This window comes from Spiribacter curvatus (genome assembly GCF_000485905.1).
GTDB lineage: Bacteria > Pseudomonadota > Gammaproteobacteria > Nitrococcales > Nitrococcaceae > Spiribacter > Spiribacter curvatus.
This window is the reverse complement of the sequence record NC_022664.1, coordinates 1,745,001-1,801,467: the sequence shown is the minus strand read 5'-3', so window position 1 is coordinate 1,801,467 and position 56,467 is coordinate 1,745,001. Positions and strand designations below refer to the sequence as shown.

At 67.1% G+C, this 56,467-nt stretch carries 56 protein-coding genes (2 of these 56 only partly in view); 35 read left to right on the top strand and 21 right to left on the bottom strand.

Annotated elements, in window-relative coordinates; translation table 11 throughout:
* From glpD to SPICUR_RS08785, 9 genes are all read left to right on the top strand, one after another.
* On the top strand, positions 1-1,077 hold the 3' portion of the coding sequence (glpD, locus tag SPICUR_RS08825; protein ID WP_023368164.1) for a glycerol-3-phosphate dehydrogenase. It extends 453 nt beyond the left edge of the window; the window shows 1,077 of its 1,530 coding nt (coding positions 454-1,530); its start codon lies off the left edge, out of view; it ends in the stop codon at positions 1,075-1,077.
* Entirely contained in the window at positions 1,077-2,150 is a 1,074-nt protein-coding gene (locus SPICUR_RS08820; RefSeq protein ID WP_023368162.1) for an ABC transporter ATP-binding protein, read from the top strand. Before glpD ends, SPICUR_RS08820 begins: the two co-directional genes overlap by 1 nt.
* 14 nt (positions 2,151-2,164) lie before the next feature.
* Positions 2,165-3,235 (top strand): ABC transporter ATP-binding protein, encoded by a 1,071-nt coding sequence (locus SPICUR_RS08815; protein WP_041381880.1) that lies wholly within the window; start codon positions 2,165-2,167, stop codon positions 3,233-3,235.
* A 12-nt stretch (positions 3,236-3,247) separates the two neighbouring features.
* Positions 3,248-4,114, top strand: a complete 867-nt coding sequence (locus SPICUR_RS08810; RefSeq protein ID WP_041381878.1) for a carbohydrate ABC transporter permease — start codon at positions 3,248-3,250, stop codon at positions 4,112-4,114.
* A gap of 3 nt (positions 4,115-4,117) precedes the next feature.
* Entirely contained in the window at positions 4,118-4,921 is an 804-nt protein-coding gene (locus SPICUR_RS08805; protein ID WP_023368156.1) for a carbohydrate ABC transporter permease, read from the top strand.
* 16 nt (positions 4,922-4,937) lie between these two features.
* Positions 4,938-5,237, top strand: a complete 300-nt coding sequence (locus SPICUR_RS08800; protein ID WP_023368154.1) for a DUF2160 domain-containing protein — start codon at positions 4,938-4,940, stop codon at positions 5,235-5,237.
* Between the two features lie 114 nt (positions 5,238-5,351).
* Positions 5,352-7,097, top strand: a complete 1,746-nt coding sequence (locus SPICUR_RS08795) for an ABC transporter substrate-binding protein (protein WP_023368152.1) — start codon at positions 5,352-5,354, stop codon at positions 7,095-7,097.
* Positions 7,098-7,241: 144 nt separating this feature from the next.
* The gene (locus SPICUR_RS08790; protein WP_023368150.1) at positions 7,242-9,719 is read left to right on the top strand and encodes a heavy metal translocating P-type ATPase; all 2,478 of its coding nucleotides are present in this window, start codon (positions 7,242-7,244) and stop codon (positions 9,717-9,719) included.
* 2 nt (positions 9,720-9,721) lie between these two features.
* Complete coding sequence (locus tag SPICUR_RS08785; RefSeq protein ID WP_023368148.1) at positions 9,722-10,018, top strand: metal-sensitive transcriptional regulator; 297 nt, start codon at positions 9,722-9,724, stop codon at positions 10,016-10,018.
* A 10-nt stretch (positions 10,019-10,028) separates the two neighbouring features.
* On the opposite strand, the gene SPICUR_RS08780 is transcribed toward SPICUR_RS08785, so the two are convergent.
* From SPICUR_RS08780 to betI, 4 genes are all read right to left on the bottom strand, one after another.
* Complete coding sequence (locus SPICUR_RS08780) at positions 10,029-12,734, bottom strand: bifunctional acetate--CoA ligase family protein/GNAT family N-acetyltransferase (RefSeq protein ID WP_023368146.1); 2,706 nt, start codon at positions 12,732-12,734, stop codon at positions 10,029-10,031.
* 124 nt (positions 12,735-12,858) lie between these two features.
* Positions 12,859-14,520, bottom strand: a complete 1,662-nt coding sequence (betA, locus tag SPICUR_RS08775; RefSeq protein ID WP_023368144.1) for a choline dehydrogenase — start codon at positions 14,518-14,520, stop codon at positions 12,859-12,861.
* A gap of 15 nt (positions 14,521-14,535) precedes the next feature.
* Entirely contained in the window at positions 14,536-15,999 is a 1,464-nt protein-coding gene (betB, locus tag SPICUR_RS08770) for a betaine-aldehyde dehydrogenase (protein ID WP_023368142.1), read from the bottom strand.
* Positions 15,983-16,591, bottom strand: a complete 609-nt coding sequence (gene betI / locus SPICUR_RS08765; RefSeq protein ID WP_041382556.1) for a transcriptional regulator BetI — start codon at positions 16,589-16,591, stop codon at positions 15,983-15,985. The genes betB and betI overlap by 17 nt, the downstream gene beginning before the upstream one ends.
* A 116-nt stretch (positions 16,592-16,707) precedes the next feature.
* On the opposite strand from betI, the gene choX reads away from it, so the two are divergent.
* Positions 16,708-17,658 carry a choline ABC transporter substrate-binding protein gene (gene choX, locus SPICUR_RS08760; protein ID WP_051373261.1) on the top strand — a complete coding sequence of 317 codons (951 nt, stop codon included), beginning with the start codon at positions 16,708-16,710 and terminating at the stop codon, positions 17,656-17,658.
* On the opposite strand, the gene SPICUR_RS08755 is transcribed toward choX, so the two are convergent.
* The 5 genes from SPICUR_RS08755 to SPICUR_RS08735 are packed head-to-tail and all read right to left on the bottom strand — an operon-like array spanning position 17,655 to position 23,207.
* Positions 17,655-18,749, bottom strand: a complete 1,095-nt coding sequence (locus SPICUR_RS08755) for a DNA polymerase IV (protein WP_023368136.1) — start codon at positions 18,747-18,749, stop codon at positions 17,655-17,657. The two genes, choX and SPICUR_RS08755, sit on opposite strands and share 4 nt — an antisense overlap.
* Positions 18,730-20,106: an alpha,alpha-trehalose-phosphate synthase (UDP-forming) gene (locus tag SPICUR_RS08750; RefSeq protein ID WP_023368134.1), complete on the bottom strand. Its 1,377-nt coding sequence runs from the start codon at positions 20,104-20,106 to the stop codon at positions 18,730-18,732. Before SPICUR_RS08750 ends, SPICUR_RS08755 begins: the two co-directional genes overlap by 20 nt.
* The gene (locus SPICUR_RS08745; protein WP_051373260.1) at positions 20,103-21,920 is read right to left on the bottom strand and encodes a glycoside hydrolase family 15 protein; all 1,818 of its coding nucleotides are present in this window, start codon (positions 21,918-21,920) and stop codon (positions 20,103-20,105) included. The genes SPICUR_RS08750 and SPICUR_RS08745 overlap by 4 nt, the downstream gene beginning before the upstream one ends.
* Complete coding sequence (otsB, locus tag SPICUR_RS09810; RefSeq protein WP_023368130.1) at positions 21,872-22,633, bottom strand: trehalose-phosphatase; 762 nt, start codon at positions 22,631-22,633, stop codon at positions 21,872-21,874. Before otsB ends, SPICUR_RS08745 begins: the two co-directional genes overlap by 49 nt.
* On the bottom strand, positions 22,626-23,207 hold the full coding sequence (locus tag SPICUR_RS08735) for a YajG family lipoprotein (RefSeq protein WP_023368128.1): 582 nt from the start codon (positions 23,205-23,207) through the stop codon (positions 22,626-22,628). Before SPICUR_RS08735 ends, otsB begins: the two co-directional genes overlap by 8 nt.
* A gap of 135 nt (positions 23,208-23,342) precedes the next feature.
* On the opposite strand from SPICUR_RS08735, the gene SPICUR_RS08730 reads away from it, so the two are divergent.
* Genes SPICUR_RS08730 through SPICUR_RS08720 form a run of 3 tightly spaced genes read left to right on the top strand, consistent with a single transcriptional unit; the run spans position 23,343 to position 24,980 of the window.
* A complete protein-coding gene (locus SPICUR_RS08730; protein WP_023368126.1) occupies positions 23,343-24,245 on the top strand; it encodes a mycobacterial-type methylenetetrahydrofolate reductase in 903 nt (300 codons plus the stop codon).
* A gap of 7 nt (positions 24,246-24,252) precedes the next feature.
* Positions 24,253-24,747 carry an MOSC domain-containing protein gene (locus SPICUR_RS08725; RefSeq protein ID WP_041381876.1) on the top strand — a complete coding sequence of 165 codons (495 nt, stop codon included), beginning with the start codon at positions 24,253-24,255 and terminating at the stop codon, positions 24,745-24,747.
* Positions 24,744-24,980, top strand: coding sequence for a hypothetical protein (locus SPICUR_RS08720; RefSeq protein ID WP_023368122.1), 237 nt, complete (start codon positions 24,744-24,746; stop codon positions 24,978-24,980). The genes SPICUR_RS08725 and SPICUR_RS08720 overlap by 4 nt, the downstream gene beginning before the upstream one ends.
* Here the strand turns inward: SPICUR_RS08720 and SPICUR_RS08715 are convergent.
* A complete protein-coding gene (locus SPICUR_RS08715; protein ID WP_023368120.1) occupies positions 24,969-26,399 on the bottom strand; it encodes an FAD-binding oxidoreductase in 1,431 nt (476 codons plus the stop codon). The genes SPICUR_RS08720 and SPICUR_RS08715 overlap by 12 nt on opposite strands.
* 111 nt (positions 26,400-26,510) lie before the next feature.
* Between SPICUR_RS08715 and SPICUR_RS09620 the strand changes: the two genes are divergently transcribed.
* From SPICUR_RS09620 to SPICUR_RS08675, 7 genes are all read left to right on the top strand, one after another.
* On the top strand, positions 26,511-27,080 hold the full coding sequence (locus SPICUR_RS09620) for a YfaZ family outer membrane protein (protein ID WP_023368118.1): 570 nt from the start codon (positions 26,511-26,513) through the stop codon (positions 27,078-27,080).
* A 19-nt stretch (positions 27,081-27,099) separates the two neighbouring features.
* Positions 27,100-28,188 carry a polysaccharide deacetylase family protein gene (locus SPICUR_RS08705; RefSeq protein ID WP_023368116.1) on the top strand — a complete coding sequence of 363 codons (1,089 nt, stop codon included), beginning with the start codon at positions 27,100-27,102 and terminating at the stop codon, positions 28,186-28,188.
* The gene (locus tag SPICUR_RS08700) at positions 28,185-28,958 is read left to right on the top strand and encodes a metallophosphoesterase (RefSeq protein WP_023368114.1); all 774 of its coding nucleotides are present in this window, start codon (positions 28,185-28,187) and stop codon (positions 28,956-28,958) included. The genes SPICUR_RS08705 and SPICUR_RS08700 overlap by 4 nt, the downstream gene beginning before the upstream one ends.
* Before the next feature lie 75 nt (positions 28,959-29,033).
* Positions 29,034-29,204 carry a rubredoxin gene (locus SPICUR_RS08695; protein ID WP_041381874.1) on the top strand — a complete coding sequence of 57 codons (171 nt, stop codon included), beginning with the start codon at positions 29,034-29,036 and terminating at the stop codon, positions 29,202-29,204.
* Positions 29,205-29,206: 2 nt separating this feature from the next.
* Positions 29,207-29,842: a thiamine phosphate synthase gene (gene thiE / locus SPICUR_RS08690; protein WP_023368110.1), complete on the top strand. Its 636-nt coding sequence runs from the start codon at positions 29,207-29,209 to the stop codon at positions 29,840-29,842.
* Positions 29,843-29,870: 28 nt separating this feature from the next.
* A complete protein-coding gene (gene hemL / locus SPICUR_RS08685) occupies positions 29,871-31,154 on the top strand; it encodes a glutamate-1-semialdehyde 2,1-aminomutase (protein WP_041382547.1) in 1,284 nt (427 codons plus the stop codon).
* On the top strand, positions 31,151-33,019 hold the full coding sequence (locus SPICUR_RS08675) for a VTT domain-containing protein (RefSeq protein ID WP_023368106.1): 1,869 nt from the start codon (positions 31,151-31,153) through the stop codon (positions 33,017-33,019). The genes hemL and SPICUR_RS08675 overlap by 4 nt, the downstream gene beginning before the upstream one ends.
* Here the strand turns inward: SPICUR_RS08675 and mpl are convergent.
* On the bottom strand, positions 32,990-34,333 hold the full coding sequence (gene mpl, locus SPICUR_RS08670; protein WP_023368104.1) for a UDP-N-acetylmuramate:L-alanyl-gamma-D-glutamyl-meso-diaminopimelate ligase: 1,344 nt from the start codon (positions 34,331-34,333) through the stop codon (positions 32,990-32,992). The two genes, SPICUR_RS08675 and mpl, sit on opposite strands and share 30 nt — an antisense overlap.
* Complete coding sequence (locus SPICUR_RS08665; RefSeq protein ID WP_023368102.1) at positions 34,330-34,836, bottom strand: hypothetical protein; 507 nt, start codon at positions 34,834-34,836, stop codon at positions 34,330-34,332. Before SPICUR_RS08665 ends, mpl begins: the two co-directional genes overlap by 4 nt.
* Before the next feature lie 80 nt (positions 34,837-34,916).
* On the opposite strand from SPICUR_RS08665, the gene SPICUR_RS08660 reads away from it, so the two are divergent.
* From SPICUR_RS08660 to SPICUR_RS08620, 9 genes are all read left to right on the top strand, one after another.
* Positions 34,917-36,101: an SAM-dependent methyltransferase gene (locus SPICUR_RS08660; protein ID WP_023368100.1), complete on the top strand. Its 1,185-nt coding sequence runs from the start codon at positions 34,917-34,919 to the stop codon at positions 36,099-36,101.
* A gap of 39 nt (positions 36,102-36,140) precedes the next feature.
* Positions 36,141-37,400, top strand: a complete 1,260-nt coding sequence (locus SPICUR_RS08655) for a 6-phosphofructokinase (RefSeq protein WP_023368098.1) — start codon at positions 36,141-36,143, stop codon at positions 37,398-37,400.
* A 61-nt stretch (positions 37,401-37,461) separates the two neighbouring features.
* A complete protein-coding gene (ppa, locus tag SPICUR_RS08650; protein WP_023368096.1) occupies positions 37,462-37,989 on the top strand; it encodes an inorganic diphosphatase in 528 nt (175 codons plus the stop codon).
* Positions 37,990-37,994: 5 nt separating this feature from the next.
* Positions 37,995-38,558: a cob(I)yrinic acid a,c-diamide adenosyltransferase gene (locus tag SPICUR_RS08645; RefSeq protein ID WP_023368094.1), complete on the top strand. Its 564-nt coding sequence runs from the start codon at positions 37,995-37,997 to the stop codon at positions 38,556-38,558.
* 2 nt (positions 38,559-38,560) lie between these two features.
* A complete protein-coding gene (gene prmA / locus SPICUR_RS08640) occupies positions 38,561-39,442 on the top strand; it encodes a 50S ribosomal protein L11 methyltransferase (protein ID WP_023368092.1) in 882 nt (293 codons plus the stop codon).
* Positions 39,443-39,494: 52 nt separating this feature from the next.
* Positions 39,495-39,758 (top strand): helix-turn-helix domain-containing protein, encoded by a 264-nt coding sequence (locus tag SPICUR_RS08635; protein WP_023368090.1) that lies wholly within the window; start codon positions 39,495-39,497, stop codon positions 39,756-39,758.
* An 18-nt stretch (positions 39,759-39,776) separates the two neighbouring features.
* Positions 39,777-41,354 carry a bifunctional phosphoribosylaminoimidazolecarboxamide formyltransferase/IMP cyclohydrolase gene (gene purH, locus SPICUR_RS08630; protein WP_023368088.1) on the top strand — a complete coding sequence of 526 codons (1,578 nt, stop codon included), beginning with the start codon at positions 39,777-39,779 and terminating at the stop codon, positions 41,352-41,354.
* 22 nt (positions 41,355-41,376) lie between these two features.
* Positions 41,377-42,675, top strand: a complete 1,299-nt coding sequence (gene purD / locus SPICUR_RS08625) for a phosphoribosylamine--glycine ligase (protein ID WP_041382546.1) — start codon at positions 41,377-41,379, stop codon at positions 42,673-42,675.
* Positions 42,672-43,055 (top strand): MAPEG family protein, encoded by a 384-nt coding sequence (locus SPICUR_RS08620; RefSeq protein ID WP_023368084.1) that lies wholly within the window; start codon positions 42,672-42,674, stop codon positions 43,053-43,055. The genes purD and SPICUR_RS08620 overlap by 4 nt, the downstream gene beginning before the upstream one ends.
* Here SPICUR_RS08620 and SPICUR_RS08615 read toward each other — a convergent pair.
* On the bottom strand, positions 43,045-43,464 hold the full coding sequence (locus SPICUR_RS08615) for a YbaN family protein (protein WP_237220329.1): 420 nt from the start codon (positions 43,462-43,464) through the stop codon (positions 43,045-43,047). The two genes, SPICUR_RS08620 and SPICUR_RS08615, sit on opposite strands and share 11 nt — an antisense overlap.
* A gap of 103 nt (positions 43,465-43,567) precedes the next feature.
* Here SPICUR_RS08615 and hemN point away from each other — a divergent pair, with 103 nt between their 5' ends.
* Positions 43,568-44,959 carry an oxygen-independent coproporphyrinogen III oxidase gene (gene hemN / locus SPICUR_RS08610; RefSeq protein ID WP_023368080.1) on the top strand — a complete coding sequence of 464 codons (1,392 nt, stop codon included), beginning with the start codon at positions 43,568-43,570 and terminating at the stop codon, positions 44,957-44,959.
* Here hemN and SPICUR_RS08605 read toward each other — a convergent pair.
* Positions 44,956-45,414: a copper chaperone PCu(A)C gene (locus SPICUR_RS08605; RefSeq protein ID WP_023368078.1), complete on the bottom strand. Its 459-nt coding sequence runs from the start codon at positions 45,412-45,414 to the stop codon at positions 44,956-44,958. The genes hemN and SPICUR_RS08605 overlap by 4 nt on opposite strands.
* A 16-nt stretch (positions 45,415-45,430) precedes the next feature.
* Complete coding sequence (locus SPICUR_RS08600) at positions 45,431-46,111, bottom strand: histidinol-phosphatase (RefSeq protein WP_023368076.1); 681 nt, start codon at positions 46,109-46,111, stop codon at positions 45,431-45,433.
* Positions 46,112-46,195: 84 nt separating this feature from the next.
* On the opposite strand from SPICUR_RS08600, the gene SPICUR_RS08595 reads away from it, so the two are divergent.
* A complete protein-coding gene (locus tag SPICUR_RS08595; RefSeq protein WP_041381867.1) occupies positions 46,196-46,744 on the top strand; it encodes an RNA pyrophosphohydrolase in 549 nt (182 codons plus the stop codon).
* 5 nt (positions 46,745-46,749) lie between these two features.
* Positions 46,750-49,014, top strand: a complete 2,265-nt coding sequence (gene ptsP / locus SPICUR_RS08590; protein WP_023368072.1) for a phosphoenolpyruvate--protein phosphotransferase — start codon at positions 46,750-46,752, stop codon at positions 49,012-49,014.
* Between the two features lie 6 nt (positions 49,015-49,020).
* Here ptsP and irrA read toward each other — a convergent pair whose 3' ends face one another.
* The 4 genes from irrA to SPICUR_RS08570 form a co-directional block, all read right to left on the bottom strand.
* Positions 49,021-49,452, bottom strand: coding sequence for an iron response transcriptional regulator IrrA (gene irrA / locus SPICUR_RS08585; protein ID WP_023368070.1), 432 nt, complete (start codon positions 49,450-49,452; stop codon positions 49,021-49,023).
* A 40-nt stretch (positions 49,453-49,492) separates the two neighbouring features.
* Entirely contained in the window at positions 49,493-49,927 is a 435-nt protein-coding gene (gene hemJ, locus SPICUR_RS08580) for a protoporphyrinogen oxidase HemJ (protein WP_023368068.1), read from the bottom strand.
* Positions 49,924-50,421, bottom strand: coding sequence for a TlpA family protein disulfide reductase (locus SPICUR_RS08575; protein WP_023368066.1), 498 nt, complete (start codon positions 50,419-50,421; stop codon positions 49,924-49,926). Before SPICUR_RS08575 ends, hemJ begins: the two co-directional genes overlap by 4 nt.
* A 72-nt stretch (positions 50,422-50,493) precedes the next feature.
* Positions 50,494-52,257 (bottom strand): chloride channel protein, encoded by a 1,764-nt coding sequence (locus SPICUR_RS08570; RefSeq protein ID WP_023368064.1) that lies wholly within the window; start codon positions 52,255-52,257, stop codon positions 50,494-50,496.
* Positions 52,258-52,275: 18 nt separating this feature from the next.
* On the opposite strand from SPICUR_RS08570, the gene argC reads away from it, so the two are divergent.
* Entirely contained in the window at positions 52,276-53,310 is a 1,035-nt protein-coding gene (gene argC, locus SPICUR_RS08565; RefSeq protein WP_023368062.1) for an N-acetyl-gamma-glutamyl-phosphate reductase, read from the top strand.
* Between the two features lie 67 nt (positions 53,311-53,377).
* On the top strand, positions 53,378-53,728 hold the full coding sequence (gene erpA, locus SPICUR_RS08560; protein ID WP_023368060.1) for an iron-sulfur cluster insertion protein ErpA: 351 nt from the start codon (positions 53,378-53,380) through the stop codon (positions 53,726-53,728).
* A gap of 6 nt (positions 53,729-53,734) precedes the next feature.
* Here the strand turns inward: erpA and SPICUR_RS08555 are convergent, their stop codons facing one another.
* Together SPICUR_RS08555 and SPICUR_RS08550 are read right to left on the bottom strand one after the other, a co-directional pair.
* Positions 53,735-54,817, bottom strand: a complete 1,083-nt coding sequence (locus SPICUR_RS08555; protein ID WP_023368058.1) for an anhydro-N-acetylmuramic acid kinase — start codon at positions 54,815-54,817, stop codon at positions 53,735-53,737.
* Between the two features lie 14 nt (positions 54,818-54,831).
* Entirely contained in the window at positions 54,832-56,244 is a 1,413-nt protein-coding gene (locus tag SPICUR_RS08550; RefSeq protein ID WP_023368056.1) for an OapA family protein, read from the bottom strand.
* A gap of 107 nt (positions 56,245-56,351) precedes the next feature.
* On the opposite strand from SPICUR_RS08550, the gene tyrS reads away from it, so the two are divergent.
* On the top strand, positions 56,352-56,467 hold the 5' portion of the coding sequence (gene tyrS, locus SPICUR_RS08545) for a tyrosine--tRNA ligase (protein WP_023368054.1). The gene runs 1,090 nt beyond the window's last position; 116 of the gene's 1,206 nt are visible here — the first part of the coding sequence; it begins with the start codon at positions 56,352-56,354; its stop codon lies off the right edge, out of view.

Sequence of the window (56,467 nt, the reverse complement as noted above, 5' to 3'; positions counted from 1 at the left end):
TCCGACTGCTGGGTGCAGGACTCGCGTCTGGTGGTCCTCAACTGCATGGACGTCGAACAGCGGGGTGGCACGGTGCTGCCGCGGACCCGATGCACGGGTGCCGAGCGCGGCGACGATGAGTGGAGCGTAGAGCTCACCGATGCCGTGACGGGCGATGTTCGAAATGTTCATTCGCGTTCGGTTGTGAATGCAGCCGGCCCCTGGGTGGCGAAGTTCCTGGGCAGCGAGATGGCCGTCAGCAACAGCAAGGACGTGCATCTGGTCAAGGGCAGCCACATCGTCGTGCCAAAGATGTTCGATCACGAGGACTCCTACCTCTTCCAGAATTCCGACGGCCGCGTCATTTTCGCCATCCCCTACGAGCAGGACTTCACCCTGATCGGCACCACCGATGTCGCCTACGAGGGCAACCCCGCCGAGGCGACCGCGAGTGACGACGAGATCCAGTATCTCTGTGATGCCGTGAATCGCTATTTCAAGGAAGAGATCGCGCCGAAGGATGTGGTCTGGACCTACTCCGGGGTGCGGGCGCTCTACGACGAGTCCGAGGAGTCCGACGTCTCAGCGGTCAGCCGCGACTACAGCCTCGATCTTGATGATAAGGGCGCGCCGCTGCTGTCGGTTTTCGGTGGCAAGATCACCACGTACCGGACCCTCGCGCGCCAGGCGGTCGATCAGATCGCGCCGCTGGTGGGCGCCAGCATCGCCGACTGGACGGGCGATGAGGCCCTGCCGGGTGGCGACATCCCCGATGGCGACTTCGAGGCCTATCTGGCGCAGCTGCGCCGCGGGCGGCCGTGGCTGCCGGAGACGATGGCCTGGCGGCTGGTGCGCAATTACGGCACGCGGATCGAGACCATGCTGGGGGACGCTCAGTCGCTTGATGACCTGGGCGAGCATTTCGGATCCGACTGCTACGAAGCGGAGCTCCGCTATCTGGCGGAGCATGAGTGGGCGATGACCGCCGAGGACGCCATCTGGCGGCGCAGTAAGCTGGGCCTGATGTTGGATAGCGATCAGCGCGAGCGGGTGAGCGCCTGGTATACGGGACAGGAGAAAAAGAGGGCAACTGCATAATGAGTCTCGTCCTGGAGGGGGTGAATCGCACTGTTGACGGTGAGGCGCATCTGCGCGATGTGAACCTCACCTTCCAGCGCGGCGAATTCAATGTGCTGCTGGGCCTGACCGAGGCCGGTAAGACCAGCATGATGCGGATCATGGCGGGGCTCGAGCGGCCCAATACCGGCCGTGTCATGGAGGATGGCCAGGACATGACCCGCGTGCCGGTGCGCAAGCGCTCCGTGGGGATGGTCTATCAGCAGTTCATCAACTATCCATCGCTGTCGGTCTACGACAATATTGCCTCGCCGCTGAAGCTGGCCAAGATCTCCGATGACGAGATTGACCGGCGCGTGCGCACCGAGGCCGAACGGCTGGGGATCGATCACCTGATCGACCGGTTGCCGGCCGAGCTGTCCGGCGGGCAGCAGCAGCGCTGTGCCATGGCGCGGGCGCTGGTGCGCGACGCCAAGCTGGTGCTGCTCGACGAGCCGCTGGTCAATCTCGACTACAAGCTCCGCGAGGGGCTGCGCTCAGAGCTGCGCAACCTGTTCGCCGACCGTGACACGGTGGTGGTCTATGCGACCACCGAGCCCGAAGAGGCCCTGGTGCTGGGTGGCAAGACCACCGTGCTCCACGAAGGGCAGGTGATCCAGCACGGTGTGACCGCGGAGTGCTATCGCCATCCCGCCAATACCACCGTGACGCAGGTATTCGCTGACCCACCGATGAACCTTATGCCGATCCAGGTCGACGACGGACGGGTCAAGGTCGAGGGACTGTTCGACCAGCCGCTGCCGGAGCAGATGAAAGATCTCGTTCCCGGGCGCTACACCATGGGCATCCGTCCGCATCACCTGTTCGTCACGCCTGCTGATGACCGCGTTGTCGTGCACGGCACGGTGGAAGTGGCGGAAGTGGCCGGTTCGGTGACTTATGTCCATCTCGAGGTCAACGGCCATGACTGGGTCGTGGAGGAGCGCGGGGTGCATGTGGTGCATCCGGGGGATCGCTTCGACGTGCACGCCGACCTTAACCGGGCCTACGTATTCGACAGCGCGGACCAGTTGGTGGCCGCGCCGCAGCAATAACGCGGAAAAGAACAATGGCGCGAATAGAACTCAATCATCTGGCGCATCAATACGCCCCCGGGGGAGACTACGCCCTGCAGCCCATGCAGCATGTCTGGGAGGACGGGGGTGCCTATGCGCTGCTCGGTCCATCGGGCTGCGGCAAGACGACGCTGCTGAATATCATCTCCGGACTGGTCGAGCCCTCCGAGGGCAAGGTGATGTTCGGCGAGCAGGATGTGACGACCCTGTCACCCGAGCGCCGCAACATCGGCCAGGTTTTCCAGTTCCCGGTGATCTACGACACGATGACCGTGTTCGACAATCTGGCCTTCCCGCTGCGCAACCGGGGCATGGACGAGGGCTACATCACCCGGCGCGTGAACCACATCGCCGGGATGCTGAGCCTGGAGGACGTGCTCAAGCGACGCGCGAACAACCTCACCGCCGATGCGAAGCAGAAAATCTCGCTGGGTCGGGGACTGGTCCGCGAGGACGTCGCCGCGGTGCTGTTCGACGAGCCGCTGACGGTCATCGATCCGCATCTGAAATGGCAGCTGCGTCGGAAACTGCGCGAAATACACGAGCAGCTCAACCTGACGCTGGTCTATGTCACCCACGACCAGACCGAAGCACTGACCTTCGCCGACAAAGTGGTGGTCATGCTGGCTGGCCAGGTGCTGCAGGTGGGCACGCCACAGGCGCTCTTCGAGCGGCCCGCGCACACCTTCGTGGGCTATTTCATCGGCAGCCCGGGCATGAACTTCTTCGACTGCGAAGTGGATGGCAGCGAGGCCGTGGTGGGTGACATCCGCGTGCCGGTCGATCCGGCCATGGCCGAGGCCGCCCGGAATGCCGGTGGCCGGCTGCAGCTCGGGATCCGGCCGGAGCTCATCCGCCCGGCTGGCGCGGACGAGGCCGCGCATCTCATCAAGGTCGACAAGGTCGAGGATCTGGGCGACTACCTGCTGGTGACAGGCCAGCTCGGTGGCCATGAGGTCCATGTCCGGCTGGATGAATCCGGGACAATCGACAGCGACGGTCTACGGGTGGTGTTCCCCGTCGATAACGCGCTGCTGTATGCCGACGACAAGCTCGTCGGTTAAGGGGGAGGAAACGTGGAAAAGCGTGAATACCAATGGGCATGGTTGATGGTGCTGCCAGTGGTGCTGGTGGTGTCGTTCAGCGCCATCCTGCCGCTGATGACCGTCGTCAACTACTCGCTGCAGGATATCTTCGGTCCGAACTCCCGCTTCTTCGTGGGCACGGACTGGTTTACCGAAGTGCTGCGCGATCCGGCGCTGCACGGGGCGTTGATCCGGCAGCTGATCTTCTCGAGCGCGGTGCTGCTGATCCAGATCCCGCTGGGAGTCGGCCTGGCCTTGTGCATGCCTAAAAAGGGCCCCTGGGTCTCGGTGTCGCTGGTGCTGCTCGCGCTGCCGCTGCTGGTGCCGTGGAACGTGGTCGGTACCATCTGGCAGGTGTTCTCGCGCCCGGATGTCGGTTTTGCCGGAGTGATCCTCAACAGCATTGGCTTTGACTACAACTACACCGGTGACTCGCTGGATGCCTGGTTGACGGTTCTGGTCATGGACGTCTGGCACTGGACCTCACTGGTCATCCTGCTCTGCTATGCGGGTCTGCAGGCGATTCCCGATCCGTTCTACCAGGCCGCACGCATTGACGGCGCGTCGCGCTGGGCGGTGTTCCGCTACATTGAGCTGCCCAAGCTCAAGGGTGTGCTCCTGATCGCCGTGCTGCTGCGCTTCATCTTCAGTTTCCGGATCTACGCCGAGCCCTTCGTGCTGACCGGCGGCGGGCCCGGCAACTCCACGACATTCCTGAGCCAGAGCCTCGCCACAATGGCGGTGGGTCAGTTCGATCTGGGACCGGCGGCAGCGTTCTCGTTGATCTACTTCCTGATCATTCTGCTGTTCAGCTATGTGTTCTATCTGACCATTCTCAACATGGACCGGGAGGGCTAAGCCGTGGGTTCCAAACGACGCTATATCTTCCTGGCCGCCTGGCTGGTCTTCCTCATGCTGCCGATCTACTGGCTGCTCATGATGTCGCTGAAGACCAACCAGGAGATCCTCTCCAGCTTCACGCTGTGGCCGAAGGACCTGACGATCGCCAACTACGTCAAGATCTTCACCGATCCGACCTGGTATCCGGGCTACATCAACTCCACGCTCTATGTAGCGATGAACGTGGTGATCTCGCTCACCGTGGCGCTGCCGGCGGCCTATGCCTTCAGCCGTTATAACTTCCTGGGCGACAAGCATCTGTTCTTCTGGCTGCTCACCAACATCATGGCGCCGCCGGCGGTATTCCTGCTGCCGTTCTTCGAGCTTTATCAGAGTGCCGGGCTCTATGACACGCACATCGCCGTGGCACTGGCGCATACATTGTTCACGGTGCCGCTCGCGGTCTGGATCCTTGAGGGGTTCATGTCCGGCGTGCCCAAGGAGATCGATGAGACCGCCTATCTGGACGGCTACAGCTGGCCGCGGTTCTTCATCACGATCTTCCTGCCGCTGATCCGCTCCGGGGTGGGTGTCACGGCGTTCTTCTGCTTCATGTTCTCGTGGGTTGAGCTGCTCTTCGCGCGGACACTGACGTCCACCGATGCCAAGCCGATCGTGGTCACCATGACGCGGACGACCAGCGCTTCCGGCCTCGACTGGGGCCTGCTGGCCACCGCCGGCGTCCTGACGCTGGTGCCGGGTGCGCTGGTGATCTGGTTCGTCCGCAAGCACATCGCGCGTGGATTCGCGCTCGGCCGCGTCTAGTTGGAGTGACGACGATATGATGAACGAAGGATCAGGATTCAGTCTGGCGTGGATGGCCTGGACACAGCCGGTCGCCATTTTCTTCATCGCCATTGCATTGATGCTGGTGGTGTTCGGCGTGCTGCAGGTCGTGATGCCGACCTACGAGCGGCGCGGCTTCCTGCCGGTGCCGACCACCCGCGGCGACCGGCTGTTCATGAGCCTGCTGGGTTCCGCCTATATCCATCTCATCTGGCTGGCGTTTTCGGACGCGAGCCTTTTGTTCGCCTCAGGCATTGCCGTTGTCTATGCAGCGGTGATGCTACGCTGGGGCTGAAAGATTTACGGCTGCTGCGGCAGCCGTAGAGCACGAAGTGGGCAAGCATTGGATGGGCCAGTGCCACTGTCCTTGAGTAATGGGGGAATCATCCCCTTCCAGGAGGAGAAAAGCATGACAGAGCAGAAAAACGCCATGCGGCCTTTGACTGCGCTGGCGGTAGCTGCTGCCCTCGGTGTCGGTGGTCTGGGCAATGCCCAGGCGGCGACCGATGAGCAGATGGCCGTTGCCGAGCAGTACCTCGATGAGTTCCAGCCATCGACACTGACCCGCGAAGAGCAGCTCGAGCAGCTCGAGTGGTTCATCGACGCGGCGGAGCCCTTCCGCGGCATGGATGTCGACGTGGTGTCCGAGACCCTCGCGACGCATGAGTACGAGTCCAGTGTCCTCGCCGAGGCCTTTTCCGAGATCACCGGTATCAACCTGAACCACAACCTGATTGGTGAGGGTGACGTGATCGAGGCGGTGCAGACCGAGATGCAGTCCGGTGAGAGCATCTACGACGGCTATGTGAACGACGCCGACCTGATCGGTACACATTATCGTTATGGCCAGGTGATCCCGATCTCGGATTACATGGATGGTGAGGGCAGCGACGTGACGTCGCCGTACCTCGACCTTGATGACTTCATCGGTCTGGATGCGGCAACGGCCCCTGACGGTAAGCTCTACCAGCTGCCGGACCAGCAGTTCGCCAACGTCTACTGGTTCCGCTATGACTGGTTCCAGCGTGAGGACCTTCAGGCGCAGTTCGAGGACATCTACGGCTATGAGCTGGGTGTGCCGGTGAACTGGTCCGCCTACGAGGACATCGCCGAATTCTTCACCGAGAACGTCGACGAGCTCGGCGGCCGCGAAGTCTACGGTCATATGGACTATGGCAAGAAGGACCCGTCCCTGGGCTGGCGCTTCACGGACGCCTGGCTGTCCATGGCCGGTGCCGGTGACAAGGGTCTGCCGAATGGTCTGCCGGTCGACGAGTGGGGTATCCGCGTCGATGACTGCCATCCGGTCGGTTCCGACGTGACCCGGGGGGGTGCCGTCAATGGTCCGGCCGCCGTCTATGCACTGACCAAGTACATTGACTGGCTGGATGCCTACGCACCGCCGTCCGCGTCCGGTATGACCTTCTCCGAGGCAGGTCCTGTCCCGGCGCAGGGTCAGATCGCGCAGCAGATCTTCTGGTACACCGCCTTCACCGCTTCCATGGTCGAAGACGGCCTTCCGGTCGTGAACGAGGACGGTACGCCGAAGTGGCGGATGGCGCCTTCGCCCCATGGTCCCTATTGGGAAGAGGGCATGAAGGTCGGTTATCAGGACATCGGTTCCTGGACGTTCTTCGAGCATGCTGACCCCGACGCCCGTAAGGCGGCCTGGCTGTATGCCCAGTTCGTCACGTCCAAGGTCGTGTCGCTGAAAAAGACCCATGTGGGCCTGACGCCGATCCGGCAGTCCGACATCATGCATGAGTCGATGACGGAGCGGGCACCGGAGCTTGGCGGTCTCGTCGAGTTCTATCGGAGCCCCGCACGTGATCTGTGGACGGATACCGGTACGAACGTGCCTGACTATCCGCGTCTGGCGCAGCTCTGGTGGTCCAACGTGGCCTCAGCGGTCACGGGCGAGCGGACACCACAGGGCGCCATGGATAATCTGGCGGCCGAGCAGGATCGCATCATGGAGCGCCTCGAGCGGGCCGGTGTGCAGGAGAACTGTGGACCGCGCATGAACGAGGAGCGGAGTGCCGAGTACTGGTTCGACCAGCCCGGTGCACCCAAGCCTGCGCTGGATAACGAGAAGCCGCAGGGCGAGACCGTGCCCTACGACGAGCTCGTTGCCGAGTGGCGTGAGAGCATGTAATCCAGCGCATTCATTGCCTGGATGAACCAAAGGGGGCCTTCGGGCCCCCTTTTTTTTGTCCGGCGACAGCGGCTGGCCGGTTTGACCGGCCCCCCGGGGGGAGGGGTAGGCTGTCCGGACTGAAGTGAACGATCCGAGGTAGCCATGAGCGCACAGGCATTCGATTTCGAGGTCACCGGTCTGAACTGCGGGGGCTGCGTCAATCGGGCCGAACGTGCCATTCAGTCCGTGTCCGGCGTGCAGACCGCAACGGTCAGCCTGTCCACGGCGAAGGCCCATGTCGCTTTCGACGCGGGCAGCGATCCGGCCACCGGGCTGGCGCAGGTCGGCAGCCAGCTGGATGATGCAGGCTATCCGCCGCGCCACGAATCGCTCACCCTGGCACTCAGTGGAGTGACCTGCGGTGGCTGCATCCGCACGATCGAAAACGCGCTCAATGCACTGCCGGGCGTGCGCGAGGCCGCGGCGAATCTGAGCATGGGCACAGCGCAGGTCGACTATCTGCCGGGGGCCGTCACCACGAACGATATGATCGCCGCGGTCGAGGCGGTGGGTTATGGCGCCGAGACGGTGGATGACAGTGCGCAGGCGGGGCGCGATGGCGATGATGCCGCCGCCCGCGAGCAGGCGCAGCTGCGCCGGCGGATGGGCATCGCCGCGGCGTTCGCGGTGCCGTTGGTGGTCATCGCCATGGGCCGGCATGTGCCTGGGGGCACGGCCTGGTTCGGCCAGTGGCTGCCGGAGCGCGCCTGGATCGCCGTCGAGTGGCTGCTCGCCACCCCCATTGTGTTCTGGGCCGGGCTGGATTTCTTTCGCAAGGGTGTCAAGGAAATGCGCCATCGTGCCCCGGCGATGAGCAGTCTGGTCATGATCGGCGCGGGTTCGGCCTATGGCTACTCACTGCTCGCGTTATGGGTGCCGGGCATCTTCCCGGCGGGCACGGCGGGCAGCTACTTCGAGGCGTCGGGCGTGATCGTTACCCTGATACTGCTTGGCCGCTATCTCGAGCAGATCGCCCGTGGCCGCACGTCGATGGCCATCAAACGCCTGCTCGGCATGCAGGCACGCACCGCCCGCGTGCTCCGCGAAGCGGGTGCGATCGAGGTGGATATCGACAGCGTCGAGCGTGGTGAGGCGGTGATGATCCGCCCCGGTGAGCGTATTCCAGTGGACGCGACCCTCACCGAGGGCCAATCCCGGGTGGACGAGTCGATGATCACCGGCGAGCCGGTCCCCGTCGCCAAGGCGGCGGGGGATCGCCTCGTGGCCGGGACCGTCAATGGTCAGGGCTCGTTGACCGCCCGCGTGACCGAGGTCGGCGGTGATACGGTGCTCGCCCAGATCATCGGCATGGTCGAAAAGGCGCAGGCCGAGAAGCCCCCGATCCAGCAGATGGCGGACCGCATCGCCGGCGTATTTGTCCCGGTGGTACTGGTCATCGCCCTGCTCACCGCCGCCATCTGGCTGACCATCGGCCCCGAGCCGGTGCTCTCTTATGCCTTTGTCGCCACCGTGAGCGTCCTGCTCATCGCCTGCCCCTGCGCCATGGGGCTCGCAACCCCGACGGCGGTGATGGTCGCGACCGGCAAGGGCGCCGAGAACGGCCTGCTGCTGCGCCGCGGGGCCGCGCTCGAGTCGCTGGCCCAGGCCGACACGATGGTGCTGGACAAGACCGGGACGCTGACCCTCGGTCGCCCACAGCTCACCGATCTGGTGGTGCCCACCGGCAGCGAAGACGAGGCGCTCGCGCTGATGGCCGCGGTGGAAACGCACAGCGAGCATCCGCTGGGTCAGGCGCTGGTGTCGGCCGCCGCGGCGCGTGATCTGGCCGTGCCCACGGCCACCGAGTTCGAGGCGGTCACCGGCTACGGCGTCCAGGCCACGGTGGCGGGGCGGTATGTGCATATCGGAGCCGCCCATTACATGGAATGGCTGGGTGTCGATATCGCCGCTGTCCAGACCGAGGCGCAGGCGCTGATGCGAGCGGCGAAGACACCGGTCTTTGCCGCCGTGGATGGCCAGCTCCTGGGCGTTGCGGCGGTCGCCGATCCGCCGCGTCCGGAGAGTGAGGGCGTGATCGCTGCCCTTCGTGAGCGGGGGCTGCGGATCGCCATGGTCACCGGTGACGAGGCCGCGACGGCCAATGCACTGGCCGAGCGGCTGGGGATCGATGAGGTGATGGCCGGTGTGCTGCCGGATGGCAAGGCCCGTGAGGTCCAGCGTCTACAGGGCGAGGGGCGTCGGGTCGCGTTCGTTGGCGATGGCATCAATGATGCACCGGCGCTCGCCCAGGCCGATGTCGGCATGGCCATCGGTACCGGGACCGACGTGGCCATCGAGGCCGGCGATGCGGTGCTGATGCGCGCCGATCTCAACGGCCTGATCGATGCGGTGGCGCTGGCGCGCCGGACCTATCGCACGATCAAGGGCAACTTCATCTGGGCCTATGGCTATAACGTCCTGCTGATCCCGGTGGCGGCGGGATTATTGTTCCCGCTGACCGGCTGGCTGCTCAATCCCATGGCGGCAGCCGGGGCGATGAGCCTGTCGAGCCTGTTTGTGCTGACCAATTCACTGCGCCTGCGGCGGTTCCGTCCGTCGCCGGCGGTCACGGAGGCCTGACCATGACGGATCCAAGCGATCACTGCCATCTCGCCCTCGACCCCACGGTCCGCGACACGGCCCGCCAGCGGCTGGCCTCGATCCGGGGCCATGTCGAGGGGATCGTGCGCATGCTCGAGCGCGACGATGTCTACTGCGTGGATGTGCTCCGGCAGCTCAAAGCCGTCGACGGCGCGCTGGAGAAGGTGGGCGATACGGTGCTGCGCAGCCACCTCCACCATCACGTCACCAGTGCCCGCGAGCGCGGGGATGCCGATTTGATCGTCGACGAGCTCATGGAGATCATGAAATACCGCTAGCGCCGCCGCCTCAGAGCGGCAGCGTCACGCGCATGATGTCACGGTCCTCGGCATCCGTGTGCTGGCTGAACCCCAGGTGGTTGCAGAGCGTGAGCATGGGCTGGTTCTCGCGCAGCACATCGCCCTCGATCTCGCCAATCCCGCGCTCGCGGGCGTAGTCGATGACATGCTCCATCAACAGCCGCCCGAGCCCCTGGCGGGTCAGGTCATGGCGGACGATGATCGAGTACTCCGCCTTCTCGTCGTCCGGATCGGCGTGAATATGCACCGCGCCATACAGCTCGGCCTCGCCGGGTACCTTGTCGGCATCGGTGATGATCAGCGCCATCTCGCGGTTGTAGTCGATCTGCGTGAATCGCGCCGCGGCCATGTGGCTCATCTGCTTCATCGGGGCGAAGAAGCGCAGCCGGATCTGCTCCGGCGTCAGATGGGCGAACGCCCGATGCAGCGCCGGCTCATCCTCGGGAACGATCGGCCGCAGCAGGTACTCGACGCCATCGTCGGCCACGACCGTCTTCTCGAGCTTGCGCGGATAGGGCCGGATCGCCAGGCGCTTGGTACCGGTGCCGTTCTCGCCGATCCGCACCCGCGCATCGAGGGCCACGACGCCATCGGCGGAGGCGAGCAGCGGATTGATATCAAGCTCCTTGACCCGCGAGATATCCGCCGCGATCTGGGCGATGCGGGTCAGGGTCAGCGCGATGGCCTCCATGTCCGCCGGGCGCCGGTCACGATAGCCCTGGAGCTGGCGATAGACGCGGGTGCGGCTGATCATGTCGCCGGCGAGTTTCATGTTGAGCGGCGGCAGGGCAAGGGACTGGTCCTTGATCACCTCCACCGCCGTGCCGCCCTGACCGAACAGGATCACAGGGCCGAACTGGGCGTCCTCGGTGAATCCGGCGATCAACTCCCACGCCCCGGCACGTTTGACCATCGGCTGGACGCTGAAGCCCTGTAGATCAGCGTTGGGATAGGTCTCCGCCACCCGACGGCGCATGGCCTCGGCGGCATGATGGACCTGATCGGCATCCTCGAGGTCGAGGGCGACACCGCCGACATCGCTTTTATGCGTGATGTCCTTGGAGAGGATCTTGATCGCGGCCGGATAACCGAGCCGATCGGCGGCCGCTGCCGCCGCCTCTGGCGACTCCGCGACCTCGGTGGAGACCACCTCGACGCCGAATGCGGCGAGCAGCTGCTTGGCCTCCGGCTCGCTGAGGATCTCGCGGTCTTCCGCCGCCGCCTGTTCCACCAGCTGATGGGCGGTGTCGTAGTCCGGCGTGAAAAGCGCCGGCACCGATGGCGGTGTCTGGAGCAGCTGTTCCTGGTTATGCCGGTACTCGACCATGTGCATGAACGCGCGGACCGCCGCCTCGGGGGTGTTATAGCTGGGGATGTTCGCCTCCGAAAAGCGCCGCCGGGCGTGCTGCGCGGTGTGCTCGCCGACCCAGCAGGTGAGCAGCTTCGGCTGCTTGTCCCGGTTGCCCTTGCGCGTCTGCTGCCGGCCCTGCTCGGCAATGACCGCCTCGGCCGCGTCCATGCTGTCGGCAACGGCGGTGGGGCAGTTCAGGACCAGGATGGCATCGGCCGCGTCGCTGTCCGCCATGATCGACAGCGAATCGGCATAGCGCTTGCCGGGGGCATCCCCGATGATGTCCACCGGATTGCCGTGCGACCAGGTCGGTGGCAGCACCTCGTTGAGGGCCTGCACCGTCTCGTCCGGCAGGGTTGAGAGATCGCCGCCATGACCGATCAGGGCGTCGGTGGCGAGCACGCCGATCCCGCCGCCGTTCGTGAGGATCGCCAGCCGGTCGCCGTTGGGCGTGCCGGTGGTGGCGAGTGTCTCCACCGCGGCGAACAGCTCACCGAGGGTGTCGACCCGCAGCATGCCGGCGCGCCGGAAGGCGGCGTCGTAGACCTTGTCCGAACCCGCCAGGGCGCCGGTATGGGAGGCTGCCGCCTGGGCACTGGCGGCGTGGCGGCCGGATTTGACCACGATCACCGGTTTCATGCGCGCCGCCGCCCGGGCCGCCGACATGAACTTGCGGGCATCGGTAATGGCCTCGGCGTAGAGCAGGATGGCCTTGGTGTCGGGATCGTTGGCGAGATAGTCGATGGTATCGCCGAAGTCGACGTCGGCCATGTCGCCGAGCGAGATCATGTGAGAGAAGCCGATCCCGCGGCGCTCGGCCCAATCGAGCACGGAAGTGACGATGGCGCCGGACTGGGTGACGAAGGCGATCCGTCCCTGCGGCGGTGCCAGATGGGCGAAACTCGCATTCAGGCCGAAGCCGGGCACGAGGATGCCCAGGCAGTTGGGACCGATGATGCGGGTCAGGTACGGTCGGGCGGCATCCAGCGCCTGCTGTCGCAGCGCCATGCCCTCGGCGTCATCGCCCTCGCCGAATCCGGCGGTGATGACCACCACGCCGCGGGTGCCGCGCTCGGCGAGCTGGCGGACCACATCCGGCACCGTTTTGGGCGGCGTGCAGACGACGGCCAGATCCGGTGTCACTGGCAGCTCGTCGATGGAGGTATAGCTCAGCACGCCCTCAATGGACTGGTGCTTGGGATTGACCGGCATGATCGGCCCGTCGAATCCCCCGTTGAACAGATTGCGCGCCAGCACCGCGCCAACCGATCCGGGCCGCCGGCTGGCGCCGACAATGGCAATGGAGCGGGGTTTGAAAAGGGCGTCGAGGTTGCGGACGGTCATCGGGGAATACTCCTGCTACAGCTATGTTGCATAGCAGCATTGTAACGCAGGACGGCGGGTTGGTTGTGAGTGAATGGACAACCCGATGTGGCCGGCCGGCATCGCCGGCCACCCGGGCACCCGGTCAGCGCTGTCGATCCTGCCAGTCCGCGGCGGCGTACCAGGGCTGGGGATCGGACTCGGTCTCCCGGCCACGGACGCGGTCGGCAAGCTTCTCGGCGATCATGATCGTTGGCGCGTTGAGGTTGCCGGTGGTGATCCGCGGCATGATCGAGGCGTCGATGACCCGCAGGCCCGCGACGCCGTGCACCCGGCCGTCGCCATCGACCACCGCCGCCGGGTCGCCGGCCGTCCCCATCCGACAGGTCCCGCTGGGGTGATAGGCGCTCTCGCCATGGGCGCGGACCCAGGCATCGATATCGGCATCGCTCTGCACCTCGGGGCCGGGCGACAGGGGCCGGTCACGGAACCGGTCCATGGGCGACTGTTCGATGACCTCGCGGGTGAGTCGCACCGCATCGCGCATCTCGCGGCGGTCCCGCTCGGTGGCCATGTAGTTGAACACGATCCAGGGAGCGGCGGTGGGGTCGCTGCTCTCGAGGGTCACACGGCCACGGCTTTCCGGGCGCATCGGACCGACATGGGCCTGAAAGCCGTGGCAGTCAGCCGACACGCTGCCGTCATAGCTGAGCGCGATGGGCATGAAGTGATACTGCAGGTTGGGATAGGGCACGCCCGCCTCGCTGCGGATGAAGCCACCCGACTCGAAGTGGTTGGTGGCGCCCAGTCCGCCGCGGGTGGTCAGCCACTGGATCCCGATGCGCGCCTGGTTCCAGGGCTTGAGGGCACTGAACAGGGTGATCGGCTCGCGACAGGCGTACTGCACATACACCTCGAGGTGGTCCTGGAGGTTCTCGCCGACGCCGGGCAGATCCTGCTGGACGTCGATGCCGTGGCCCTGCAGTGCCGCCGCGGGACCGATGCCCGAGCGCATCAGGATCTGGGGTGAGTTGATCGCACCGGCGCAGAGCAGTACCTCCTGATCGGTACGCGCCTCGCGGGTCTCGTTGCGATAGCGGTAGCGCACGCCGGTGGCGCGATCACCGTCGAATGACAGGGTCTCGGTCAGCGCCCGGGTCCGCAGGGTCAGGTTGGGCCGGCGCATGATGGGGCGCAGATAGGCATTGGCCGTCGACCAGCGCACACCGTTGCGGGTGGTCATGAACATCGGCCCGAAGCCTTCCTGCTGGTAGCCGTTCATGTCCTCGGTCTCGGGATAGCCCGCCGCGACGCCGGCATCGACGAAGGCCCGGTAGAGCGGATTGCGCATGGACCCGGTGGTGACATGCAGCGGCCCGTCACTGCCGTGATAGGCATTGCTGCCCTGATCGAAATCCTCGGCGCGGCGGAAATAGGGCAGCACCTTGTCGTAGCGCCATGCCTCGAGACCGAAATCATCGGCCCAGCCCTCATAGTCCAGGGCATTGCCGCGGACATAGGCCATGCCGTTGATGGACGACGAGCCCCCCAGGACATGGCCGCGGGGGCAGTCCATGCGGCGGTTGTCCATGCTCGGCTCGGGCTCGGTGGCATAGCCCCAGTTGTAGCGCTTGCTGCCCATGGGCTTATCAAAGGCCGAGGGCATATGGATCCAGAGGCTGTAATCCATGGGGCCGGCCTCGAGCAGCAGGACCCGGCAGTCCGGATCCTCCGTGAGCCGGCTGGCGAGCACGGCGCCGGCCGATCCGGCACCGATGATGACGTAGTCGAAGGTTTCGGTCTGCATACGCGGGTCCCGTTCTCAGTAGGGCGCATCGACGCCGGTGGTGGCGACGAACACGCTTTTCAGCTGGCTGTAGTGCTCGAGGGCGTGGCGGCTGTTCTCGCGGCCGATCCCTGACTGGCGCATGCCGCCGAATGGCATCTCGATGGGCGTGAGGTTGTAGTGGTTGATCCAGATGACCCCCGCCTTCACCGCCGCCGCCACCCGATGGGCGCGCTGCAGATCGGTGGTGAACACGCCGCCGGCGAGGCCATAGGGGGTGTCGTTGGCGCGGCGGATGACCTCGGTCTCGTCGCGGAACGGCAGGATGGTCATCACCGGGCCGAAGATCTCCTCGCGGGCGATGACGCAGTCATCGTCGTCGACCCGGAAGACGGCCGGCGAGACGAAGGCGCCATCCGGGCAGCCCTCGACTGTCACCGCCTCGCCGCCGATCAGGCGCCGGGCGCCCTGCGCCTCGCCGCGGTGGATGAAATCGAGGACATGGTCGCGGTGCGCGGGCGAGATGAGTGCCCCGATGTCGGTGTCGGGATCGGCCGGATCACCGATCCGCAGCTGCCGCGTGCGAGCCACTACCCGCTCGATAAAGTCATCGATCACCGCTTCATGGACATAGACCCGGGTGCCGTTGGTGCAGATCTCGCCCTGGGTGTAGAAGTTGCCCAGCAGCGCGCCCGAGACCGCGTCATCCAGCGAGGCATCGTCGAATACGATCAGTGGCGATTTGCCGCCCAGCTCCATGGTGACCGCCTTGAGGGTGTCGGCGGCATCGCGCATCACCGCCTTACCGGTGCCGACCTCGCCGGTGAGCGAGATCTTGTCGATATCCGCATGCCGGGTCAGTGCCTGACCGGTCTCCGCCGCGCCCTGGACGACGTTGAAGAGTCCCGGCGGCAGCCCTGCCTCGGCGAGGATCTCTGCGAACCGCAGCGCTGACAGCGGCGTCAGCTCGGCGGGCTTGAAGACCATCGCGTTACCGGCGGCCAGCGCGGGCGCGGTCTTCCAGGCGGCGATCTGGAGGGGATAGTTCCAGGCACCGATGCCGCCGCAGACGCCGAGCGGCTCGGGGCGGGTATAGAAAAAGCCACCGTCCACCGTCTGGTATTCACCCTGCAGACTGGCCGCCTGACCGGCGAAGTACTCGAGGCAGTCCGCCGCCGAATCGACATCCGCCTCGGGTGTCTCGGCGATGGGCTTGCCGCCGTCGAGGCATTCCAGCCGGGCGAGCTCGTCACGGTGTGCGCGCACCGCCGCGGCGGCCGCCGCCAGAATGCGCCCGCGCTCGACGCCGGAACGGGCCGCCCAGTCGACCTGTGCGGCCCGGGCGCTGCGCACGGCGGCATCGACGTCGCCGGCATCGGCCTCAGCGACCCTTGCCAGGAGGGCGCCGGTGGCCGGGTTGCGGGTCTCGAAGCGTTGCTGGCGGTGGCTGTCGACGGCGGTATTGTCGATCCACAGCAGCTGATCAGGCGGATTCGGCATGCGGGCCTCCGGTCAGTGCATGGAGTTCGGAATCGAGGTAGCGGTGGGCCAGGGCGCGGGCGGCGTCGACATCCAGTCCGCCGGTGCGCAGGCTCGCCCGCAGCCACAGACCATCGATCATCACACCCAGGCCCTCGGCGAGCCGCACCGCCTCCGGGCGGGGCAGGAAGGCGGACAGGGCATGCGTGAGGTTGCTCTCCAGCCGGCGGGTGACGACGTTCTGGATGCGGGCGAGGCTGGGCACATGGTTGACCTGCGCCCAGAACGATAGCCACGAGCTGACGATCACCTCGCCGGACTGGCTGGCGGCGAAATTGGCGTCAATGATGGCCCTGACCCGGGGCAGGCCGGCCGCGGTGCCGGCGCGGGCGGCGCGGTATTCGCGCCCCAGCGAGCGGACCAGCGACAGGTAGGTCGCGGCGAGCAACTGGCGTTTGTCACCGAAGTAGTGCGCCACCAGCCCGGGCGATATGCCCGCCTGCTGGCCGACCCGACCGAGTGTGGTCGCCTGCAGCCCCTGATCGTGGATCACATGCAGTGTCGCCTCGATGAGCTGCTGCCGGCGCACCGCCTCCATTCCTTTCCGCGCCATGCGTCGTTCCCTTTCGTTGATGCCGACCATTCTATGCTTCATTGATTGACCGCTCAATCAATATTGTGGTGAGCTTGATGGTGCTCAATTCGAGTCTGAAATTGTCTGGAGATTGTATGAAAACCCCAATGATCGCGACCCTGGCCGGGGCCGCACTGGTCTCTCTGACCGCCATGAATGCCAATGCGAGCGAGCCGGAGAGCTGCCAGACGGTGGGCCTGGCCAATGTCAACTGGACCGGCGTGACCATCAAATCGGAGATGATGGACTACCTCCTCGACACGCTGGGCTATGAGACCGACCTGACCACCGCCTCTGTCCCGATCGCCTTCCAGTCGGTGGCTGACGGCCAGCGTGACGCCTTCCTCGGCCTCTGGCTGCCGACCCAGGAGAGCATGATCACCCCCTATCTCGAGGACGGTGAGATCGAGCAGCTGAGCGCGAACCTCGAGGGCGCCAAGTACACCCTCGCGGTCCCGGAGTATGTCTGGGAGGCCGGCGTCCGCGACTTCTCTGATCTCGACGAGTACAAGGAGCGCTTCGAGGGCCGGATCTATGGCATCGAGGCGGGCAACGACGGCAATGCCGCCATTCAGTCGATGATCGACGACGATGCTTTCGGGCTGGGCGACTGGGAGCTCATGGAATCCTCCGAGGCCGGCATGCTCACCCAGGTGCAGCGCTCGGTCCCCCGGGATGAGTGGGTCACGTTCCTCGGCTGGGCCCCGCACCCGATGAACATCAACATCGATATGCGCTACCTCACCGGCGGCGCTGAGTATTTCGGTCCCAACCAGGGTGGCGCGACGGTCTACAGCATCGCCACCGCCGGCTACACGGATCGCTGCAGTAACGTCGGCCGGCTGCTCGAGCAGTACGCCTATTCGGTGGAGGAGCAGAGCGAGGCGGGCGGTTATGTCATCAACGATGACCAGTCCCCACTGGCCGCCGCGCAGTCGCTGGTCGCCGACAAGCCGGAAATGCTCGATCGCTGGCTCGATGGCGTCACGACCGCCTCGGGTGAAGGTGACGCGGTTGAGGTGATCCGCGAGGACCTGGGGCTTTAATCCCCCGTCGGGCGTCCGTCGCTGTCGCTCGCCACGAGCCCTGACAGCTGAACGCCGAGCAGGCGCACCGCGCGATGCAGCCGGTGCGCGAACAGACACTGGTGGACGAGCGCCGCCAGTGTCTCCATCCCGTCAGTGGGTTCGGTCAGGCTCCGCGACCGGGTATGCGTGGTGAAATCGCGATAGCGTAGCTTGACGGTCACCGTTCGGGCGCCGAGCCGGCGCTCCCGCAGCTGCTCGCAGACCCGCTCCAGCATCAGCCGGGCCTCGTGATCGAGCCGTCCGCTACTCCGGCAGTCCGCCTGAAAGGTCCGCTCGCGGCCGATGGACTTGCGGATACGCTCGGTCTGTACCGGCCGCTCGTCGATCCCCTGCGCCGACGCCATCAGCGACTGCGCATGGCGCGGACTGAATTCGGCGGTCAGCTGTTCGAGGGGCAGCGCGGCGAGATCTCCGACGCATTCCACCCCCAGGCCGGCCAGGCGTTCCGCGGTTCGCGGGCCGACACCATGCAGGGTCCGTACCGGCAGCGGCCAGACCCGTTCGCGCATGTCGGCGCGGCGCAGCCAGGTCAGGCCGTCGGGCTTTTCCAGATCCGAGGCGATTTTCGCCAGCAACCGATTGGGGCCGATACCCACCGAGGCCACCAGATCGGTGGTGGCGTGGATGGTTGCCTTCAGCTGCCGGCCGACGGCCAGCGGATCATCCGTCCGCGCGCTGATGTCGAGATAGGCCTCATCGAGGCCCACCGGCTGGAGGCGTTCACTGACCGCGGCCAGACAGTCGAAGACCTGGGCCGAGGCTGCGTGATAGGCGGGGAAATCCACCGGCAGGAACACCGCATCGGGGCAGAGCCGCGCGGCGGTGCGCAGCGGCATGCCCGAGTGGATGCCGAACACCCGCGCCTCGTAGGTCGCCGTGGAGACGACGCCGCGTCGGCTCGGATCGCCGCGCCCGCCAACGATCACCGGCTGGCCGCGGAGCGCTGGCTGGCGCTTGAGCTCCACCGAGGCAAAGAACGCATCCATGTCCACATGCATGATGATGCGGGCCGCTTCGGTGGGGCCGGGCTCAGCTGCGCTCGCCGCCAAGATCATTGAGAAAGCGCTGTTCCCAGGCACCGATGTCGCGCTCGCGCAGGACCGCCATCATGCGTTGATGGCGACGCCGGCGCTCGGGCAGGGGCATGGCCAGCGCCTGGTTGAGCCCGGCGGCGATGGCATCGGTGTCGTAGGGGTTGACCTGGATCGCGTCGGTCAGCTCGGCGGCGGCACCGGTCAGATCGGAGAGCACCAGCACACCGGGACTGTCCGGATCCTGGCTGGCGACGAACTCCTTGGCCACCAGGTTCATGCCGTCGCGCAGCGGCGTCACCACACCCACCCGCGCGGCGCGGTAGAGCCCCATCACCGCGCCGCGATCGAAGGTGCGGTTGAGGTAGTGGATCGGCGCCCAGTCGAGATCGCCATAGATGCCGTTGATGTGCCCGCTCAGCCCCTCCAGCCGCTGGCGCAGCTCGGCGTACTCGGCGATATCACCGCGCGACGGACTGGCGATCTGCATCAGCACGGTATGCCCGCGGCGGTGGGGATAGTCCTCGAGTAGCGCCTCGAACGCCCGCAGGCGCTGCTCGAGGCCCTTCGAGTAGTCGAGTCGGTCGACACCGATCATCAGATCCCGCTCGCCGAGGCCATCGAGCAGCCGCTGTACGGCCGGGGTGGTGAGCGTCTGGGCGGATAGATCGGCGAGCCCGTCCACCGCGACGCCCACGGGGTAGACGCCGGTGTGCAGATCGCGGTTGCGATGGCGCAGGCAGCCGGAGGATCGCACCAGCGCACCGATGGCGCGGGTCGCGGATTCCTCGAAGGCGTGGCGGTCATTGTCGGTCTGGAATCCCAGCAGATCGAACCGGCAGAGGTCTTCGAGCAGCGCGCGGTGGCCGGGCATGGCGCGGAGGACGTCGTAATCGGGGAACGGGATATGCAGGAAAAAGCCGATGCGGTTGCGCAGGCCGCGCTCACGCAGTTCGCGCGCCAGTGGCATGAGGTGGTAGTCGTGGATCCAGATCGTGTCACCGGGCCCGATGAGCGGCGCGAGGATGTCGGCGAAGCGGGCGTTGACGCGGGCATAGCCGTGGGAATACCGGCGCTGGTAGTCCATGGCCCCGAGGTTGAAGTGGAACACCGGCCAGATGACGGCGTTGGCATAACCCAGGTAGAAATCGTCGTAGTCGTCACGGGTCAGCGGGATCGTCGCGTAGTCGATGCCCGCGTGATGCAGGTGGTCGGGATGCGCGGCCGGCGTGTCGGTGAGCTGGCCGGACCAGCCGAACCAGAGCCCGCCCCGTCGCGACAGGGCATCGGACAGGGCGACGGCCAGCCCGCCGGCCTGGGGGCGATCCGGGTTGGGCAGCGGGACGCGATTGGAAACGACGACCAGTCGACTCAAAGGCTCTCCTCCCAGCTGCGGCTCAGATGCATCGCTGAGTTGATCAACCCCACCATACTGTAGGTCTGCGGGAAATTCCCCCACAGCTCGCCATGCGCCGGATCCAGGTCTTCCGAGAGCAGACCGAGCTGCGTGCGATGGCCGAGCATATTCTCGAACAGTCGCCGCGCCTCGTCGCCCCGACCGATCGCCTGGAGGGCGTCGATGAACCAGAACGTACAGATGTTGAAGGCGTTCTCCGGGCGGCCGAAATCATCCGCCGCGGCGTAGCGGAACAGGTGATCGCCCCGTCGCAGCTGGTGCTCAATGGCCTCCACCGTGCTGATGAACCGCGGGTCGTCGGCGGCCAGGAAACCCAGCTCGTGCATCAGCAGCAGACTGGCGTCAAGGCTGTCGCCACCGAAGCTCTCGACAAACGCGGTATGCGTCTCGCTCCATGCCTCGCGGCAGATGCGGGCGTGGATGGTGGCGGCATGATCGGCCCAGTGCGCGGCATCGGCATCCAGCCCGAGCTGTCCGGCGATGCGGCGCAACCGGTCGCAGGCCGCCCAGCACATCATGGCCGAGTAGGTGTGGACGCGGGCCCGGCCGCGGTATTCCCATATCCCGGCATCGGGCTGGTCGTAGCGCTCAACGGCCTCTTCGCCGAGCGCGCAGAGCCGCTGGTAGAGCGATCGATCGCCAGGCCGCTCGAGGCGCTCGTCGAAAAACGCCTGGGTGGCGGCGAGGATGACGGTGCCGTATACGTCGTGCTGGATTTGATGATAGGCGGCATTGCCGACGCGCACCGGGCCCATGCCGTGATACCCGCTCAGCGCATCGGCGGTGGTCTCATCGATACGGCGCTCGCCGCCGATCCCGTAGAGGGGCTGGAGGCGGTGATCGTCGCTGCCGGCGACGAGATTGATGATGTAGCGCAGAAACCCCTCCATGGTGCGGGTCGCGCCCAGCCGGTTCAGCGCATGGACGGTGAAATAGGCATCCCGCAGCCAGCAGTATCGATAGTCCCAGTTGCGGCCACTATCCGCCGCCTCGGGGATGGAGGTGGTGATGGCGGCGATCACGGCACCGGTGTCCTCGTAGGCGGAGAGCTTGAGGGTGATCGCGGCCCGGATCACCGCCCGCTGCCATTCGAACGGGATGGCGAGGGAGCGCGTCCAGTCCTGCCAGTAGGCCTCGGTGCACTCGAGAAACCGCCGACTCATCGCCGCCACCGACTCCTTGACGCTCTCGTCGGGGCCGAGGATGAAGGTCATCGTTGTATCGACCACGAACGGCGTCTCATCAACGACATGGGTGAGCGGCGCATCGGTGGTGACGCGCAGGACCTGCTCGTTGCGGATGAAGCGCACGTGATTGCTGCCGCGCGTGGTGGCGGGCGCGGCTCCATCCCAGCCCGTCACCGGTCGCAGGCGGGTGCGGACGACCGGGTGGCCGCGGATCACCTCCAGGCGGCGGAGGATCATGACCGGCCGGTAGGTGCGCTCGTACTGGCGAAACCGTGGACAGAAGTCGGTGATGCGCAGCACGGCACCGTAGCGGTCGGTGAGCTCAGTACACAGCACGGCCGTGTTATGGCGATAGAACTGGGTGACGTCGCACTGATCACAGAGCTCGATGCTGAAGTGGCCGCGGTCGGTATCGTCGATCAGCCGCGTGAAGGCGGGTTCGGCATCGAACCGCGGCAGGCAGGACCAGACCAGCCGGCCCTGCGGATCGATCAGCCCCGCGAGCTGGCCATTGCCGATCAGGCCCAGTTCGAGGTTCAGGCGAGGGGTTGGGGTTGGAGCTGCCGTGCCAGCCGAGTCAGCCATTGGTATGCCTCATTAACGGATGCCAGTTCGTAGCCGGCCGCGGTGGGTCGGTCGGTGCCGACGCGGATGGCGTGACCGCCAAGCCGGTTGACGGCCGCGAAGGCATCCTCGTCGGTTACATCGTCCCCGAGACAGACCGGCGTCCGGCCCAGGAACGGCGGTTCGGCCATGAAGGCCTCGATCACGGTGCCCTTGTCGTGGCCGGCGGGCCGGACCTCGAGCACCTGTTTGCCTGACTGCATCCGGAACGATTCGCCGAGCGACTCGCAGTGGTGCTCGACCAGCGCCCGGGCGGGACGCTCGAGGGTCGGATCACTTCGATAGTGGAGGGCGAGGGCATTGCCCTTGTCCTCGACCCGCGCGCCTGGATGCTCGTGGGCGAACGCCTGCAGCGCTTCGCGCAGGCCGTCGAGCTGATCGCGGCGGTCTGCCGGGCGGTGGATGCGCCCGTCGTGGGTACGCCGCTCGAGCCCGTGCAGGCCGGCCAGGGCCGGCAGGGTCGATCCCAGCAGCTCGTCGAGTCCGTCCAGATGCCGACCCGAGACGATGGCGACGGCACCGCCCAGCGCCCCGGTGAGCGCGCCGAGCAGCCGATGGAGCTGGGCCGGGACGACGACGTGGTCGGGTCGCTCGGCGATTTCCACCAGCGTACCGTCGAAGTCGAGGAACAGCGCCCAGTCGGTCTGCGGTTCGGGGAGCACGGGATCAGCCACGGCCGGTCAGGAACGCGGCGAGTTCCTGGTTCAGCAGGCGATCCAGCGCCTCGCTGATCGCCGCATCGACCACCTCGGCATTCGCCTCGGCATTGGGGGGCAGGGCGCGCTGCGCGGTCCTGGTGGTCTGAGCCTGGCTGGTGAAACGCTCGCCATTGGCATAAGCAACCGCACTCAGCTTCACCCGGGTGGTGAGGTCGTAGGGGATGCCCACCGCGACATCGTGGCGGAGGGTCTCGATGCCGATCTCGATGCGCGGCTGCCGGCCGTCATCCCAGAGCCGCGGTGTGAAGCCATAGCCGCGCAGCCCTTCAGCGGCGGCCAGCTGGACGCTGTAGGCCAGATCCTGAGCGGCGACCAGCCGGACGATGCTGCGGTTCGGGTTCTCCAGAACACCCAGATCCGACTGACTGCGGCGGTCCACTACCTGCAGGCCGACATCCTGGTCGCCGCCGGCGATCCCCTCGGTCGCCGGTGGCGCCGGTGACAGACGCAGATTCTGGGTGCCCTGACTGCAGGCGGCGAGCAGGGCGGTCGCGGTGATCAGCAGAACGATACGCAGGGTTTGCTTCATGACTCGGTCCTCGCAAGTGAGGCGTAGAGATTAACATTCCCGCCGCCGGGGTGAGCGGCCCCGACTTGACGGCGACCGGGGGGCGCACGAGACTGCAGCGCTGTTCAGCCATCGAATTAGCCAGGGAAGTGATCCGTGAAAACCGTTCTGGAGGCCGTTCCGCCTGAGCTCCACCGTGGCCAGGCCGCCGTCGAGGCGGTGGTCGAGAAGGTGGCCCGTGTGCAGGCCGCCCGCCCCCTCGATAGTGTGAATATCCCCGAGATCCACGAAGAGCCCTCACGCAGTGATCAGGGCGAGCGCCGGCAGCCCTTCGCGCCGCGCCTCGCGCCGCGTGATCTGGCGCGCATCCTCCACGACCGGCTGGGCGTCGAGTGCATGATCAATCACGTCGTGGTGCATCATCCAAGCGAACAGGCGCTGATCGACTGGGCCAATGAGACCTGGGAGGTCTATGGCATCCGCCGCTTCGTGCTGGTCGGCGGCGGCCGTCATTCAGTGCGCTACCCGGGCCCCAGCGTCACCCGGGCGAATCGATTGCTACGTGAGCGCACCGCCATCGACGCGCTGCGCATCGGCAACATCTGTATCCCCTCGCGGGCGGGCGAGGCCGACCGGATTGCCGGGAAGGTGAGTGCCGGTGCGGATTTCTTCACCAGCCAGATCCTCTACGAGCCCGACGCGTTCATCGGGATGCTGGATGCGCTTGCGCAGCGCGATCGGCTGCCGCGGGAGATCCTGCTGGCCTTCTGCCCGATCCGTAACGCCCGCAATCTGCGCTTTCTGCTGTGGCTGGGGGTGAGTGTCTCGGATGCGCTCTACGACTGGCTGATCGAGGACGACGCCGTGGTGCTGGACCGCTCGCTGGCGCAGATCCGTCGGGCCTGGGCGCGGATCATCACCCATCAGCGTGCGCAGGGCCGGGATTGGCCGGCGCTGGATGTCAATCTCGCGCCCATTGGTCCGATCCCGCCGACGGTGACGGTGGGGCTTGCAGACGAGCTGGCGACGCTCCACGACGCCCCCGCCAACGGGTTATAGTCGCACCATGAAAACGCCGATGCGCCTGCTGCTGAGTCAATACCCACGGTCTGGCCGGCTCGACTGGATCGGGCTGCGGCCGGCGCGCCATGCACCCATCGACAAGCCCACGGCGGCGGCGGTGAATGCCACCGGTCTGGTGGGCGATCGCTATGCCGGCCGCAGCGGCAAGCGCGCGGTGACACTCATTCAGGCCGAGCACCTGCCCGTGATCGCGGCGTTGATGGGGCATCCCCGCATCGATCCGGCCATCACCCGGCGCAATCTGGTGGTCAGTGGCATCAATCTCTACGCCCTGCGCGGTGAGCGCTTCCGGGTCGGGGACGTCCTGCTCGAGGGCACGGGCACCTGTGACCCCTGCTCGTTCATGGAGCAGTCGCTGGGCATCGGCGGCTATAACGCCATGCGCGGTCATGGTGGCATCATCGCGCAGGTGCTTGAGCCGGGATGGATGAACATCGGCGACCCGGTGGTCGCGGAACTGGAGGATGCGACCTCATGAGCGATCTGCCGCGACTGCTTCGGACCGTGGGCTGGGTATTCCTGGCCGTTGCCTTGAACATCGTATTGATCGGCGTCGGCGCGCTGTGGATGAAGATCGGCCCGGCGGCCATCGATCTGCTCCTCGACCCCGCCAATGCCGTTATCTGGCTGACCACCGCGCTGACCTTCGCCCCGGCGGTGGGCAGTTTCTATGCCGCGCGCCTGATGCGCCGCCGGCAGTCATCCAGCTGACGGCGGTCCGTCGGCGGGCGGCACGACCTTACCCGGGTTGAGCCGGTCGTCGGGATCGAGGGCGGTCTTGAGCCGGCGCATCAGATCCTGCTCTACCGGTGATTTCAGCCGCGCCACCTCCTGCGGCTTGAGCTGTCCGACGCCGTGCTCGGCAGCGAACGATCCTGCGTAAGCCATCGCGATGTCGTGGACGCGGCGGGTCAATGGTGCCCATTGCGCCAGGAAGGCCGCATCGGTCATCGCCGTCGGGCGGGTCAGGTTGAAGTGGATGTTGCCATCCCCGATATGGCCGAACGGACAGGGACGGACCCCGGGGCAGGCATCGATCACGGCGCTGCTCGCGGCGTCGATGAACGCCGGTATGTCCGCGACCGGTACCGAGACATCGTTCTTGATGCTGGCGCCGGCCCCCTTCTGCGCGCCGGGGATGCTGTTGCGCAGCCGCCAGAAGTCCGCCGCCATCGCCGGGTCAGCGGCAATGCGGTAGTCACCCATGCCCCGCATCGCCCCCGACAGGGCCTGCTCGAGGCGCTGCGCCAGGCCCGCGCCAGTGGCGCTACTGGTGAGATCGACCAGCAGATACCAGGGATAGGACGCCGCCAGCGGCTCATGGCAGTCCGGCGTATGGGTGATCGCGAGCGAGAGCGGCTCGCGCCCCATGAGCTCGCAACTGGTGATGGTGTCCCCACTGTCCGCGCGCAGCCGGCCGAACAGCGAGACGGCTGCCTCGGCGCTGTCGAGACCGACGATGGCGGTGGCCCGCTCACGGACCGGCGGGAACAGCTTGAGGGTCACGGCGGTGATGATCCCCAAGGTGCCCTCGGCGCCGATGAACAGATCCTTGAGATCATAACCGCTGTTATCCTTGCGCAGGCTGCGCAGCCCGTCCCAGATCCGACCATCGGCCAGCACCACCTCCAGCCCCAGGGCCAGGTCACGGGCGTTGCCATAGCGAAGCACATTCATCCCGCCCGCGTTGGTGGCGAGGTTGCCGCCGATCTGGCAATCGTTTTCAGCGGCATAGCTCAGCGGGAACAGCCGCCCCGACTCGGCGGCGGCGGCCTGAAGGTCGCTCAGCAGGCAGCCGGCCTCGGCGGTCAGGGTGAAATTATCGGCATCGACGCGGCGGATGCGATTGAGCCGCTCCAGCGAGAGGATCACGACATCGGAATGATCGGCCGCCGCGGCACCGCCGCAAAGGCCGGTGTTGCCGCCCCGGGGCACCACCCCGACGCCGTGCGCGGCGGCGAGCTCCATCACCGCGGCGACCGCCCCGGTGTCGGCGGGTCGGACCACTGCCCGGGCCGGGCGACCGGCGAACAGGCCGCGGCGCTCGCTCAGATAGGGATCCATGGCGGGTCCCGGGGTGATGACCGCGTCCCCGCCAAGGCGCTGCTGGATGGCACTGATGATTCCCATGACCTTGATTATCCCACTGCGCCGGGCTGCCGGCCATCATCGGACAATGCCGGCTGGCCGTTCTCGGTGTATCATTTAACTCAAATCAACCATGCCGAGGAAACGGAATCGATGATGATGCGTAATGCGACGCTGGGCGTGCTGATCGGGGTGGCACTGACCCTGCCGGCCGCCGCCGATACACTGGATCTGAACGTCAGCGGTGATGCCGCGCAGCTCGGGTATACCCGAGTCCTGCCGCCGGAGGGGCTTGAGGCCGGCGCAGCCGTGCTGCATCACATGGATAACGGTGATATCGCCGAGGCGAACCTGCATCTGGTGGATCGCCCGCAGCCCGGCCGCGATGCACTGGTTCTGGGCGTTGGCGGCAAGGCGACATTCATCAGTGAGGATCCGCGCGACGCCACCGGTGGTGCGCTGGCGCTGGGCGCCAAGCTGCGCTGGACGCTGCCGAACTATAATCGCGCCGCCGTCGCCGGCGGGCTGTACTTCGCGCCGTCCGCGACGTCGGTCAGCGACATCGACGGCTATCAGGAATACGCCCTGCGCGGTGAATTCCAGGTGCTCGAGGACGCCAATGTCTACCTTGGTTACCGCAACATCGAGCTGGGTTATGACGATGCCGGTCCGGATCGGGATTTCGATGATGGCGTCTTTGCCGGCCTCAATCTCCAGTTCTGATCACCGCCGCCGGCGCGGGGTGAGGGCAGCGGTCGCGTCACTGGCGCTGGCGCTGGTGGTCTGTGCCAGCGCTGCGCCGGCCGCCGCGCGGACCGACCAGCCGCCGACCGCGCCGGAGACCGTGGCATCGGTGCTGATGTACCACCGGGTTGGCAATTCCGATCATCCCACCACCAACGTCACCACGGCGCAGTTCAAGGCCCATCTCGATTACCTCCAGGCGAACGACTTCGAGATCGTGCCGCTTACCCGGGTCATCGAGGCCATGGAGCTTGGCGAGCCATTGCCGCCGCGCACCGTTGCGATCACCTTCGACGATGGCTATCAAAGCGTCGGCCGCACCGCCCATGCGCTCCTGACCGAGCGCGGCTGGCCGTATACGGTGTTCGTCAATACCGCGCCGGTGGAGGCGGGGATGAAGGGCTATATGAGCTGGGACCGGATGCGCGAACTGGCCGCTGACGGGGTGCGGTTCGGCAACCATTCGCGCTCCCACAACCCCCTGTTCTTCCGCCGCGAGGGTGAGTCGCGTCCCCAGTGGCGTGACCGGATCCGGGCCGATCTGACCGCCGCTCAGACGCGGCTGCGCGAGGAGCTGGGTGAGGCGGTCCATCAGTCGCCGCCGCTGCTCGCCTATCCCTACGGCGAGTACAGCCTGGCGCTCATGGATACGGTCGCGGATCTCGGCTTCGTGGCATTCGGTCAGCAGTCCGGTGCCATCGGCCTGCATGCCAGTTCCCTGGCGCTGCCGCGTTTCTCCTTCAACGAGCGCTATGGCGATGTCGACGGATTCGCGGTCAAGGTCCACTCGCGGGCGCTACCGGTCACCGACCAGTCACCGCTCAATCCAGTCCGCGACGATCGCGAGGCGCCGCGCCTGTCACTGACGCTGGCGCCGGCCACCGATCTGCGGACCGATCAGCTGGCCTGTTACTACCAGGGCGAGCGCCTGACGCCGCAACGCCTTGAGGCCGACCGACGTTTCGCGGTGCAGGGCGAGGCCGGACTCCCGATGGGTCGCAGCCGCTATAACTGCACCGCTCCGGATGCGGACGGCCGCTATTTCTGGTTCAGCCAGCTCTGGGTGGTCGGAGACGGCGGGACATGAGCGTCGCGCCAACCAATGGCCATCGGCTGCTGCAGATCACCGACACCCACCTGTATGCCGATCCCGAGTCGGTCCATGCCGGTGTCGTGCCGGAGCGGCGGTTCCGGGCGGTGATGGCGGCGCTGTCGCCGTGGCTCACCGATGCCCAGGCGATCCTGCACAGTGGTGATCTGGTCCACGATGGCTCGATCGCCGCGTATCGACGGCTGCGCTCGGCATTGCTGGCGGTTGAGCGCCCCGGGCGGGTGATCCCCGGCAACCATGATGATCGCGGGTCGCTGCGATCGGTGTTCGCCGGTGATCCCGTCAGCGCCGAGCGCACGCTGGTGGTGGGGGACTGGACGCTGATCGGTCTCGATTCGCTGCAGCCCGGTCAGGTGCCGGGTGTCCTTGCCGACGATGAGCTGGCGGCGCTGGATGCGGCGCTGGCGGCGATGACCACCCCCTGGTGCCTGATCGCCGTGCATCACCCGCCGGTCCCGGTGGGGACGGCCTGGCTCGACGCCATCGGCCTCGAGCATCCGGAGCCGCTGTTGCGCCGGATCGATGCCGATCCACGCGTGCGTGGGGTGATCAGCGGGCACGTGCATACGGCGTTCAATGGCCGCTGGCACGGGCGCCGCATGCTGACCACGCCGGCCACCGCCGCCCAGTTTCTGGCTGGCGCCGAGCGGTTTACGACCGATCCCAGCGCGCCGGGATTCCGCTGGCTCGATCTGCGCGCCGACGGCGGGATCGATAGCGGTGTGGTGCGCGTACCGATGCAGTGATCGGTTGCACTTTCCAGGCCCTGATGCGGTCATTAGGCTTGCAGGGTTAATTCACAGGTAATGGAGGTTAGCGCGATGGAGTATCGCTCGTGGATGTGTGTGGTCTGTGGCTGGATCTATGAAGAGGAAGACGGGCTGCCCGATGAGGGGATCGAGCCGGGTACCCGCTGGGAGGATATCCCCGATGACTTCGTCTGCCCCGAGTGCGGCGCCGGCAAGTCTGATTTCGAGATGATCGAGATCTGATCATGACCGCGCGTATCGCCGGGCTGTATGTCATCACCGACGCGCGCTGGCCCCGGCCGGTGGCGTTGGAGACCGCGGTCGCGGCGGCGCTGCGTGGCGGAGCGCGGGTTGTGCAGTACCGCGACAAATCCGAAGACGCCGGGCGCCGACAGCGCGAGGCCGCGGGTATTGCCGCGCAGTGCCGTGCGGCGGGTGCCTGTTTTATCGTCAATGATGACGTCGAGCTGGCGCGTGCCGTGGATGCCGACGGCGTGCACATGGGCCGGGACGATGGCGATGTGGCGGCCATCCGCGCAGCGCTGGGTCCGGAGCGGCTGGTGGGGGTGTCCTGCTACGGGGATCTCGACCGCGCCCGGGCGGCCGTCGAGGCCGGGGCCGACTATCTGGCCTTTGGCAGCGTCCATCCATCGCCGACCAAGCCCGAGGCGGCCGTGGTGCCGCTGTCCGTCTTTGCCGCGGCGCGTGAGTTCACCGACCGGCCCCTGGTGGCCATTGGTGGCATCAACGCCGATAACATCGCCGCGGTGACGGCGGCCGGCGCGGACGCGGTCGCCGTCGTGGATGCCGTCTCCGGCGCGGCGGACATCGAGGCGGCCACGGCCGACCTGATCGTCCGCGGCTTCGGCCCGGCGTCCTGATTCATTCCCAACGCTGCAGAGAATAATGATGACCAGTCGATCCGAACCGCTTTTTGAACAGGCCAGTCAGTATCTCGTCGGCGGCGTCAACTCCGCGGTGCGGGCATTCCGCGCCGTGGGAGGGACGCCTGTGTTCATGCGGCGGGGCGAAGGGGCCTGGATCGAGGATGTGGACGGCAAGCAGTACGTCGACTATGTGCTCTCCTACGGCCCGCTCGCCATGGGGCATGCCCATCCCGACGTCGTGCGCGCCATCACCGATACCGCCGCCCGCGGGACGAGCTTTGGCGCGCCGACCGAGCTCGAGACCGAGCTGGCGATGAAGGTCCAGGCGATCATGCCCGGCATCGAGCGCCTGCGCATGGTCAACTCCGGGACCGAGGCGTGCATGAGCGCGGTCCGCCTGGCACGCGGCTATACCGGTCGCGATCGGGTGCTGAAATTCCGTGGCAACTATCACGGCCACGTCGACGCTCTGCTGGTCGAGGCCGGCTCTGGCGTGCTGACCCTGGGGATTCCCGGTTCCCCGGGTGTGCCAGCGGCGGTGACCGAGACCACGCTGACCGCGCCCTACAATGATATCGACGCCGTCCGGCAGCTGTTCGCCGAGTATGGCGACACCATTGCGGCGGTGCTGGTTGAGCCGGTCTCCGGGAACATGAACTGCGTACCAGCGCTGCCGTCATTCCTGCGGGGGCTGCGTGAGCTCTGCGACGAGAGCGGCGCGCTGCTGGTCTTTGATGAGGTGATGAGCGGCTTTCGGGCGGCGCTGGGGGGCGCACAGGCATGGTATGGGATCGATCCGGATCTGACCTGCCTGGGCAAGGTCATCGGTGGTGGCCTGCCAACGGCAGCGCTCGGTGGGCGTGCCGATGTCATGGACTGGCTCGCACCCACCGGGCCGGTGTATCAGGCTGGCACGCTGTCGGGTAACCCGCTGGCGATGGCCAGTGGTCTGGCAACGCTCGCAGCGCTCTCACAGCCCGGGGTCCACGCCGATGCGGTGGCCTGGACCGCCCGCCTGCTCGAGGGCCTGCGCGAGCGCGCGGCGGGGGCGGGTGTGCCGTTGTTCACCCACCAGGCGGGTACCATGTTCGGGCTGTTCTTCACCGACAGCGATTCGGTGGTCGGCTTCGAGGACGTCGCGGCCTGTGATGGCGAGCGCTTCAAGCGGTTCTTCCACGGCATGCTCGAGGCCGGTGTCTACCTGGCACCGTCGGCATTCGAGGCCGGATTCGTGTCCACCGCGCATGACGAAACCGCACTCCAGCACACGCTGGATGCGGCCGAGCGGGTGTTCGCCGATCTGTGAGCGGGCTCGAATCAGCGCTTGAGCCACTCTTTGAGTGGCTCTCGGTCAACCCGGGCTGGGCCGGGCTGATCATTGGCCTGATTGCCTTGACCGAGTCCCTGGCGCTGGTCGGACTGATCGTCCCCGGCGCTGTATTGATGTTTCTGGCCGGCGCGGCGGTGGGCGGCAGCAACATCGCGATCCTGCCGATGCTGCTCTGGGCGATGGCCGGCGCCATTATCGGCGACAGCCTCAGCTATTGGCTGGGGCGTCACTACCGCGACCGGCTGCGCGGTCTACCCCTGGTCCGCCACTACCCCCAGGCGCTGGATAACGCCGAACGGCTGTTCCGCCGTCATGGCGGCAAGAGCGTGGTGCTGGGGCGCTTCATCGGTCCGGTCCGTCCCGTGATTCCCGCCGTGGTCGGCATGCTGGGTATGCCGACCGGGCGATTCCTGCTTGCCAACGTTGGCTCGGCGCTGGGCTGGGCACCGGCCTATCTGCTGCCCGGTATCGTCTTCGGTGCCTCGCTGGCCCTTGCCATGGAGGTGATGGGCCGGCTGGTGGCCTGGCTGGTACTGGGCTTTGGCGGTTTCCTACTGCTGCGCTGGCTCATTCCGCGCATCGATCGGCCGCTGCGTCTCGCCGGCAGTCGGCTCGCCCGGGCGATCGGCCGGCATCCGCCGCCGGGACAGTGGCGGCGCTGGCTGGCGCCCTTCCATGCCGCACTCCGGGCGCTGCGCCACCGCCAGGGCTGGCTCTGGTGGCTGGCGCTGCTCGCCGTGCTGGCAACACTCGGCCGCGCGATCCTCGTGCCACAGCCACTGGGCTGGGAGCGGGGACTGGTGGCGCTGTTCAATGCCCAGCGCGGCGATGCCCTGCAGGCGCTCGCCTGGACGCTCACCCAGGCGGGTGGGTGGCTGCCCGTGACCGCCGCGGCACTCGCGCTGTTCATCATGCTGTGGCGCAGCGGTGAGGGCCGACGCGCCTGCTACGCCCTGTCGGGCGTCTGTCTTGCGTTACTCACCGGGCTGGCGCTGAAGGGGCTGGTCGATCTGCCGCGACCGTTGGGACTGACTGCGACCGGCGACTGGGGACCGGCCTTCCCCAGCGTCCATAGCGCGGCGATTGCGGCACTGGTCACGACATGGATCACGCTGCTGCCCTGGCGGGCGCTGGTTGCCCGGCGCATGACACTGGCCCTGGGGAGCGTTCTGGTGGCGATGGTCACGGCATCACGCCTGATGCTCGGCGTGCACTGGCCACTGGACATCATCGCCGGTCTGGGGCTGGGGGTGGTGCTGGGCGCGCTGCCGGCGCTGGCGGATGGCGGTGCCCGCCGGTCGATGCGCTTCCCGGCGGCGGTGAGTCTGTCCGCCGGTGTACTTCTGGCGGCGACGGCCGCTGTGGCCGGGATGGACTGGCCGGATGCCCGCGAGCGTTATCCGCAGCAGGCCGGTCTGCCGGCGCCGAGCGAGGAACGGCTTGGCCTGGCCGGACCGGGAGCGCCGTTCGTCGCGGTGCGTGCCGCCGACGGGCGCGGCATCGTCGCCGCTGACGAGCGGTGGCGCCAACCGCCCGAGTGGCGCTGGGAAACCCTGCTGCGCTGGATCAGCCCACGGCCGGACGCCGCCCGCCTGCCGGTGCTGCCACGGTGGCATGCCGGTCGGCTGCCCGATCAGGTGTTGATCCGGGTGACCCCCGATCCCCGCAAGCGCTGGGTCCTGCGGATCTGGCGGGCGACGACCGGGGCGGGCGACCGCCGGCGGTTGATCGATCTCGAGCGTGATGCGATCCGGCCGGGCGTCCTGCTGCCTAGGCTGCGCCGCCATCGCCCCGGGGCGGCCGCGATTGAGTCACTGCGGATCGGCGAGCCGCGCCAGTAACCGCTCGTGGATGCCGCCGAAGGCGCCGTTGCTCATGATCACCACGGTATCGCCATGCCGGCTGGCGCCGGCGACGGCCGCGATCAGGCTGTCGATGTCGGCGGCGGTCTGGCCCCGACCGCCGAGCGCTGCAAGGGCACCGGCGATATCCCAGTCAAGATCCGCGGGCGCGAGGACGAACGACCGATCGGCGGCCGCTAACGCCTGACCCAGCCGATCACGATGGATGCCCTCGCGCATGGTGTTGGAGTGGGGCTCCACGACTGCGAGGAGCCGGCCGTTGCCGCCCTCGGCGGCCAGCGCCTCGAGGGTGGCGGTGATCGCCGTCGGGTGATGGGCGAAATCATCGAGGATCCGCACGCCGCCCGCCTCGCCGCGCCACTGCAGCCGACGGCGGACGCCCTTGAATGCGGACACGGTGGCGAGGTTGCTGTCCATGGCGATGCCCGCATGGCGGGCCGCGAGCAGGGCGGCGGCGGTGTTCATGGCGTTATGCCGGCCGGGCAGGGGTGGGCGCCAGTGCCAGTCAGCGAGGCGCCAGCCGTGCCCCGCCGGCGCCAGCCGGTAGGCGGCATCAGCGCCTGTCCCGAACCCGATCCGCTCGCTCCAGCAGCCGGCTTCGAGGACCCGGGCGAGGGCCGGGTCATCGGTGTTCACCACGATCCCGCCACAACCGGGGACCGTTCGCACCAGGTGCTGGAACTGACGCTCGATCGCTGCAAGATCGGGAAAGATGTCGGCATGATCGTACTCGAGATTATTCAATACCAGCGTTCGCGGCCGGAAATGCACGAACTTCGAGCGCTTGTCGAAAAACGCGGTGTCGTACTCATCCGCCTCGATGACGAAAAACGGTGCCTGTCCCAAACGCGCAGGGGTGACGAAGTTCTCGGGGACCCCACCGATCAGGAAGCCGGGTTCGAGACCGGCGGACTCAAGCAGCCAGGCCACCAGGCTGGCGGTGGTGGTCTTGCCGTGGGTGCCGGCCACGGCGATCACCCAGCGGTCATGGAGGATATACCGCGCCAGCCAGGCCGGCCCGGAGCAATAGTCGAGGCCGCGGTCGAGCACTGCCTCGACGGCGGGGTTGCCCCGCGACAGGGCGTTGCCGATGACGATCTGGTCGGCGCTGTCGGCGTGGATCAGTCGCCCGTAGCCCTCGTGAACCTCGATCCCCGCGGCCGCGAGCACATCGCTCATCGGTGGATAGAGCGGACCATCCTGGCCACTGACCCGGTATCCGGCCTCCCGGGCGAGCAGCGCCAGTCCGGCCATGAACGTCCCGCCGATGCCAAGGACGTGGACATGGCTCATGCGCCGGAGATCATGCGCACGAAGGCGCTGCCGCCGAAGATATAGGCGAGGGTGATGCCCAGGCTCAGTGGGTTGGTCATCGCCAGAGCGGCCTTGAGGATGTGGTTGACCACCGCGATATTCCAGACCAGCAGTATAAGGAAGGTCAGTGCGCCCAGCGCCGTGGCCTCGTCGGGGCGACCGACCAGCAGCAGGATCGGCAGCCCCACCGTCGAGATGAGCGCGTCGGCGGCGAACAGCGCGGTGGCGCTCTGGACGAACCGCGGGCCATAGCCACGCAGCCACAGCGCGATCGCGAGAAAGGCGAGGTTATAGGCGGCGAGCAGCCCGATCTGCAAAAACGGGTTGGTGTCGGGGGTGAAGCGCTGGATGACCGGGACATTGATCACCGCCGTCAGGGCGATCGCGGCGCCCATCAGCCCGGTGGAAAAGGGCAGGTCCTGGGGGCCAGCGCGGAGCGTGACGAGGCCAATGACCGGCTGGATGACGCGGGATGTGGACATGTTATCAATCGCCTGCGGGTGATTTAGGGTGCTGGAAATGGTACCTGTTAGAACGGGCGACGTCGCGATAGGGGGGCGCTATGCTTGAGCGCGTGCTGGATGAGGGGGTTGAATACGGCCAGCTGCGGCTGACGTGGCCGGATGGTCGTCACTGCCTGTTTGGCGACGGTGAACCGGCCGGTACGCTGCTGTTGCACGAGGCCCGGGTGGCTCGGCGGATACTGGCGGATCCCGAGTTCATGCTGGGCCAGGCCTATATGGACGGTCACTGGAGCACGCCTGACCTGCGTGCCCTGCTGACAGTGCTGATGAGCAACTTCGCGCGGGAGCAGCGCGGTGGTGCCCGGCGCGCCGCGGACTGGCTGCTCCGCCCGCTCCAGCAGTGGAACCGCCGATCGGCGAGCCGACGCAATGTCGCCCACCACTACGACATCGACGAGCAGCTATTCCGGCGCTTCCTCGATCGGGATCTGCAGTACTCCTGCGGCTACTGGCCGGCGGGCACCGATGATCTCGAGTCCGCGCAGGCGCAGAAGCGCGCCCTTGTCCGTCGCAAGCTGTGCCTGACACCCGGTCAGTCCGTGCTCGATATCGGCTGCGGTTGGGGTGGGCTGGCGATCGAGCTCGCCGAGCAGACCGATGCCCGTGTGGTCGGGCTGACACTCTCCAGCGAACAGGCGCGGGTGGCGAGGGCACGCGTGCGCGAGCATGGCCTTGAGGATCGGGTCAGCATCCGCCTGCAGGACTATCGCGACGTGCCCGAGCGCTTTGATCGTATCGTGAGCGTGGGCATGTTCGAGCATGTCGGTGCCGCCTACTACGATCAGTATTACCGCGCCGTCCGTGATCATCTGACCCCCGACGGCGTGGCGCTCATTCATACCATCGGCCGGCTGGGTCGGCCGGCCGTCACCAATCCCTGGATCAGGCGCTACATCTTCCCGGGTGGCTATATCCCATCGTTGTCCGAAGTGACACCGGCCATTGAGCGTCAGGGGCTTGCGACCACCGATATCGAAGTGCTCCGCCAGCACTATGCGCTGACCCTCGCCGAGTGGTTCCAGCGCTTCCAGGCGGTGCGTGGGGATATCGCCGCGGAGAAGGGCGAGCGATTCTGCCGTCTGTGGGAGTTCTATCTGGCGGTCAGCGAAATGGCCTTCCACTATCGCGGCCTGGCGGTCTTCCACTTACAGCTCGCGCGTGATCCGACGGCGGTGCCGCTCACCCGCGACTATCTGCTGGAGGCTGAGAAGGCGCGGAGTTGATAGACTCCCCCCGCTGATCAGGACACAGGGGGAGTGCACATGCCTGCGAGAAATGCCTTTTACGCCCAGTCCGGGGGGGTGACGGCGGTGATCAATGCCAGTGCCGCCGGCGTCATCGAGGCCGCCCGCGAGCATCCCGAGGCCATCGGGACCGTCTATGCCGGGGTCAACGGCATTCTCGGCGCGCTCCACGAACAGCTCATTGACACCGCCCACGAGTCGGCGCAGACCATCGCCGCGCTGCGCTACACGCCTGCCGGGGCATTCGGCTCCGCGCGCTACAAGCTCAAGGGGCTGGAGGAAAACCGTGCCGAGTACGAGCGCCTGATCGAGGTGTTCCGGGCCCATGACATCGGTTATTTCTTCTACAACGGCGGCGGCGATTCCCAGGACACCGCCCAGAAGGTCTCGCAGCTCGGCGAGGCGATGGGCTATCCGATCACCTGCATCGGGGTGCCCAAGACCGTTGATAATGACCTGCCGGTGACGGACACCTGCCCGGGCTTTGGCTCGGTGGCGAAGTACATCGCGGTGGCGACCCGCGAGGCCGGGCTGGACGTCGCCTCCATGGCCGAGACCTCCACCCGGGTGTTCATCCTCGAGACCATGGGCCGGCATGCCGGCTGGATCGCCGCCGCCTCGGCCCTGGCGCAGGACCGGGAGGACGCCCCGCCCCATGTCATCCTGCTGCCCGAGGTGGCGCTGGATGAACAGCGCTTTCTGGATCGGGTACAGGCCTGTGTCGAGCGGATCGGCTACTGCGTCGTCGTGGTCTCCGAGGGGCTGCGGACCGCCGATGGCCAGTTCGTCGCCGACCAGGGCACGCGCGATGCCTTCGGCCACGCCCAGCTTGGCGGCGTCGCGCCGGCGGTCGCCTCGATGGTGCGGGATCGCCTGGGTTACAAGTATCACTACGCGATCGCCGATTATCTGCAGCGGGCCGCCCGCCATATCGCCTCGGCCACGGATGTGGAACAGGCCCATGCCCTCGGGCGCGCCGCCGTGGAGCTCGCGCTCGCCGGGCACAACGCGGTGATGCCGACGGTCGTGCGCGAGTCCGGATCGCCCTATCGCTGGCATGTCGGTCAGGTGCCACTGGAGGCGGTGGCCAACCGCGAGGCGAAGATGCCGGCGTCGTACATCGATGCCGAGGGACTGTTCGTCACCGAGGCGGCGCTGCGCTACCTACGCCCGCTGATCGCCGGCGAGGACTACCCGCCCTATCGCGATGGCCTGCCCGAATACGCGCGTCTGCGGGGTGAGCGCGTGGCGCCCCGGTGCCCGCCGTTCAGGGACTGACCCGAGCCGGACCGCCGCGTATACTCCCCGCCATTCAGCACATCGACATCAGGAGGTTTCCATGGCCTACGAGGGCATCGACGCCGGCAAGAATCTGCCGGACGACATCAACATCATCATCGAGATCCCGGCCAACGCCGATCCCATCAAATACGAGGTGGACAAGGACTCCGGCGCCATCATGGTCGACCGCTTCATGGGCACGTCGATGCGCTATCCGGCCAACTACGGCTATATCCCCGACACCCTCTGCGGCGATGGTGATCCACTCGATGCGCTGGTGGTCACCCCGTTTCCCCTCGCGGTCGGCTCGGTGATCCGCTGCCGCCCCGTGGGTGTGCTCGAGATGGCCGACGAGGGCGGTGAGGATGCCAAGCTCCTGTGTGTGCCGATCAGCAAGCTCACGCCCATCTATGATCGGGTCAATGGTCCCGATGACCTGCCGCCGCTGCTGCTCGAGCAGATCGGTCACTTCTTCGAGCGCTACAAGGACCTCGAGCCCGGCAAGTGGGTCAGGGTGAACGGCTGGAAGGGCTATGACGCCGCTGTGGCCGAGATCAATGACTCGATCAAGCGTTTCGGCGGCTGAGCGGCATGGTCAAGCTCACGCGCATCTACACACGCACCGGTGATACCGGTCAGACCGGCCTCGGCGATGGCAGCCGGGTCGCGAAGACCGATCCGCGGGTCACCGCCTATGGCACCGTTGACGAGCTCAATGCCCTGCTGGGGATCTGCCGGCTGCATGCCGGCGGTGACCTGGAGGCGGCGCTGACGCGCATCCAGAATGATCTGTTCGATGTCGGCGCCGATCTGTGTACGCCGGAGCAGGACGATCCGCCGTTCGAGCCACTGCGCGTGGTGGCGGCCCAGACCGAATGGCTGGAGGCGGAGATCGATCGCGTCAACGCCAACCTCGACACCCTGCGCTCGTTCGTGCTGCCGGCCGGCAGCCCGGCGGCCGCCCACCTGCACCATGCCCGGACGGTGGCCCGTCGGGCCGAGCGGGATACCGCGGCGCTGGCGGTGACAACGCCCATCAACGAGCATGTGCTGGGTTATCTCAACCGGCTCTCGGACTATCTCTTCGTCCTCGCCCGCGATGCCAACCGCGACGCCGGTGGCGACGTCCTCTGGCAGCCCGGCGAAAACCGCTGACCATGCCCGCCCACCAGGTCGCATTCGCGGTCGAGGCGGCCCGGGCGGACACCCTGGAGGCCGTCCTCGAAGCGGCCGGGGCCGAGGCGATCACCTGGGCCGAGGCGCCCGGCAGCACCGCGGTCCTCGAGCCGCCACCCGGCGAGACCCGGCTCTGGGACCAGCTGCGGGTCGAGGCGCTGTTCCCGGCGGATTGTGATCGCGCCGCGATCCGCGCGGCGGTGGCGGAGGCCCTCGGTGGCGAGCCACCGGACTGGCACGCCACCGAGATCGCGGATCAGCCCTGGGAGCGGGCCTGGCTCGAGCATTTCCAGCCGCAGTGCTTCGGCGGATCGCTCTGGGTGGTGCCCTGGGGCATGGATGCCCCCGAGCCCGATGCGGTGAATATCCGCCTCGACCCGGGGCTTGCCTTTGGCACCGGCACCCATCCCAGTACCACGCTCTGCCTCGCGGCGCTGGCCGCGGATCCGCCGCTGGGGGAGACGGTGATCGACTACGGCTGCGGCTCGGGGCTGCTGGCGATCGCCGCGCTGCGTCTGGGAGCGGCCCGCGTGCTGGCAGTGGACAACGATCCGCAGGCGCTGGTCGCGAGCCGTGACAATGCCGAGCGCAACGGAGTCGCGGACCGACTCGAGGTGGCGGATGCCGAGGCCGTGCTGCCGGTGGCCGATCGTGTGCTGGCCAATATCCTCGCCGGCATCCTGCAGGATCTGGCGCCACGACTCACGCCGGCGCTGGCGTCCGGCGGCCGGCTGACCCTGGCCGGGCTCCTGGCGGGTCAGGCCGATTCGGTACGGGCGGCCTATGAACCCGCCTGCCAGTTCGCCGCGCCGGTGGCGTCCGGCGAGTGGGTCCGGCTCGATGGTCGACGCGCGCCGCTTTAACGGGCCGGGTGTTGCGTTTATGATTTCGGCTTTCCCGCGAAGGAATCACCCCATGGAAGATGAGTCCGCGCCGGAGCGCGCCAGCGTCGGCCCTATCCGTGCCTGTGTGCACGATACGGTGACCGCCTATTTCCAGCACCTCGACGGGCAGGCGAGCCATGACCTCCACCGGATGGTGATTGAGCAGGCCGAGGCACCGTTGCTGGAGGTGGTCATGCGCGAGTGCGCCGGCAATCAGACCCGGGCGGCGGCGGCCCTGGGGATCAATCGCGGGACACTGCGCAAGAAACTACGCCAGTACGGCCTCGAAGACTGAACGCGACGGAGTCCATTCATGACGGCTGCCCCCACAATCCCGCCACTGCGGCGGGCCCTGATCAGTGTTTCAGACAAGACCGGGGTCGAGGCCCTTGCACGCGCGCTGGCCGACCGGGGGGTCGAGATCCTCTCCACCGGTGGCACCGCCCGGCTGCTCGATGAAGCCGGTATCCCGGTGATCGAGGTCAGCGAGCACACCGGTTTCCCCGAGATCATGGCCGGACGCGTCAAGACCCTTCATCCACGTATCCATGGCGGACTGCTGGGCCGGCGCGGCGAGGATGACGCCGTGATGGCCGAGCAGGCGATCCCGCCCATCGATCTGCTGGTGGTCAATCTCTATCCCTTCGAGCAGGCGGTGGCGCGGCCGGACTGCACGCTTGCCGACGCCATCGAGCATATCGATATCGGTGGGCCGGCGATGCTGCGCGCGGCGGCGAAGAACCTTGACGGGGTCGGGGTGGTGACCGCGCCCGATCAGTACCCGGCGGTGATCGATGCGCTCGAGCGTCACGGGGGCCTTGATGCCGGTCAGCGGTTTGAGCTGGCGGTGGCGGCGTTCAACCACGTCGCCCGGTATGACGCGGCGATCAGCGACTACCTCTCGGCCCGGGGGGCCGATGGCACGGTCTCGGCGTTTCCCGGTCAACTCAACCGTCACTGGCGGAAGGCCGCCGAGCTTCGCTATGGCGAGAACCCGCATCAGGCGGCGGCATTCTATCGCGACCCGCAGGCCGCGCCCGGCAGCTTCGCCCATTATGACCAGCGCCAGGGTAAGGCGCTTTCCTATAACAACCTCGCCGATGCCGACGCCGCCTGGGCCTGCGCCGGCGCGTTCGATGCCCCGGCCTGTGTCATCGTCAAGCATGCCAACCCCTGTGGCGTCGCCGTGGCCGACGGCCTGCCGGCGGCCTATGACGCCGCCTTCGCCACCGATCCCGCCTCCGCGTTCGGCGGGATCATCGCCTTCAACCGGCCGCTGGATGCCGATACCGCCCGCGCCATCGTCGAGCGGCAGTTCGTTGAGGTGATCCTCGCGCCGGCGGTCAGCGAGGAGGCCCTGGCGGTCACTGCGGCCAAGGCCAATGTCCGCGTGCTGACGATCGCTGACGGGCCGGTGACGCCGACGGGGTGGCGGCTGCAGCCGCTGGGCGGCGGACTGCTGGTGCAGGATCAGGATATCCCGCTGACCGGCGATGCGGGGCTGCACTGCGTGACCCGTGAGCCGGTGACCGATGCCCTGCGGGCGGACCTGGATTTCGTCTGGCGGGTGGCGAAATTCGTCAAATCCAATGCCATCGTCTACGGCCGCGACGGTCGGACGCTGGGCGTCGGCGCCGGTCAGATGAGCCGGGTCGACAGCGCCCGAATCGGCGTGGGCAAGGCAGAGGCCGCCGGCCTCGACCTGACCGGCTCGGTCCTTGCCTCGGATGCGTTCTTTCCGTTCCGCGATGGTATCGATCAGGCGGCGGCCGCCGGTGTGCGGGCGATCATCCAGCCCGGCGGCTCACGGCGCGACGACGAGGTGATCGCGGCGGCGGACGAGCACGGCATTGCCATGCTGTTCACCGGCATGCGCCACTTCCGGCACTGAGCGAGCGATGGGGGCAGGCGAGATGAGGATCCTGGTGGTGGGAAACGGCGGCCGCGAGCATGCCATGGCCTGGCGGCTGGCGCAGTCGCCGCGCAGCGGGCATGTCTATGTCGCCCCGGGGAACGCCGGTACCGCGCTTGAGGACGGGGTGAGCAACGTCGACGTCGGCGTCGATGACATCCCCGGGCTGATCGAGCGCGCCCGGGCGCTGGCGGTGGACATGACGGTCATCGGCCCCGAGGCGCCGCTGGCCGCGGGGGTCGTCGATGCCTTCGAGGCCGCCGGTCTGGCCTGTCTGGGGCCGCATCAGGCGGCGGCGGAGCTGGAGGCCTCGAAGGCGTTCGCCAAGGCGTTCTTCGCCCGCCACCACATTCCCAGCGCCGATTACCAGACCTTCGAGGCGCTGGCACCGGCACAGGCCTATATCCGCGAGCGCGGCGCACCGCTGGTGATCAAGGCCGATGGCCTTGCGGCGGGCAAGGGCGTGACCATCGCCCGGAGCGTCGACGAGGCGCTGGCCGCGGCGGCGGATATGCTCGATGGGGCGTTCGGGGCGGCCGGCGAGCGGATCGTGGTGGAGGACTTCCTCACCGGCGAGGAGGCGAGTTTCATCGCCCTGGTGGATGGCGAAACCGTGCTGCCGCTCGCCAGTTCGCAGGACCACAAGGCCCGTGACGCCGGTGATCAGGGGCCCAATACCGGTGGCATGGGGGCCTATTCACCGGCACCGGTGGTCACCGATGCGGTGCATGCGCGCATCCTCGAGTCGGTGATCCGGCCCACGGTGGAAGGTCTGGTGGCCGAGGGTCGTGGCTTCAAGGGATTCCTCTACGCCGGGCTGATGATCGATGCCGGGGGCGAGCCGCGGGTGCTCGAGTTCAACGTCCGTCTCGGTGATCCCGAGACCCAGCCCATTCTCATGCGACTGGCGAGTGACCCGGTCACGCTGTTCGAGGCCGCCCTGACGGGCACCCTTGACGCGCAGACGGTGGCCTGGGATCCACGCCCCTGTCTGGGCGTGGTGCTGGCGGCGGCAGGCTACCCGGCGGGTTACGAGCGCGGCGATGTCATCGAGGGCCTGACCGGGGCCGACCGCGATGACCGCAAGCTCTTCCATGCCGGTACCGCGACCGACCCACAGGGGCGGCCGGTGACCGCGGGCGGCCGGGTGCTCTGCGCCTGTGCCCTCGGCCGCGACATCGTCGCCGCGCAGACAGCCGCCTACGAGCTGGCCAATGACGTGCATTGGCCGGGACGGTTCATGCGCACCGATATCGGCTATCGAGCCGTGGATCTGCAACGGCGCGGAGGGGATGGATGACGATCGCTTACTGGGCCGTTCTGGCGGCGATGGTGATGCCGTTCGTATTCGCCGGACTGGCGAAGTCACAGGGGCGGTTCGACAACGCCCGGCCACGGGAATGGCTGGCCGGCCTCAGCGGCTGGCGTCAGCGCGCCCACTGGGCACAGCTCAATACCTTCGAGGCGTTCCCGCCGTTCGCGGCGGCGGTCCTCATTGCCCATCAGGTCGGCGGCGCCCAGGGCTGGATCGACGCCCTGGCAGTGGCGTTCGTCGTGTTGCGGCTCGGTTATGGCGCCGCCTATATCGGCGATCGGCCGACCCTGCGCAGTCTCCTCTGGACCACTGCCTTCGCCTGCGTGGTGGGGCTGTTCGTCGTGGCCGCGTCGACTACGGCCTAGGGCCATGGGGCCGGGTCGCCAGAAAGGTGACCACCCCGGCCATCACCGCACTCGCCGACAGGCGGGCGTAGAGCGGTTCCACACTGATCCACATCCATCCCCAGCTGAGCGCCACCAGTACCAGCGCCGTGACCTTGGCGCGTGGGCGGATGGCCCGGTGATCGCGCCAGTCGCGTAGCAGGGGGCCGAAGCGGGGATGGCTGTAGAGCCAGGCATGCAGCGCCGGTGAGCTGCGCGACGCGCACATGGCGGCGAGCAGCAGAAAGGGCGTGGTTGGCAGCAGTGGCAGGATCGCACCGACGCTGCCCAGGCCGATAAAAAACAGCGCCAGTGCCAGCCAGGCACGCCGTATCAGCCGTGCCCGCAGGCCGGTGGGCGCCGGTGTCTTCTGTTCATCATCGTGCCTCAACGCAATCCTCCGCCGACTGTGCATCGGACTGACCCAGATCAATCCGTCGCGGCGCCTGAGCGCCTATGATGCCACGAATGATCACCATTGGAGCGACACGCTGATGGCCGACCGTCTACTTCTCGATCGGACCCTGCTGCGCCGTTACGACGTCACGGGCCCGCGTTACACCTCCTATCCCACGGCCGCCCAGTTCACCGAGGCGTTTGATGCCGGGCGCTATCGGGAACGCGTCGCCTGGAGTAACGACGATCCGATCCCGCGGCCGCTGTCACTCTATGTGCATGTGCCGTTCTGCCGGACGGTGTGTTTCTACTGCGCCTGTAACAAGGTGATCACCGCCAACTACCGCCGGGCGAGCGATTATCTCGCCCGCCTGATCGACGAGCTCGACCTGCAGGCGGCGCTGTTCGCGGACGACCGGCCGGTGGAGCAGCTGCACCTGGGCGGTGGCACGCCGACCTATCTCTCCGATGGGGATCTGGCGACACTGATCGATGCCATCGCCCAGCGTTTTCCGATGGCGGCGCCGGCCCGGCGCGAATTCTCCATTGAGGTCGATCCGCGCACGGTCGACCGTGAGCGCATCCGCAATCTCGCCGCCCTGGGCTTCAACCGCCTGAGTCTGGGGGTGCAGGATTTCGACGCCGATGTGCAGAAGGCGATCAACCGCGTCCAGGGCGTTCAGGCGACCGCGGATATTGTCGAGGAGGCGCGGCATCAAGGCTTCCACTCGATCAATCTTGATCTGATGTACGGGCTGCCGCTACAGACCCCCGAGCGCCTGTCGCAGACCCTGGATGCGGTGATGACCATGCGGCCGGACCGGATCGCGCTCTATAACTATGCGCATATGCCGCAGATGTTCCGCATCCAGCGCCAGATCCCGGATGCCAGTCTGCCCGCGGCGGAGATGAAGCTGACGCTGCTGATCGAGGCCATGCAGCGCCTCTCGCGCGAGGGCTATCACTACATCGGTATGGATCATTTCGCACTGCCGGGCGATGCGCTCGCGGCGGCCGCCGATGAGGGCACATTGCACCGCAACTTCCAGGGCTATGCCACACGGCCCGATCTTGACCTGATCGGGCTGGGCGCCTCGTCGATCGGCCAGATCGGGGATGCATTCAGCCAGAATGTCCGCGATCCGGCGGGCCATGATGCCGCCGTGAGTGCCGGCGAGCTACCGATCTGGCGGGGTGTGGCGCTCACGGCGGATGATTGTCTGCGCCGGGATGTCATCCAGGCGGTGATGTGCCGGGGGCGGGTCGACTATGCGGCCATCGAGGCGCGTCACCCGATCGAGTTCACCGACTATTTCCGGGACGCGCTGGTCGAGCTCGAGCCGTTGGCGGTCGATGGCCTGTTGACCATGGATCATGCCTCGCTGCAGGTCACCGAGCGGGGGCGGTTGTTCCTGCGCAATGTCGCGATGCCGTTCGATGCCTATCTGACAGCGGGTCGTGCCGAACGGCGGTTCTCGCGGGTCATCTAGTCGGCGGCCATCGCCGTGGGTGCCAGGACATCGACCGTCACGGCCAGCGGGCCGGCGTCCTCGGTCTCGAGCTCGATGACGAACGTCTCGCCCTCGGTGAGGGCCGATTCGATGCCCATCATCATGACATGACGGCCGCCGGGTTCGAATAGGACCTGGCCCGCTGCCGGGATTGATACCCGGGGGGTGTGCACCATGCGGCTGTTGCCGCCGTCCTCGAGGGTCCGGTGCAGCTCGGCGCGGCTGGCCCGGTCGGTGCTCACCCCGACGAGCGCATCGCTGCGCGGGCCATCGTTGCGGAGCTCGAAATAGACGGCGCCCTTGTCGAAACCGGGTGGTGTGGCACGGGCCCAGGCATCCTCGATCACGATGTCCGCGTGGGCGGCACCGGCCAGGCCGGCGAACAGGAGGCCGGCGATGATCCGACGGCCGGCAGAGAGGCAGTGGCGATGCATCCTGTGGATCTCCTCGTCAACTGAGTGGCTGCGGGGTATCACCCGCGCGGAGCGTGAGCACCGGCCAGTGGCGCTCGTGAGCGGCCGCTTCAAGGATGGCGTCCGGATCGATGGCGACGGGCCGGTCGACATGCTCGAGCAAGGGCAGGTCGTTGCGCGAGTCGCTGTAGAAATGGACCGTCTCGAAAGCGGCTTCCTGAGCGTCGAGCCAGGTCTGCAGCGCTTTGATCTTGCCCTCACGGAAGGTGGGAATGCCGCGATGGCGACCGGTGAACCCTGACGCGCCCCGCTCGGGCTCGGTGGCGAGGAGGATCGGGATATCGAACAGCTCGGCAATGGGCTCGGTGACAAAGCGGTTGGTGGCGGTGATGATCATCAAGGCATGGCCGCGCCGGCGGTGATGCTCGACCAGCGCCTGAGCGGCCGGGAGGATGCGCGGCCGGATATGCCGATCGATGAAGGCGCGCCGCCACTCACGCAGTGTCGGCTCGGGTGTCTCGGCCAGTGGCTGGAGGGCAAAGCGCAGGAAGGCATCAATGTCGAGCCGACCGGCCTCGTAGTCGCGCATGAAACGCTGGTTGTCCCGCTCGAACCGGGCCCGCGGCACGGCACCCTGTTCCATCAGGTGCTGTCCCCAGAGGTAGTCGCTGTCGCCGTCCAGGAGGGTGTTGTCGAGGTCGAAAATCGCCAGCTGCACGCATCATTCCCGCTTTCGCATTGCCGCCTGATTCTCCTATGTGGAAGAATAACCCGCAATAGAATTCTTCTTTTGGTGCAGTAAGTGATTGATAAAAAAGGGTTTCGTCCAAATGTTGGGATGATTCTGGCCAATGCCGCCGGCGAGCTGCTGTGGGCGCGCCGCGTGGGTCAGGATGCCTGGCAGTTCCCTCAGGGCGGGATCCAGCGCAACGAAAGCCCGGAGGCAGCGCTCTACCGCGAGCTCAATGAAGAGGTGGGGCTGGCGCCCTCGGACGTGGCGGTGCTGGGCGCCACGCGGGGCTGGCTCCACTACCGCCTGCCGCGGCATCTGATCCGTCGCCGGCAACGCCCCACCTGCATCGGTCAGAAGCAGGTCTGGTTTCTGCTCCGGCTGCGGACGGCCGACACGCGGGTCCGCCTCGATGCGACACCGGCGCCGGAGTTCGATACCTGGAGCTGGGTGCCGTACTGGTATCCGCTCGAGGAGATCGTCTCATTCAAGCGCGAGGTGTACGCCCAGGCGCTGGACGAGCTCGCGCCGGTGCTCTTCCCCGAGGGGCCGCCGCGACGGCCCGTGAATCCGGGGACCGGGCGGCCGCCCGCCATCCCGCAGCCCGGCCAGGGGCGGTAGCGGCGGTGCTGGAAACGCTCCATCGCATTGTCCAGTCGGTCAATGCCGCGAGCGATTTCCGCGAGGCGCTGGAGATCATCGTCGAGCGGGTGGCCGAGGCCACAGAGGGCGATGTCTGTTCGGTCTATCTGCTCGAGGGCGACGGCGAACACCTGCGGCTCATGGCGACGCGCGGGCTGAACGTCGATGCGGTGGGTCAGGTGCGGCTGCCGCTCACGGAGGGACTGGTCGGCCTGGTGGCGCAGCGCGAGGAATCCATCAACCTCAACGACGCCGATCGCCACCCCCGCTTCCGTTATTTCCCCGAGACCGGTGAGGAGCGCTTTCACTCATTCCTCGGGGTGCCGGTCATTCACTACCAATCACGGCTGGGCGTGCTGGTGGTCCAGCGCCAGGCGCGCGAGCGCTTCACCGATGCCGAAGTCGCGTTTCTGGTGACCATGGCCGCGCAGCTGGCCGGCGTGATGGCGCATGCCCGTGTCCGGGGTGAACTGACCGATGGCGCCGAGGTGGCGCGGGGTGGACCACTGGGGCTGGATGGTATCGGGGGGGCCAGCGGCCTCGCGATCGGCGAGGGGCACGTCATGACCGGTGCCGCCAACCTCGAGAGCATCCCCGATCGCCGGGTCCGCGATGCGGACGCCGAGGCCGCCGCCTTCGCCGCGGCGCTGACGGCGGCCCGAGAGGATATCCGCGCACTGGCGGCGAGGATGGAGGGCCAGGTCCCGGCGGCCGAACAGCAGCTCTTCGATGTCTATCTGCAGATGCTCGATGGGGACAGCCTCCGCGAGCGGGTGCATGCGCACATCCGCGACGGCCACTGGGCGCCGTTCGCCGTACGGTTGACGATCGCCGAGCACAGCCGGCGGTTCGAGGCGATGGATGATGCCTATCTGCGTGAACGGGCCAGCGACCTGCGCGATGTCGGCCGGCGGCTGCTGACCCGGCTGCTGGCGCTCGAGGAACAGGATCAAACGCTCCCCGAGCAGACGATCCTGGTGGGCGAGGAAGTGAGCGCCTCGCAGCTGGTGGAAATCCCCACCGACAGGCTCGCCGGCGTGGTCAGTGCCGGTGGATCGGCGAACTCGCATATCGCCATCCTCGCCCGGGCGCTGGGAGTGCCGGCGGTGATGGGGGTGCGGGAACTGCCCGTCCATGGCCTCCACGGCCGGGCGCTGATCGTCGATGGCTATCGTGGTCGGGTGGAGGTGGACCCGGCGCCGGCGCTGCGGGATGAGTATCAGCGCCTGGTCGAGGAGGAGGCGGCGCTGACCGCCGAGCTGGCCGAGATCGCCGGCGAACCGGCGCAGACCCCTGATGGCCATTGCATCAATCTCTACGTCAACACGGGGTTGGCGGCAGAGATCGAACGCGCCCTGGAGATCGGCTGCGCCGGCGTCGGTCTGCATCGCACCGAGTTTCCGTTCATGATCAGCACCCGCTTTCCCGGCGAGAGCGAGCAGGTCGAGGACTATCGCGCGGTGCTCCAGGCCTTCGCGCCGCTGCCGGTCACGCTCCGGACCCTCGATATCGGCGGTGACAAACCGCTGCCGTACTTCCCCACCCACGACGACAACCCGTTCCTGGGCTGGCGCGGCGTGCGCATGACGCTGGATCACCCGGAGATCTTTCTGACCCAGCTGCGTGCCATGCTGCGGGCCTCCGCCGGACTGGACAATCTGCGGGTGATGTTTCCCATGATCACCCGGGTCGAAGAGGCCGATCAGGCCGCGGCCCTGGTCCGCCGCGCCCGCGACGAGCTGACCGAAGAGGGGGTGGAGACGGCCGCGCCGGCCGTGGGGGCGATGGTCGAGGTGCCCGCGGCGGTGTATCAGGCGGAGAGCCTCGCGCGTCGGCTGGATTTCCTGTCCATCGGCAGCAATGATCTGGCGCAGTATCTGTTGGCGGTGGACCGCAATAACAGTCGCGTCGCGTCGATCTATGACGAGCTGCACCCGGCGGTGCTACGGGCAGTGGCGGAAGTCGCAGCGGCCGGCCGGCGGCTGGATACGCCGGTGACCATCTGCGGGAGCATGGCCGGTGAACCGGCGGTGGCGCCGCTGCTGCTGGCGATGGGGATGGAGGGGCTGTCGATGAGCAGCGGCCGGCTGTTACGCGTCAAGCGCGTGCTGCGCACCATCCCCTATTCGACCGCCCGCTCAATGCTCGACGCGGTCCTGGTCTGCGAGACACCGGGTGAGGTCCGCCGGTTGATCAACGCCGAAATGGACCGCTACGGATTGGGCGGTCTGATCCGCGCCGGCCGCTGACGATACTCAGCCCGGGCGGCGGACGCGCACGATGACGTCGACACCCTCAATGGTCTTGCCCGGCGGCGGTGTCGGCAGACCGTCCACGGCGACGCCATTATGCGGGATGTCCTCCATCTCACCGGTTTCCTCATCGAGGAAGTGATGATGCGGATCGACCTTGGTATCGAAATAGATCCGCCGCGGATCGGCGAGGATCTCCCGCAGCAGGCCGGCCTCGGTGAACTGGTGGAGGGTGTTGTAGACCGTCGTCTGTGACAGCCGCATACCCGTATCAATGGCCTCGGCGTAGAGCTCCTCGGCGGTGATATGGCGCTCGCCCTGCCCGAAGATCAGCCCGGCGAGCCCCATACGCTGGCGGGTCGCGCGCAGTCCGGCGCCCTGCAGCAGCTGGCGGACGTAGTCATCATGTTGGCGGGAGAAAAGCACAGACGTCATGTCGATGAACCATTGTGGACTTAATGAGTACGGTATCAGATTACCACGGAAAACCGGGTTTGAGTTCGACCAGCAGCACAACGGCGATCAATACCAGCACCGGTAATTCATTGAAAACCCGGTACCATCGATGGCTCCGCGTGTTCCGGTCCTGGGCGAAGGCCCGGAGCAGACGCCCACAGTACAGGTGGTAACCGACCAGACCAATCACCAGCAGGGTCTTCATGTGCAGCCAGCCCTGCTCGAGCCAGTACGGCTGGATGACGACCAGCACCACGCCCAGGCCCACCGCGACGATGGCGCTGGGGTTCATGATGCCGCGGTAGAGCTTGCGCTCCATGACCTTGAAGCGCTCGCGCCCGATCTCGTCCTCGGCCATTGCGTGATAGACGAACAGCCGTGGCAGATAGAAGATCGCCGCGAACCAGGTGATCACGCTGATGATGTGGAATGACTTGATCCACAGGGCGGTCATGCCGACTGCCGCTCCGCGAGCATGGGCCCGAGCTGGCGGCGCAGGGACTCGAAGTCGATCGGGCCGATGCGCTGCCAGACCACGCCGCCCTCGGGGTCGATCAGGACCGTGGTCGGTGTCACCCGGACCTGGTTGAAGGCATTGGCGATACGGCCGCCGTCATCCAGCACGATGCTGTAGGGCAGCCCGCGCTGGGCCACCAGCGCCTCAACCTGCGCCCGGGGGTCGTAGTCCATGGCGACGCCGACGATGTTCAGCCCCCTGTCGGCGAGGTCATGATGCAGCTCCACCACCTCGGGCATTTCGGCGACGCAGGTCGGACAGGTCGTCGCCCAGAACACCAGCATCACCGGCTCGCCCTGATACTGACCGAGTTCGGCCTGGGCGCCATCCAGCATATCGAGCTCGACGTTCGGGGCGGGCTCGCGCGCCGGTGGCGCGAACCAGACATAGCCAACGACCGCCACGATCACCAGGGCCAGGACACCAGCCAACCATTCTTTCCGCACGGCAGAGTCCCTCTATTGATCCGTTGGCTGATTATACCAACTGTCCGCCGTGCTGACTCAGCTGAGATACGCCCGATAGATCGCCGTGCGGGTCACGATCCCCTGCCACTCGACCGTCCCGTGACCGACCGGGCGGGTGGCGAGTAGCGCCGCGTCGCCCGCCTCGCGGAGCTGCTCGATGGCCTCGCGCAGGCTCGCCTTCTCATCGATGGCCAGCAGCGGGATCGATCCGGCGAATGCCGCCCGGCCCGCGTGACGGTTATCGCGCAGGGTGGCGGGATCGCTCAGCCGTGTCGGCAGCCCGTCCTGCCCCGCATCGTGGAGGAGCCAGCTGGGGGGGGCCGCGAGCGCCGCATCGATCCCATCGGCCGGCGTTGATGCCGCCAGCTGCCGGCAGTGCGGGTCGATGAGCTGGAGGATCCCCAGCCGGCTCGCGGCCTGCAGTAATGGGTTGCGGCGTGGATCGAGCCCGCGCTCGCCCAGCGCCAGGTGATGGATCGAGTCGGTCTGAAAGATCTCGCGGGCGCTGAGCGTGGCGGCGGCGATGGTCAGCATGCCCGGCATGATGATGCCGGGGTTGGCGGTGAGCTCGAGCATGGCGGTCAGCGCCGCCAGCGGCGCGCGCAGGGTCGCCCCCATCATCGCGCCCATGCCCAGCAGCGCATAGAGCGCCGGTCCGCCGAGCGGCGCGGCGATCATCGACTCCGCAACCAGTCCCACCGCGCCCCCGGCCGCGGCCCCCATGACCAGCGTCGGGCCAATGATCCCGCCGGGCACGCCCAGGCCGATGACGGCTGTCGTCGCCACTAGCTTGGCAGCGACGATGGCGATCAGTAGCGCGATGCCCAGTTCGCCGGCGAGGGTGGCGGCGATGGTGTCATAACCGATCCCCATCACCTGGGGGACGACCAGGCCGATGAGGCCGACGATCAGCCCGCCGGTCAGCGTCCGTCGCAGGGGCGGCCAGTGGGTGAGGGCCTGGCCAACGATGCGGAGCAGACGAATGAATACCGCCGCCAGGCCCCCCAGCAGCAGACCGAGGACGAGGACCAGCGGCAGTTCATGGAGCCCTTCGATGGTCAGCACCGGGACGGAGAACACGATGCCGGTCCCGAATACCAGGCGGGCGAGGGCGGTGGCGGTCACACCGGCGATGATGACCGGGAGGAAGCCGGCGATGGTGTATTCCATGACCACCACCTCCATGGCGAAGGCGACGCCGGCGAGGGGGGTATTGAACGAGGCACCGATGGCGGCCGCCGTCCCGCAGGCCACCAGCGTGCGCAGGCTGTTGTGGGGGAGTCCCAGCCACTGACCGACCTGACTGCCGGCGGTGGCGCCGAGATGGACGCTGGGGCCCTCGCGCCCCACCGAGTGACCGCTGACGATGGCGATGGTGGCGACGACCAGCTGGTGGATGGCGTTGCGCAGTGGCAGCAGTGCCTCGTGATAGGTCGTGCGCTCGATCACAAAGCCGATGCCGGTGCGCGGATCGCTCCGCGCGGCGTGGCGCATGTACAGGCCGATCAGCCCGGCGCCCGCAATCGGCAGCAACAGCCGCTGCCAGGCGGGCAGTGCCTCGTAGTTGCCGAGCATACCGCCGGGTAGCAGTGCCGACTGACCGGACTCGTAGAGCAGCCGGAAGCCGATCACGACCAGCGCCGTCAGGGCGCCGACGATCACGCCAAGCCCGGCCATCAGGACCGGTGCCCGGCCAATGGACAGGCGCTGCTGCTGTGACTGACTGGGGGTCATTCTCACGATCGGGTTCACCATCGGCGCCCGGTTGGCGTCTCTGGCATCATACAGGGTGAACGCCATCAGCTCAGGAGACGGATTATGACGATAACGGCCGGGATCGTGGGCGGCACGGGCTACACCGGTGTCGAGCTGTTACGCCTGCTGGCGGGGCACCCACAGGTTGCCCTGCAGGTCATTACCTCCCGCGCCCAGGCGGGGGTGCCGGTCAGTACGATCTACCCGAACCTGCGCGGTCATATCGATCTCGCCTTCTCCGAGCCTGACACCGAGGCGCTGGCCGCCTGTGATGTGGTGTTTTTCGCCACGCCCAATGGCACGGCCATGGAGATGGCACCGGCACTGATCGATCGGGGTGTCCGTGTCATCGACCTGGGGGCCGACTTCCGGATCCGTGATCTGTCGGTGTGGTCGGACTGGTATGGCATGGCCCACAGCTGCCCGGCACTGGCCGCGGAAGCGGTCTATGGATTGCCGGAGCAGGGCCGCGACGCCATTCGCCGGGCGCGACTGGTGGCCAATCCGGGCTGCTATCCCACCGCCGTACAGCTCGGGTTCCTGCCGCTGCTGGAGGCGGGACTGGTCGATACCGGCCAGTTGGTGGCCGATGCCAAATCGGGGGCCAGTGGCGCTGGCCGTCAGCCCCGTCAGCACACGCTGCTGTGCGAGGCCGGTGAGAACTTCCACGCCTACGGCGCCTCCGGGCATCGTCACCTGCCCGAGATCCGCCAGGGGCTGGAGGCCGCGGCGGGTCACCCGGTGGGGCTGACCTTCGTGCCGCATCTGATCCCCATGATCCGCGGTATTCACGCGACGTTGTACGGGCGTCTGCTCGATCCATCAGTGGATCTGCAGGCGGTCTATGCGGCGCGCTTCGCCGACGAGCCGTTCGTCGATGTCCTGCCGCCGGGCAGTCACCCCGAGACGCGCAGCGTGCGCGGCAGCAACATGGTCCGCATCGCCGTGCACCGGCCCGAAGGCGGTGACATGGCGCTGGTGCTGGCGGTGGAGGACAATCTCGTCAAAGGCGCGGCGGGCCAGGCGCTGCAGAATCTCAACCTGATGTTCGGTCTGCCCGAGACGCTGGGCCTGCAGGGCATAGCGGTGTTGCCCTGACAGCGATTGACGTTGCTGCGGGCGGGCAGGAGAATCATTGGACAATCGATCAGTCGGAGACAAGGCAATGAGTGAAGTGGCGGAGCAGGAAGACCTGCTTGTTTTTACCGACAATGCGGCGACGAAGGTGCGCCAGCTCCTCGACGAGGAGCAGAACGAGGCACTCAAGCTCCGCGTCTACATCACCGGTGGCGGCTGCTCGGGCTTTCAGTACGGGTTCATGTTCGACGAAAGCGAAGAGGCCGGTGACGCAACGGTGGAGAATGCCGGGGTCAAACTGCTGGTGGACCCGATGAGCAGCGCCTATCTCGAAGGCGCGGAGATCGACTATGTCGAGGGGATCGAGGGTGCCCAGTTCGTGATCCGCAATCCCAACGCCAGCACCACCTGCGGCTGCGGGTCGTCGTTCGGCGTCTGACCAGGCTCAGGCCGGGTAGATCCCGCCCAGGGGCACCGGTCGCCGGGCGCCGGTGATCGATGCCAGATCCAGCCGGTCACGGCGCAGCGCGGCCCGGCCCAGCCAAGCGAATCCAATCGCTTCCACCAGTGAGGCTGGAACACCCAGCTCATCGCCGGTGCGCAGGGGGCAGGGTGCCAGCCGCCCGGCAATCGCCCGACGCAGCCCGGCATTCAACGCACCGCCGCCGGTCACCACGACATCCTCCGGCGCTCCGCCCCATTCATCGATCGCGGCACAGAGGCTCTCGGCGGTCAGCGCGAGCAGTGTGGCCTGTATATCCGCCGGCCGCTCAGACGTGCCCCGATAGCGCGCCAGCCAGGCCAGATCGAAGGATCGCACGTCGATACTCTTGGGCGGCGGGCGGCGGAAATACGGGTCGGCGAGAAGCGCTTCGAGCAACCCCTGATCGACGCTGCCCGATGCGGCCCAACGGCCATCCTGATCAAACGCCGCGCCGAGGTGGCGCCGCGTCCAGGCATCCATCAGCGTGTTGCCCGGTCCGGTATCGAAGCCACCCAGTGCCTGTCCACCGGCGGCCAGCACCGAGACATTGGCGACACCACCGATGTTGACCACGCAGCGTCGGTGGTCACAGCCAAACAGGGCGGCATGGAATAGCGGCGCCAGGGGGGCGCCTTCGCCCCCCGCGGCCAGATCGCGCTGGCGGAAGTCGGCGATGACGCGGATGCCGGTGGCCTCGGCCAGGCGGCTGGGATCGCCGATCTGACAGGTGACCGGCGGATCGGCAGCGGGCGCGTGCCAGAGGGTCTGGCCATGCAGCGCGATCCCATCAACGCTCCCCCGCGCCGCGCCGGTTGCCGATCGAAGCGCGCTGACGGTGTCGGCATAGACCTCGGCGAGCCGCGCATCCAGCATCAGCACCGTTCGCAGTGGGCTGTCGCCATGAACGGCCCGCAGCTGGTCTGCGAGTCCGCTGGGATAGGCGTGGTGGATGTGCCCGGCCAGTGCTGGCTGGCCGTCGGCATCGAAGTCGACCAGCGCGGCGTCGACACCATCCAGACTGGTGCCCGACATCAGGCCGATCATCCGCATTGGGGCGCCTACTCGCTGGCCCGGGCGACGCGGGTCGGAGTCAGTCCGTTCAGGCGGGCGAGCAGATCGGTGGTCTCGCGCTCGAAGTCATCGCGATAGCGCTCCGCGATGGGTGTCGCCTCTGGCAGATCCACCGTTCGCGGGTTGCGATGGGTGCCATCGACCCGGAATTCGTAGTGCAGGTGCGGACCGGTGGACAGACCGGTGCTGCCGACGTAGCCAATGATTTCACCCTGCTCAACCCGCTCGCCCACCGAATGGCCGTTGGCGAATCCGCGCATGTGCGCATAGAGCGTGGTGTAGCGCGTGCCATGCTTGAGTACGACGGTGTTGCCATAGCCGCCCTTGGTCCCGCGCTCGATGATCCTGCCATCGCCGGCCGCCTTGATCGGCGTGCCGGGCGGAGCGGCGTAGTCCGTGCCGCGGTGGGGGCGTTTGGTGCCATAGACGGGATGGACGCGGTCGGGGTTGAACTCCGAGCTCACCCGGGTGAAGTCGGTGGGGGTGCGCAGAAAGGCCTTGCGCATGCTGCGCCCGTCTGGCGTGTAGTAATTGCTCTGGCCTTCCGGTGTCTCGTAGCGCAGCGCCCGGAAACGCTCGCCACGGTTGATGAACTCGGCGGCGAGGATATCGCCGTTGCGCACCTTCTGGCCGTCGCGATACAGGGTCTCGTAGATGACGACAAAGGAGTCGTTGCGTCGCAGATCGAGTGCGAAATCCACATCCCAGCCAAAGATGCCGGCGAGCTTCATGATCAGCGCGTCATTGAGTCCCGCCTCGATGCCGGCGTTATAGAGCGAGCTCGCGATCTGACCCTCGGCCTGGGCGGTGCGGCGCTCGAGCTCGACGGTCTCGACATAAGGGGCCCATTCGCCGTCGTCGTCGCGGCGTAGATGCAGGGTGCGGGTCGGGCTCATTGCGTAGCGCAGCCCCAGCAGGCGGTCGTCGGTATCCTTCTGCAGATAGATCTCATCGCCCGGGAAAATACGGGTCAGCTGATCGGCGGGGGTGCCGGCGTTGACGACCTCATGGACGTCGCGGGCACTCAGACCGGCGCGCTGGAAGACCGCAGCGAGATTGTCGCCGCTGCGCACGGTCTGGACCTGCCACTGGGGCGCGGGACTGTCGGCGGGCTCAACCGGGCTGCTTGCGACCGGGCGGTCCAGCTCGGCACCGGTCGATGGCGGGTTCCCGGCTGTGCCGGCGGATGAGCCGATGCGCTCGCGCAGCGTGGTGGCGGTAGGTAGCGCGGAGGGGTCAGCGACCCCGCTGGTGGTGTCGGGAACGCCCGGCGCCTCGGGCAGTGACAGAGGGCGTGAGATCTGTCGCGTTTCCGGGGGATCGGCCCGGGGCCAGACCAATGCGCCAACGACCAGTGTGATCCCCAGCAATAACAGCCCATTGCGTAACCGACGCGTCATTATTCGAATCCGTGCGTTCATGTCGCTGAACGATAGCCCCGGCCCGTATCAGGGTCAATTAGGCTAGAATCCGGTTTTCTTGGCCAAGAGCACGACGGGAGCACGGTATGGGCGATGTGGACGCCGCACTTGAGACACTCTGGCGCGGAGCCGATGAGATCATTCGCGAGGACGAGTTGCGTGAGCGTCTTGCCAGTGGCCGGCCATTGCGCATCAAGGCCGG

Bases quoted from the DNA above. Each gene is read 5' to 3' on its own strand.
- betB (WP_023368142.1), bottom strand. From the start codon at position 15,999: ATGCCGAATCCGCCTGATCAGCTGCTGTGGATCGACAATACCGCCGTC.
- SPICUR_RS08695 (WP_041381874.1), top strand. From the start codon at position 29,034: ATGGAGTATCGCTCGTGGATGTGTGTGGTCTGTGGCTGGATCTATGAA.
- SPICUR_RS08725 (WP_041381876.1), top strand. From the start codon at position 24,253: ATGAAAACGCCGATGCGCCTGCTGCTGAGTCAATACCCACGGTCTGGC.
- SPICUR_RS08735 (WP_023368128.1), bottom strand. From the start codon at position 23,207: ATGAAGCAAACCCTGCGTATCGTTCTGCTGATCACCGCGACCGCCCTG.
- SPICUR_RS08645 (WP_023368094.1), top strand. From the start codon at position 37,995: ATGGTCAAGCTCACGCGCATCTACACACGCACCGGTGATACCGGTCAG.
- betI (WP_041382556.1), bottom strand. From the start codon at position 16,591: ATGGCGCGGAAAGGAATGGAGGCGGTGCGCCGGCAGCAGCTCATCGAG.
- SPICUR_RS08605 (WP_023368078.1), bottom strand. From the start codon at position 45,414: ATGCATCGCCACTGCCTCTCTGCCGGCCGTCGGATCATCGCCGGCCTC.
- ppa (WP_023368096.1), top strand. From the start codon at position 37,462: ATGGCCTACGAGGGCATCGACGCCGGCAAGAATCTGCCGGACGACATC.
- purH (WP_023368088.1), top strand. From the start codon at position 39,777: ATGACGGCTGCCCCCACAATCCCGCCACTGCGGCGGGCCCTGATCAGT.
- purD (WP_041382546.1), top strand. From the start codon at position 41,377: ATGAGGATCCTGGTGGTGGGAAACGGCGGCCGCGAGCATGCCATGGCC.
- SPICUR_RS08715 (WP_023368120.1), bottom strand. From the start codon at position 26,399: ATGGGAATCATCAGTGCCATCCAGCAGCGCCTTGGCGGGGACGCGGTC.
- SPICUR_RS08665 (WP_023368102.1), bottom strand. From the start codon at position 34,836: ATGTCCACATCCCGCGTCATCCAGCCGGTCATTGGCCTCGTCACGCTC.
- thiE (WP_023368110.1), top strand. From the start codon at position 29,207: ATGACCGCGCGTATCGCCGGGCTGTATGTCATCACCGACGCGCGCTGG.
- SPICUR_RS08800 (WP_023368154.1), top strand. From the start codon at position 4,938: ATGATGAACGAAGGATCAGGATTCAGTCTGGCGTGGATGGCCTGGACA.
- SPICUR_RS08820 (WP_023368162.1), top strand. From the start codon at position 1,077: ATGAGTCTCGTCCTGGAGGGGGTGAATCGCACTGTTGACGGTGAGGCG.
- SPICUR_RS08620 (WP_023368084.1), top strand. From the start codon at position 42,672: ATGACGATCGCTTACTGGGCCGTTCTGGCGGCGATGGTGATGCCGTTC.
- argC (WP_023368062.1), top strand. From the start codon at position 52,276: ATGACGATAACGGCCGGGATCGTGGGCGGCACGGGCTACACCGGTGTC.
- SPICUR_RS08550 (WP_023368056.1), bottom strand. From the start codon at position 56,244: ATGACGCGTCGGTTACGCAATGGGCTGTTATTGCTGGGGATCACACTG.
- SPICUR_RS08795 (WP_023368152.1), top strand. From the start codon at position 5,352: ATGACAGAGCAGAAAAACGCCATGCGGCCTTTGACTGCGCTGGCGGTA.
- SPICUR_RS08555 (WP_023368058.1), bottom strand. From the start codon at position 54,817: ATGATCGGCCTGATGTCGGGCACCAGTCTGGATGGTGTCGACGCCGCG.
- SPICUR_RS08570 (WP_023368064.1), bottom strand. From the start codon at position 52,257: ATGGCGTTCACCCTGTATGATGCCAGAGACGCCAACCGGGCGCCGATG.
- hemJ (WP_023368068.1), bottom strand. From the start codon at position 49,927: ATGACCGCCCTGTGGATCAAGTCATTCCACATCATCAGCGTGATCACC.
- erpA (WP_023368060.1), top strand. From the start codon at position 53,378: ATGAGTGAAGTGGCGGAGCAGGAAGACCTGCTTGTTTTTACCGACAAT.
- hemL (WP_041382547.1), top strand. From the start codon at position 29,871: ATGACCAGTCGATCCGAACCGCTTTTTGAACAGGCCAGTCAGTATCTC.
- SPICUR_RS08700 (WP_023368114.1), top strand. From the start codon at position 28,185: ATGAGCGTCGCGCCAACCAATGGCCATCGGCTGCTGCAGATCACCGAC.
- hemN (WP_023368080.1), top strand. From the start codon at position 43,568: ATGGCCGACCGTCTACTTCTCGATCGGACCCTGCTGCGCCGTTACGAC.
- betA (WP_023368144.1), bottom strand. From the start codon at position 14,520: ATGCAGACCGAAACCTTCGACTACGTCATCATCGGTGCCGGATCGGCC.
- SPICUR_RS08635 (WP_023368090.1), top strand. From the start codon at position 39,495: ATGGAAGATGAGTCCGCGCCGGAGCGCGCCAGCGTCGGCCCTATCCGT.
- prmA (WP_023368092.1), top strand. From the start codon at position 38,561: ATGCCCGCCCACCAGGTCGCATTCGCGGTCGAGGCGGCCCGGGCGGAC.
- SPICUR_RS08720 (WP_023368122.1), top strand. From the start codon at position 24,744: ATGAGCGATCTGCCGCGACTGCTTCGGACCGTGGGCTGGGTATTCCTG.
- choX (WP_051373261.1), top strand. From the start codon at position 16,708: ATGAAAACCCCAATGATCGCGACCCTGGCCGGGGCCGCACTGGTCTCT.
- mpl (WP_023368104.1), bottom strand. From the start codon at position 34,333: ATGAGCCATGTCCACGTCCTTGGCATCGGCGGGACGTTCATGGCCGGA.
- SPICUR_RS08780 (WP_023368146.1), bottom strand. From the start codon at position 12,734: ATGACCGTCCGCAACCTCGACGCCCTTTTCAAACCCCGCTCCATTGCC.
- SPICUR_RS09620 (WP_023368118.1), top strand. From the start codon at position 26,511: ATGATGATGCGTAATGCGACGCTGGGCGTGCTGATCGGGGTGGCACTG.
- SPICUR_RS08745 (WP_051373260.1), bottom strand. From the start codon at position 21,920: ATGGCTGACTCGGCTGGCACGGCAGCTCCAACCCCAACCCCTCGCCTG.
- SPICUR_RS08660 (WP_023368100.1), top strand. From the start codon at position 34,917: ATGCTTGAGCGCGTGCTGGATGAGGGGGTTGAATACGGCCAGCTGCGG.
- SPICUR_RS08785 (WP_023368148.1), top strand. From the start codon at position 9,722: ATGACGGATCCAAGCGATCACTGCCATCTCGCCCTCGACCCCACGGTC.
- SPICUR_RS08655 (WP_023368098.1), top strand. From the start codon at position 36,141: ATGCCTGCGAGAAATGCCTTTTACGCCCAGTCCGGGGGGGTGACGGCG.
- irrA (WP_023368070.1), bottom strand. From the start codon at position 49,452: ATGACGTCTGTGCTTTTCTCCCGCCAACATGATGACTACGTCCGCCAG.
- SPICUR_RS08790 (WP_023368150.1), top strand. From the start codon at position 7,242: ATGAGCGCACAGGCATTCGATTTCGAGGTCACCGGTCTGAACTGCGGG.
- SPICUR_RS08815 (WP_041381880.1), top strand. From the start codon at position 2,165: ATGGCGCGAATAGAACTCAATCATCTGGCGCATCAATACGCCCCCGGG.